The following is a 51,419-nucleotide window of genomic DNA, read 5'->3' on the forward strand; positions in this document are numbered from 1 at the left end:
GGTCGGGGGAGAGGGCTACGGGCAACACCGCGCTGCCGGTTTGCCCTCTCCCGCCCTTCGGGCACCCTCTCCCCAAAGGGGCGAGGGTCATCGGATGGCCTGCTGCGCAGGCATGTTTTATAGGGACGCATAACGGGTACGCAGGCGCTGACGGATCAGCTCGGCCAGGGTGTTCATCACGAAGGTGAACAGCAGCAGCACCAGGGCGGCCAGGAACAGCACGCGGTAGTGGCTGCTGCCCACTTCGGACTCGGGCATTTCCACCGCCACGTTGGCAGCCAGGGTGCGCATGCCCTCGAAGATGTTGATGTCCATGATCGGCGTGTTGCCGGTGGCCATCAGCACGATCATGGTCTCGCCCACCGCGCGGCCCATGCCGATCATCAGCGCCGAGAAGATGCCCGGGCTGGCGGTGAGGATCACCACGCGGGTCAGGGTCTGCCAGGGCGTGGCGCCCAGGGCCAGGGAGCCGAAGGTGAGGCTCTTCGGCACGCTGAACACGGCGTCCTCGGCGATCGAGTAGATGTTCGGGATCACCGCGAAGCCCATCGCCAGGCCGACCACCAGGGCGTTGCGCTGGTCGAACGGGATGCCCAGGTCATTGCTCAGCCACAGGCGCATGTTGCCGTCGAACAGCCAGTTCTCCAGGTGACCGCTGATGGCCAGCGAGAACCAGCCGACCAGCAGCACCACCGGGATCAGCAGGGCCGACTCCCAGCCATCCGGTACACGGTGGCGCACGGCGTCCGGCAGCTTGCTCCAGATGTAGCCGGCCAGCAGGATGCCCACCGGCATCAGCAACAACAGACTGAAGATGCCGGGCAGGTGGTTCTCCAGGAAGGGCGCGAGGAACAGGCCGGCGAAGAAGCCGAGGATCACCGTCGGCAGCGCCTCCATCAGCTCGATCACCGGCTTGACCTTGGTGCGCATGCGCGGCGCCATGAAGTAGGCGGTGTAGATGGCCGCGGCGATGGCCAGCGGGGCGGCCAGGAGCATGGCGTAGAAGGCCGCCTTGAGGGTGCCGAAGGCCAGCGGCGAGAGGCTCAGCTTGGGTTCGAAGTCGGTGTTGGCCGAGGTCGATTGCCAGACATAGTCGGGCTTCTCGTAGTTCTCGTACCAGACCTTGCCCCACAGCGAGCTCCAGGAAATCTCCGGGTGCGGGTTGTCGACCACGAAGCGTTGCAACTGGCCGTTCGACTCCACCAGCACGCGGGTGGCGCGCGGCGACAGGGCGGCGATGGACGTGCCCTCGGCGACCGGCTCGGTGAGCAGGGTGCGGTGCGCGGTGCTGTGGAAGATGCCCAGGGTGCCGGCCGAGTCCAGGGCCAGGAAGCCCTTGCGGCGCTCCTCCGGCATGATCTGGGTGACCGGCGCATTGCCGAGCTTGAAGTCGCGAATCGACTGCAGGGTGGACTTGCCATCCTGGTCGCGGACCATGAACCACTGCTGGATGCCGCCCTTGGAATCGCCGATCAGCAGCGAGATGCCGCCCAGCAGGCTGGTGGCGGTGGTCACTTCGCGCTGGCCGTTGACCAGTTGGTAGCGGCCGTTGAGGCTGCGCTGGCGCAGGTCGAAGACATCCGCGGTGGAACGGCCGTTGACCACGTACAGCCAGAGCTGGCGCGGATCGAGGATCAGTTCCTTGATCGGGTCGGCGATCTGCGGCAGGTCGATGCGATCCTGATCCAGGGTCACTTCGCCGCTGAACAGGTTCTCCTCGCGGCTGAGCCGGATCAGGCGCAGCTCGGAACCGACCGAAGCGGCCAGCATCAGGTCGCCGCCGTTGAGGTTCAGGGCGACGTGCTCCAGCGCACGACCCTGGTCGTCCAGCGTGATCGGCTCTTCGCCGAACGGGAAGTCGACCTGCGGGGTGATGGTCTTGACGTTGTTCGGATAGGTGACCCGATAGTTATGCTGCAGCACCAGCACCTGGCCGTTGGACAGGCCCAGGGCGACACGCCGGCTACCCGGCTGGTCGCTGCCCACGGAAACCACCTCGACGCCTGCCGGCAACGGCAGTTCGATGCGATTCAGGGCCTCGCCACTTCTGAGATCGAAAAACTGCACCTGGCCGCTGCGGGCCAGACGCATGGCTACCTGGTTCTGCTCCTCGACGGCCAGCAGCAGCGGCTGCCCGGCTTCAGCGAGCCAGGCCGGCTGTTGCGGCTTGCGCGCCGTCAGCTCGGCGCCCTGGAACATCGGCAGCACCACATGGGCCAGATAGAAGAAGATCAGGGTGATGGCGCCGAGCACCGCCAGCCCGCCAATGGACACGTACCAGCGTGCCATCCGATCCTTCAGTGCGCGCACCCGGCGCTTGCGCTTCAGGGCCGGGGTATCGAAGTCGAGCCCCAGGGGGTTGCCGGAAGTGCCCGTGGGCTCGTTAGCCAAGTCATTCATGCGGGTTCAGTCTCTGCGCGACCATGATTACAGCACCCGGGCGGTTGCCCAGGGCCGCCAATCTAACGCCCTTGTGTGACAGAAAAGTTACAGCCAGTTGGCGTGCCTAAGCCCGCCGATCGGGGATCGGCGGGCTTGGCGTACAGCGTCATCGGTATAGCCAGCGGGGACTGGTTAGAGACCCAGTTCCTGCTTGGTCTTGTCGATCACTTTCTTCGGCAGCGGGATGTAGCCGTCCTTGACCACGACTTCCTGGCCTTGCTTGGACAGCACCAGCTTGACGAACTCGGCGTCCAGCGGGCTCAGCGGCTTGTTCGGCGCCTTGTTGACGTAGACGTAGAAGAAGCGAGCCAGCGGGAACTTGCCGGCCAGGGCGTTCTCTTCGGACGCTTCGAAGGCTTCACCGCCCTTCTTGGACAGCGGCACGGCGCGTACGCTGGAAGTCTTGTAGCCGATACCGGAGTAACCGATGGCGTTCAGGGTGCTGGAGATAGACTGCACCACCGAGGCCGAGCCCGGCTGCTCGTTGACGTTGGATTTGAAGTCACCCTTGCACAGGGCTTCTTCCTTGAAGTAGCCGTAGGTGCCGGATACCGAGTTACGACCGAACAGCTGGATCGGCTTGCTCGCCCACTCGCCGGTCAGGCCCAGGTCACCCCAGGTCTTGGCGTCTGCAGCGGCACCGCACAGGCGGGTGCTGGAGAAGATGGCGTCGACCTGCTCGAGGGACAGGCTCTTGATCGGGTTGTCCTTGTGCACGAACACCGCCAGGGCGTCGATCGCCACCGGTACGGCGGTCGGCTTGTAGCCGTACTTCTCTTCGAAGGCCTGGATTTCGCTGTCCTTCATCGGACGGCTCATCGGGCCGAGGTTGGCGGTGCCTTCGGTCAGCGCCGGCGGTGCGGTGGAGGAACCGGCGGCCTGGATCTGGATGTTGACGTTCGGGTAGCTGCGCTTGAACTCTTCTGCCCACAGGGTCATCAGGTTGGCGAGGGAATCGGAGCCGACGCTGGACAGGTTGCCGGACACGCCAGAGGTCTTTTCATAGGTCGGCAGTGCCGGGTCGACGGCGGCTACGGCAGAGACGCCGCCCACGCCAGCGGCGGCGAAGGTCAGGGCCGCCATCAAACGCTTGAGTTTCATGCCTTGCTCCTAGCAGGTAAGGGTGTTGGATGGAACGGAGCCCAGTATCGATAGGGCGCATGAACACTCTATGACTGAAATGTGACAGTTGGATGAAAGGCCATCATGACCCGAAAAAGGATGGCCCGACGCTGCTCATGACCGCGAAAAACGCGCCGCCGGGTTGCGTAGGATGGGTGACAACCCATCACGACAAACACCACCGCAGGGTGGGCTTCAACCCACCAGAAAGCCCCGGAGCCAGGGCCAGCGGATCGAACGCCTCACGCCACCCGGCGCTCACGCCCCAGCAGGTACAGGCCCACCGCCAGCCCCAGCCCGCACAGTGCCGCCACGTAATAGGCCGGGCCCAGCGGGTCGGCCTTGAGCAGCAGGGTCACCAGCATCGGCGTGACCCCGCCGAAGATCGCGTAGGCCAGGTTGTAGGAGAACGACAACCCGGAGAAACGCACCACCGCCGGAAAGGCCTTGACCATCACGTAGGGCACCGTGCCTATCACCCCGACCGCCAGGCCGGTCGCCGCATACAACGGGAACAGCCAGTCCGGGTTCGCCCGCAGGCTCGAATAGAACGTCCAGGACACCGCCGCCAGCAGCAGGCTGCCGATCACCAGCACGCGGCCGGCGCCGAAGCGGTCGGCCAGCGCACCGGCGGCCACGCAGCCGAAGCTGAGGAAGACGATGGCCAGGCTGTTGGCCTTGAGCGCCGTCGCGGCGTCGAAGCCGTACTGGGTCTGCAGCAGGGTCGGGGTCATCAGGATGACCACCACGATGCCGGCGGTCAGCACCCAGGTCAGCAGCATCGACAACACCACCGCCGCGCGGTGCTCGCGCACCACCGCCTTCAGCGGCAGCTCGTCGGCCAGCGCCTTGCGCAGTTGCAGCTCGGCGAACACCGGGGTCTCGTGCAGCCAGCGGCGCAGATAGACGGCCAGCAGGCCGAACACCCCGCCGAGCAGGAACGGTATGCGCCAGGCCCAGTCGAGCACTTCCGCGGGGCTGTAGACGCTGTTGATCAGGGTGGCCATCAGCGAGCCGAGCAGGATGCCGGCGGTCAACCCCGCGGTCAGCGTGCCGCAGGCGTAGCCGACATGGCGATCCGGCACGTGCTCGGAGACGAACACCCAGGCGCCTGGCACCTCGCCACCGATCGCCGCGCCCTGGATCACCCGCAGCAGGAGCAGGATGATCGGCGCCCAGATGCCGATCTGCGCGTAGGTCGGCATCAGGCCCATCAGCAGGGTCGGCACCGCCATCATGAAGATGCTCAGGGTGAACATCCGCTTGCGGCCGAGCAGGTCGCCGAAGTGCGCCATGATGATCCCGCCCAGCGGCCGCGCCAGGTAACCGGCAGCGAAGATGCCGAAGGTCTGCAACTGACGCAGCCACTCGGGCATGTCGGCGGGGAAGAACAGTCTGCCGACCACCGCGGCGAAGAACACGAAGATGATGAAGTCGTAGAACTCCAGCGCCCCGCCAAGGGCGGACAACGACAGGGTCTTGTAGTCTTTGCGGGTCAGCGGGCGGGCGCCGGGCACGGCGTCCAGGGACAGGGAAGACATGGAGGCGGACTTTCTCTTGTTATTCAGGAGCGCGCAGGTGCCGCACGATAACAAATTGCCGGAGCCGGTACAGCCGCCCACCCGGTCGAATCCGGAACCGAACGGTCGTCGCCCGGCGCAAGCCTCTATATACTGCGCGCAGAGAGCCCTCCAGACCGGTCGATATCCGGATTAGAGCGGCCCGGGGGTATGTGACGCACCGCGGCAAGCCCGCCACCTTCAACCCATACGCCCGAGACTACGCCCAACCAGACGAGAGCAATGGGTCCGAGGCCCCCGGCATGATCGAAATCGAAGACGAAAATCTCACCCCGCAAGGTGATCTCGCCCTGCAGATCATCGCCCTGCCGCGCGAAACCAACGGTTTCGGCGATATCTACGGCGGCTGGCTGGTATCGCAGATGGACCTCGCCGGCACCGCGATGGCCAGCAAGGTCGCCGGCGGCCGGGTGGCCACCGTGGCCATCGACCGCATGGCCTTCCTGGTCCCGGTGGCGGTGGGCGCGCAACTGTCCTTCTATACCCAGACCCTGCAGGTGGGCCGCAGCTCGATCCAGATGCTGGTCGAGGCCTGGAGCGAAGACCCGCTGTCCAGCGAATGGCGCAAGGTCACCGAAGCGGTGTTCGTGTTCGTCGCCATCGACGGCAGCGGCCGCACCCGCCCGGTCCCGCCACGGCGCTAGAGCACCGCACCACCCGCCTCGAACCCTCATAGCCCGGATGCAATCCGGGCCACGGTCCCCTTCTCCGACGAAAGGCGCAAGATAGAGCGCTTTCTTCGACCTTGGTATAGAAGCGACCCGTCTCCCCAGCGCCTAGACTGCGCGCCTTGTTTTCGTTGTCCGAGGTTCCCTCCATGTACCCTGATCGCGTGCGCCTGCCCTCGCTGCTGGGCAAGCTGATGAGTGCGGCCGAAGCCGCGTCCCTGATCCAGGACGGCATGACCGTCGGCATGAGCGGCTTCACCCGCGCCGGCGAAGCCAAGGCGGTGCCCCTGGCGCTGGCCGAACGCGCCCGCGGCACCCCGCTGCGGATCAGCCTGATGACCGGCGCCAGCCTCGGCAACGACCTCGACAAGCAGCTCACCGAAGCCGGCGTACTGGCCCGGCGCATGCCCTTCCAGGTCGACGCCACGCTGCGCAAGGCGATCAACGCCGGCGAAGTGATGTTCATCGACCAGCACCTCTCGGAAACCGTCGAGCAACTGCGCAACCACCAGCTCAAGCTGCCCGACATCGCGGTGATCGAGGCCGTCGCCATCACCGAGCAGGGCCATATCGTGCCGACCACCTCGGTGGGCAACTCGGCCAGCTTCGCGATCTTCGCCAAGCAGGTCATCGTCGAGATCAACCTGGCCCACAACCCCAACCTGGAAGGCCTGCACGACATCTACATCCCCACCTACCGGCCGACCCGCACGCCGATCCCGCTGACCCGCGCGGACGACCGCATCGGCAGCACGGCGATCCCCATCGACCCGGCGAAGATCGTCGCCATCGTCGTCACCGACCAGCCCGACTCGCCGTCCACCGTGCTGCCGCCGGACGCCGAGACCCAGGCCATCGCCGACCACCTGATCGACTTCTTCAAGCGGGAAGTCGCCGCCGGGCGCATGAGCAACAGCCTCGGCCCGCTGCAGGCCGGCATCGGCAGCATCGCCAACGCGGTGATGTGCGGCCTGATCGAATCGCCGTTCGAAGGCCTGACCATGTACTCCGAAGTGCTGCAGGACTCCACCTTCGAACTGATCGACGCCGGCAAGCTGCGCTTCGCTTCGGGCAGCTCGATCACCCTGTCGAACCGTCGCAACGCCGACGTGTTCGGCAACCTGGAGCGCTACAAGGACAAACTGGTGCTGCGCCCGCAGGAAATCTCCAACCACCCCGAAGTGGTGCGCCGCCTGGGCATCATCGGCATCAACACCGCCCTGGAGTTCGACATCTACGGCAACGTCAACTCCACCCACGTCGGCGGTACGCGGATGATGAACGGCATCGGCGGCTCCGGCGACTTCGCCCGCAACGCCCACCTGGCGATCTTCGTCACCAAGTCCATCGCCAAGGGCGGCGCCATCTCCAGCGTGGTGCCGATGGTCAGCCATGTCGACCACAGCGAGCACGACGTCGACATCCTGGTCACCGAACAGGGCCTCGCCGACCTGCGCGGCCTGGCCCCGCGCGAACGGGCCCGGGTGATCATCGACAACTGCGTGCACCCGGACTACCGCGCGGCGCTGAACGACTACTTCCAGCGCGCCTGCACCAAGGGCGGCCACACCCCGCACCTGCTGCGCGAAGCGCTGGACTGGCACATCAACCTGGAAGAGACCGGGCGCATGCTGGCCGGCTGAGCCCTGCCCCGTACCTGTAGCGCTCCACGCGCACCGGAAAGAAACCGCATGTGCGGATTTTCCGGTGCGCATGCACCTTACTTCCTGACAAACAGTTCAGTAGGTATTCCGATCAGCGATAAAACTGTACTGCTCAACCCTGCCAAAACCACCGCAAATCACCCGGTTTTCCCCATGGAAAATGCACCATAACAGAGCAAAGCAGTACAGATTGCCCGATTGCGGGCATAACAGTTTCCGAAAAAATGGCCGCCAACCATAACAATTTCAGCCAACTGTGACTGGCGGGTCTGGACAGCGAAGGGGATCATTGCACCCATCGAAATCCACTTCACCCCGCCACAAGCGGAAGGACTGTCACCATGGAACGTACCCTGAGTTCCGACCTGCACTTCGTCGAGCAATCCTCGGCCCAGCACACCCATCTTCCGGTTCGCCTGTTCGCCAACTTCATGCTCTGGCAACGCCGCATGAACACCCGCCGCGAACTGGCTCGCCTCGACCCGCGCCTGCTGGCCGACGCCGGCATCAGCGAGGCGCAGCGTTACAACGAGCTGAGCAAGCCCTTCTGGCGCTAAAAGCCAAGGCGCTCCCGGCCAGCCCAACGAACCCCGCCAATCGGCGGGGTTCGTCGTTTCTGCGCTCCGCTTCCGTCGCACCCTACAAGAGCCTGGGGGCAGAACAGCCAAGGTATTCGATGACCGTAACAGTTTTGAATTCATTAAAACTGGTCCAGAACAATTCCATCTTGCTGTGACTGCAAGGTCATCGCCTTTCCCGCCAACATGTCCTTCCAATAGCCAATCCCCGTTCGCCGGGAAGGACAGCGCCATGGAACGCACACAGCCCATCAGCGCCGCACAGCGGAACACCTGCCAAGTTACCTGCGAAGGCGGCCTGCTACGCCTGTTCGGGCTCATCGCACTCTGGCAACAGCGCGTCCGCACCCGCCGCCAACTGGCCCGCCTCGACACCCGCCTGCTCGCCGACGTCAACATCACGCCCAGCGAGCGCGCGGAGGAACTGCGCAAGCCGTTCTGGCGGTGAACCCGGTCAGGCCTTGCGCCGGCTCGCCAGCAACTCCCGGTAGAGGGCAGCCGTCTGCTGCCCCATGCGCTCGGCGGTGAACAGTTGCCAGTAGCGCTGCTCGGCCCGCACGCCCATCTGCATGGCCAGGTCCGGGTCGTCCCAGAGGGTCCGCATGGCCTCCCGGAAGGCCTCCGGGTTGCCGGGAGGGACCACCAGGCCGGTTTCGCCGTGGATGTTGATGTAGCTGGTGCCGGTGCCGATCTCGCTGGAAATCATCGGCTTCCCGTACATGGCGCCTTCCAGCAGGGAGATGCCGAAGGCTTCCGAGCGCAGGTGGGACGGGAAGACGATGGCGCTGCATAGCTGCAGCAGGGCGACCTTGTCTTCGTCAGCGAGGCGCCCGGCGAAATGTATGTGCCCCAGTCCCAGGCTGCTGGCCTGTGCGCGCAGTTCCTGCTCCAGCGGTCCGGCACCGACTATCACGACCGGATACCCCGTGCCCCGCGCCGCCTCCAGCAGGATGTGCAGCCCCTTGTAGTAGCGCATCACGCCGACGAACAGGAAGAAACGCGGCCCGAAGCGCTGGCGCCAGTGATCGAGGCGTGCCGTGTCCGGGACCGGATAGGTCGCCTTGTCCAGCCCATAGGGAATGACCGAGGTCTTGTCCCGGTAATGCGCCAGTACCTCGCTGGTTTCCAGGTAGTTCGGCGACGCCGCGACGATGCGGTCGACGCTGCCCAGGAAACGGTTCATCAGCGGACGGTAGAGCTTCAACAGGTGCTTCTGGCGAACGATGTCCGAGTGGTAGGTGACCACCGTCGGCTTGTCGATCCGCGCGGCGAAGTGCAGCACATCCATGAATGGCCAGGGAAAGTGATAGTTGATCACATCCGCCTGTGCGGCCAGGGCTTTCAGCCGGCCCAGTACGCTATAGGAAAACCCTGTCGAAGCCAGTTGCAGATCCAGCCTGGCGCGATGCACCCGATGATCCGCCACCATCAGCTCGGACGGTTCCGGGTCCTTGCTCAAGGTCAGCACCTGGCTCTCGATGCCATGCGCGATGCCGCTCTGGCAGATCTGGTAGATGACCTGTTCGATCCCCCCTACGGTCTCCGGCAGATAGGTCTTGAAGAAATGCAGAACACGCATTCAGTGCCCCAATACTCGTCGATAGGCGTCCGCGGTGATGTTCGCACAACGCTGCCAGGAGAAGTGCCCGGCCTGCCGCAAACCCAGCGTCCGATACACCTGCCACTCCCGCTGGTCCTCGATCAGCCGGACAATGGCTTCGCTCCAGCCCTGCTCGTCATCGGGATCGAGATAGATGCCGGCCACCCCGGCCACTTCCGGCAACGCCGCCCGTGGGGACAGCAGCACCGGCACGCCGCTGGCCATCGCCTCCAGCACGGGCAGGCCAAAGCCTTCGTAGAGCGAAGGGAACAGCAGCATCCGTGCCCCGGCCAGCAACCCGGCCAGCGTGTCGTCCGACTGATAGCCCAGGAGCCGCACATGGCCATCCGCCAGGGCGTTCTGTAGCTCGGCGGCAAAGGCTTCGCGACGCCAGCCGGCCATGCCGACGATCAGCAGGGGGAAGCGCTCTCGCACAGGGACGGGCAACCGGCCATAGGCGCGCAGGGCCAGGGACAGGTTCTTGCGCGGTTCGAGCGTGCCGACGCAGATCAGGTACTGGCCAGGCTGCAGATCGAAGGCCCGCAGCAGCGGTGCCAGTTCCTCCGGCAGGCGCGGATGGAAGCGCGGCGCATATCCCAGGGGAGCGACCACCAGCCGCTCGCTCGAAACCCCGTAGCAGCGGGAAATCTCATCGGCGACGAACTGTGAGTCGGTGAGGATGAGGCGGGCTCGCTCGACCGCGGGGCCGACACGTCGCTCGATCTCCGCCAGCCGGTCGCGCGGCTGGGTCTCGGGGTAGTGCAGGTGTGTCAGGTCATGCAGGGTCATCGCCATGGGGCCGGCAAACTCCAGCGGCCACAGGCTGGGCTCATGGTAGAGATCCACCGGATTCCGCTCGAGCCCCCGGTCGAAGCGCTGCTGTTCGAGCAGGCGGCGAATCCGGTAGGCGCCCGGCACCTGCTTGGCCAATGCGCTCCAGTTGCGGTAACCGGGGAGCGCAGCCGGCGGCAGTTGCCGGTTCCAGCCCCAGCCGTGGAACAGTTCCAGCTCCAGCCGGGGGTCGTCGCCCAAGGCACCGACCAGCTCCACCAGATACTGGCCGATACCGGTACGCGGTGCCTGCAGAATCCGGGCGTTAAGGGCGATCCGCATCGACCGCCGCCTCGACGGATGCCAATGCCTTCGGCTTCCCGCCGATCCCCGCCAGCGTCCTATGGATGAGTTGCCGGGCCGCCTGCGACCAGTCGATCCATTGCCAGTCGTCGAGCGGGCGCCGGGCGGGGAAGCGGTTCGACTGCTCGAACTGCAGGATCCTGTCCACCAGGCTTTGCGGATCGTCCAGCTCGAAATAGGCCATGAAGTCCTGGCCGATCTCCCGAAAAACCGGAATATCGCTGGCCATCACCGGCAATCCCCGCTGCATCGCCTCCACCAACGGCAGTCCGAAGCCTTCGGCGTGGGAGGGGAAAACCAGGGCGCGGGCATTGGAATAGGCGTACTCCAGGCTGCTGTCGTTGACGTTGTTGAACATGAACAAGCGCTTGTTGTGCATGGGATGGCGCTTGATACGCTCCACCAGCGCCTCGCACTTCCAGCCGATCTTGCCGATGATGCACAGACGCGCCTCAGAGCCGGTGGCCCAGAGCCGCTCGAACGCATCGAGCAGGTAGGCATGGTTCTTCCGCGGCTCGACCGTGCTCACCATCAGGTACACTGGCTTGCCCTGGCGGAACATGCGCTGCACGCCCGGATGCAGCGACGACTTCGCGCGCTTCAGGTCCAGTTCGGAACCCAGGTAGAAGTGCCCATGCCAGCGCCTCGCCGCCTCGGCAGCTCCCAGCCGCTGTTGCAGCTCATGCTGGACCTGTTCGCTCACCGTCCTGGAGATCGCCATGAAGCCATCGGCGGTCCTGGAAACCCAGTCGAACCACTGGTCGAACACCTTGACCAGGGCCGCGTCGCAGAACTGCGGGTGGGTCAGCGGGATCAGGTCGTAGATCACCGAGACGATGCCGACGCCTTGCCGCTTGAGCCGCTCGGCCAGGTCGAAGAAATCCGCATGCCAGGACGAGTCGAGCAGGAGCAACTGATCGCCCGGCCGAACCTGCAACTCGACGGCGCGCTGCGGGGCCGGCTGGGCATTGCGGTTCAGCCACAGCAGCCCGCGAAGCGGCAGGGTGATCGCCAGGCTGGCCAGCTTGCAGGGCCAGTACAGCAACCGCCTGGCTGTCTGCGAGCTCCGGAAGGGAGACAGACGCTCCAGCCGCGAATGCCACCACCAGTAGCGATTGCGCCAGTGATCCAGGCGAACGATCCACGACTGGCGCCAATCGCCGCCGCGCGACACCTTCAGCGGCGCGAGGCTCAACACCTGGTACAGGCGGCCGCCATTCATCATCACCGGGATGCATTCGACCTCGCCGCCAGCTTCGCCCAGCCGCTTGACGATGTTGCGCACCACGCGCTGGATGCCCGAGTTGTCCCGGGGATGCTCGTAGACGTAGGTGCACTCGACCAGTATGCGCATAGCCCTCCCTCTCAGAGACAGGTTTCAGGAGTACGCGAGCCGCTACGCTCGATCGCGACCTGCGAATCCAGCCAGGCACAACCGACGAAGTCGGGCTGCTGGACGTTGATCACATGGAATACCAGGGCGTAGTCACGCCACTCGTAGTTCTTGTCCAGGTGCGAATCGAAGCGCGACAGCGATAGCGCGACGGAGTAGTTGCCCTTGCCGAGCCGAACCGGGAAACGGAAGTCATAGGTGATCCGCTCCCCAGCCTCGAGGTTTTCCAGCGCCTGCTGCGTGCGGTGAGTGTTGATGCCGTAGATCGGTTGACCCATGCGGTCCTTGATCATGAAGCCCAGCACCAGCCGAGGGATATCGACTTTCACGTCGACAACGATCCGCAGGGTAGCAGTGCTCCCGACCGAGAGAACCTCCACGCTCTGCCCCTGCTCATTGAGCAGCGCGATGTCGGCGAACCCCGCCTCGCCGGTGCCGGAAATGGTGCGGGTCTGGCCACCATCCAGGCGCTCCTGGCGTATCGTCTGCTGCTCCCTCTCGGCCAGCATGGCGCTGTAGAAATCCATCACTTCCTCGGGCGCGCCCGCCAGGGCCAGGCGTCCATTGACCAGCAGGATCGCCCGGTCGCACAGCGACTGTATCGCCTGGCGATCATGGGACACGATCAGCAGCGTGGTCCCCGCCTTGCGGAACTCGCGGATGCGATCGAAGCTCTTGTGCTGGAAATAGGCATCGCCGACCGACAGTGCCTCGTCGACGATCAGCACGTCCGGCCGCTGCGCGGTCGCCACGCTGAACGCCAGGCGCATCTGCATGCCGCTCGAATAGGTGCGCACCGGATGGTCGATGTACTCGCCAATCTCCGCGAACGCCTCGATCTCGGGCATCAGCCGCTGCAGCTCCTCCATGCTCAGCCCCAGCAACTGGCCGGCCATGAAGACGTTCTGCCGCCCGGTGAAGTCGGGATGGAAGCCCATGCCCAGCTCGAGGAGCGCCGCCACGCGGCCGTCGACCTGGATCGTCCCGGCGTTCGGCTGGGTGGTTCCCGTGATCATCTTCAGCAGGGTGCTCTTACCGGCCCCGTTGACCCCGATGATCCCCAATGCCTCGCCGGGTTTCACGCTGAACGAAATGTCCTGCAGGACCCATTTCAACTGGTGGCGGGGCGGCGAGAAAGGCACCAGCCATTCAGCCAGACGCGACCATCGCGAGGGGTACTGCTTATAGGCTTTGCCAAGCCCGGTGACCTGAATGCTGCCCATCAGAGTTCGTCCACCATTTCACCCGAACGCTTGCGGAACAGTCGCAAGGCCAACACGCACAGCACGACCGAAGCCAGCGCGATCGGCGCCAGCGAGCCCCAGTCGGGCCAGCGGCCGTAGACCAGGATGCCCTGGTAGGCCGCCATCAGCGCCGTCATCGGGTTCGCCTCGATCACCGGCCGGATAGCCTCGGGCAGGATGGAGATCGGGTACACGATGGGGGTGAACCAGAACCAGAATTGCAGGAGTATCCCGGTGAGCTGGCCGACGTCCCGGAAGAACACGTTGAGCACCCCGAGGATGATGCCCAGCCCCACGGAAAACGCCAGTTGGATCAGCAGCACGGGGATCATGGCCAGCAGGGCGACTCCGGGGAAGTTCTGGGTGACCAGCAGGAAGCCGATGAACAGCCCGAAGATGATCGCGAAATTCACCCCGGCATTGAGCACCACGATCAGCGGCAGGCAGATACGCGGAAAGCTCAGCTTCTTGATCAGGTTGGCGTGTTCGAGGAACACCGACTGGCTCCGGCCGATCACCTCGGCGAAGAATCCCCAGGCCAGTATTCCCGCGCACAGGTAGATGCCGTAGGCGAGGCTGTGCTCGACGCCGGGCAGGCGGGCCTGCATCAACTGCGAGAAGATCACCGTGTAGACGATGATCATCGACAGCGGGTTCAGCACGGTCCAGACGGCGCCCAGCAGGGAGTTGCGATAGCGGGTCTGGAACTCGCGCTTGACGCTGCCGATGACGAAGCCGCGGTAGCTCCAGACCGAGCGGGCCATACCTGAAACCATCAATTGGCCCTGCCGTACTGATCTTCGAAACGGACGATATCGTCTTCGCCCAGGTACTCGCCGCTCTGCACTTCGATCATCACCAGGTCGATCACCCCGGGGTTCTCCAGGCGATGCTTGTGCCCGGCGGGAATGTAGGTCGACTCGTTGGCGCTCACCAGCTTCGGTTCGCCACCGTTGACCACCCTCGCCATGCCCTGCACCACCACCCAGTGCTCGCTGCGATGATGGTGCATCTGCAGCGACAGGGAAGCACCCGACTTGACCACGATGCGCTTGATCTTGAAGCGCGCGCCCTCCTCCAGCACCGTGTAGCTGCCCCACGGGCGGCACACGGTGCGGTGCAGGCGATAGGCGTCGTGGTTGCTGTCCTTCAGCCGCTTGACCACCTGGCGCACGTCCTGGGCGCGCTCGACATGGGCAACCAGGATGGCGTCAGCGGTATCGACCACGATCAGGTTCTCGACCCCGACCGCGGCCACCAGCCGCCCCTCGCTCTGCACGAAGGTATTGCGGCTGTCGATGAACAGCGCATCCCCGGCCGCGCGGTTGTTCTGTGCATCCGGTTCGACCAGGTCGCTCAAGGCGCCCCAGGAGCCGATGTCGCTCCAGTCGAAACCGGCCGGCACCACCGCGACCTTCTCCGAACGCTCCATCAGGGCATAGTCGACGGAGATGTCCGGCAGGTCGGCGAAATGCCCGGTCTCCAGTTCCTGCTGCAGCACGGCACCCACCTCCCGGACCGGGCTGGCAGCGACGCAGGCGCTGGCCTGCTCCAGCAATTGCGGCGCATGCAGCGCCAGCTCATCGAGCAAGGTGCCGACGCGGAAACAGAACATCCCGGAGTTCCACAGGAACTTCCCGGAAGCCAGGTAGCGTTCGGCTGTCGGCAGGTCCGGCTTCTCGACGAAGCGCTCGACCCGGGCTGCACCCCGCTCGTTCAGCGCGGTGCCCGCCTCGATGTAGCCGAAGCCGGTTTCCGGGGCAGTCGGGCGGATGCCGAAGGTCACCAGGTAACCCTCGGCAGCCAGGGCGGCAGCCTCTTCGACCGCCGCGCCGAACGCCTCGGCATTCCGGATCAGGTGATCGGCCGGCATCACCACCATGGTTGCCTGGTCGCCATGCCGCTCGCGCAAGGCCAGGGCGGCGGCGGCAATGGCCGGGGCGGTGTTGCGGCCCAGCGGCTCCAGGATGAAATGCGCGCGCTGGCCGGACAGCCTGGCGGCCAGGAACTGGTCCTTGGTCTGGAAGTAATAGTCACGGTTGGTCACCGTGACGATCTCCCCGCCCTTGGCCAGCAGGTCGGCGGCCCTGCGGTAGGTCTTGACCAGCAGCGACTCGCCATCCGGCAGAGCCATGAACGGTTTCGGATGTCCCTCGCGGGAAACCGGCCACAAACGGGTTCCAGCACCGCCGGAAAGAATCACGGGCACCAGCATGATCCCTACTCCTTGGCCACACGGGCCAGGTCGGCGTCCACCATCATATGGATCAGGCTTTCCAGGCTGGTCTTCGGCGACCAGCCCAGCACCCGCTCGGCCTTGCCCGGATTGCCCAGCAGCACGTCGACCTCCGCCGGCCGGAAATACGCCGGGTCGATCACCACATGCTCCCGGTAGTCCAGCCCGACATGGCTGAACGCGATGCGGCACATGTCGCGCACCGTGGTGGTCACGCCGGTCGCCACCACGTAGTCGTCGGGCTTGTCCTGCTGCAGCATCAGCCACATGGCTTCGACATAGTCGCCGGCGAAACCCCAGTCACGCTTGGCGTCGATGTTGCCCAGGCGCAATTCGCGCTGCTTGCCCAGCTTGATGCGCGCCACGGCGTCGGTGACCTTGCGGGTCACGAACTCGATCCCGCGCAGCGGCGACTCATGATTGAACAGGATGCCGCTCGAGGCGTGCAGGCCGAAGCTCTCGCGGTAGTTCACGGTGATCCAGTGCCCGTAGAGCTTGGCCACGCCGTAGGGGCTGCGTGGATAGAACGGCGTGGTCTCGTCCTGCCGCTCGGCCTGGATCAGGCCGAACATCTCGCTGGTGGAAGCCTGGTAGAAACGGGTATCGGGGCTGACCTGGCGGATCGCTTCGAGCAGGTGCGTGACGCCCAGCCCATCGACGATGCCGGTGGTTATCGGCTGATCCCACGAAGCGGCGACGAAGCTTTGCGCCGCCAGGTTGTAGAGCTCGTCGGGACGGGCCTTGAGCACCGCGCGCTGAATGGAGCAGGCATCCGCCATATCGCCGTCGAGATAGATCAGCTCCGACTCGATGCCCAGTTCGCGCAAGCGCCAGCGCACATCCGAACTACGCCGGGCGACCAGACCATGGACCCGATAACCCTTTTCCAGAAGCAGTTTGGCGAGGTAGGCACCATCCTGGCCTGTCACCCCGGTGATCAGAGCGCTCTTGTTCATTATTGTCGTTCTCTTGTTTCCCAGTCAGAGAGCATTCTCTGCAGGGTCTCCGTGATTGAAATGCCGGGTTTCCAACCGGTCTCTTTTTGCAGCTTGTCGGAACTCCCGACAACTCGACGCTGTTCGGCACGACGCAAGCGTGCCGGGTCTTGCACTATCTCCACCTCCACTCCGGCCAGCCGGGCCATTTCCGCGATCAGGTCACGGACCTTGCGTTCCTGCCCCGAGCAGACGTTGTAGATTTCTCCGTTTCGCCCCTCTTCCAGCAACAGCAGATAAGCCGCCACGACATCCTCCACATCGAGAAAATCGCGGGTTACGTCGATATCCCCCACCTCCAGTCTAGGCACCTGCAACCCCTGCCGCACACGCACCAGTTGCCTGGCCATGTTGGCGACGACGAACGACTCGCCCTGCCCCGCACCGATGTGGTTGAACGGGCGTGCGACGATAATGCGCCAGGGTTCGACGTAGCTCCATTGCTGGCACAACAGCTCCGCGGAAACCTTGCTGACCGCGTAGGGATTGCGCGGCTGTGGCGGCTGCGTCTCCACGATCGGCAGATCGGCCTCCCCCACCTGCCCGTAGACATCGCCCGAGCTGACGTACAGGAAGGTGCCGCTGAACCCCCTGCGCTTGAGGGCCTGCAACAGGTTCAGCGTACCCAGTACGTTGACCTGCACGGTGCGGACCGGATCGCGAAAGGCTTCCGGTACGAAGGTCTGCCCGGCCAGGTGGATCACCGCGTCGGGGAGCTCTTCAGCCAGAGCAGCCTCCACCATTTCCGGCCGTAGTAGATCGAAACGACCTGGATTGAGTAGTTCCCACTTCTCTCCTGACAGAGCATGGGCTTGCCTCAAATGCAGGCCAACAAACCCGGTTAACCCGGTAACGAAAAGTTTCCTAGACAAGATCACTCCTCGTTCTTGGTTTACCTTCCAACTCGGTTATCGTCGGTCGATCATTAGAAAAAAGCTGGAGTCTTCTCCTGGCGATATCTACCCCCCTGCGACGCAAAGGCTGCTCTACTAAGCGATAGTTGAGCTCACTGGCAACCAGCATGAATATAATCGCAGTCCCCAACAGCTCAAGACTATATGAAGCGTCCAAGGTCACACCTTGTGCAGCCGCGTGCCTGTACCAGAACTCGTAACTGAAGTGATACGCGCAAACATGAATCACATAAAGAGCATAGGAGCGAGAGCCAAGCCATTCTAAAGGCCTAGAGAGGAAAGAGGGACAGAACAGATAGCCCTTCTCATAACTGGCAATCCAGACCAACAGTAACGAAACCAGTGCAATTAGCCCTACAGCAACAGGCACACCGATCATCTGCCCTGGAATAGCCCCCAGGAGATAAACAAGCAAAAGCGCCATACCCATTCGCGCCCAGAAATTGCCAGTCAAGAAAATGGGTTCAAACTGGCAAAAAATCTTTGAACGACTGAACAAGCAAAGCAATACTCCCCATATCATTGCGTCAATCCGAAAAGAACTGAGCAATGCACTAGTCGCTGTACCAAAAGGGTTTCGATCAATACCAAACTGCAAAACGACCAATGCTAGCAAGATAATCACGCGCCCGCTATTTGACGTAACCAGCAGAAGAAATAGTGGAAAAATGAAGTAAAACTGCTCCTCCAGCGCCAAACTCCAGTAGACCGAGTTTGGACCAAGCGATACCCCGAACTGGTTCGCTAGATTCCCACTGAAAGTAGCAACCGCAACAAAACTACGCAGATTCTCATACCAAGAACCAAAAACATTAGTTTGATTAAAAGCAATCGATAACATCAAAGGAATAAATATCCATAGCCAGGCTGTCGGCAAAAGCCTATAAATTCGCCGCAACCAGAAGCTCTGCGCAGCAATCCAAAAATCGCCTTGATTACGGTGCAGGTCAAAATAATCAAGATATGCCTTGCTCACAACATAACCGGAAATACAGAAAAATAAATCAACCCCTGTCCATGGCATATAAACACTGAATAGAGAATTAAAGAAGCCCTGATGAAAGGGGAGTAGGACAGGCAAGTGGCTCAGCAAGGTCATGCCAATAGCAATAGCCCGCAGATACTCAATTTCAAGGTTCTTTCTGTGCCTCACGCCACTTTTCTTGTCCATGATGCACTACGCAGGTTTACGGGCTATGATTGCTTGACTTTTTGGCATCGCATTATCTAATGCTTTCTTGATACGCGGACCATCAGGCATTTTTAGTACAATATCCCAAGTTTTCGCCCAGCTTTCTAATAATGGATGCCAAGGCGGAGAAAGGTCTTGATTACACGTCCAGAAAAACGCCCACCATATAGACCAGTAAAAGCCATAGGAGGCCTTCTGCTCGACAACCAGCCCAGACGAACTTACCAGCTGCTCAAACTCTTCACGGCTGAATATATTGATATGGTTAGGCTTCTGAAAATGTGCCGGGGGAGCTAACTCTCGCTGAACACCTTCACTGATAGGATCTGGAACCGATAGCAGATAAAGAGCATTCGGCTTGCCTACCCTGACCAGTTCATGAAGAAACTGAGCTGGGCTGTCAACATGCTCCATCACCTCCATGGCTATGATCTTATCCGCATAATGGTCAGGCAGAGGCAGAGGATTGGCGTCCGATACCAGGGGGCGTATAGCCCGCGCCTTGCCCCCCCTTAACCGCTCCTCGACTGAACGGACCTTCTCAGCATCTATATCTGCAAAAGTAACTTCTGCACCAAGTCTTGCGCAGAAACTGATGAAAGTCCCATCTCCACAGCCGACATCTAGAACAGAATCTTCTGGCTGAATGGGAAACCCCTTGAGCAATTCCCCGGTTTCTAGGCTAAACCATCCACTCAGACGGGCATCCTCAAATGTGAAGTCCGCGGGAATAGGCTCTTCACTCGGCACTGCAACGATGTCTGATTTTGGTATGGTGACTGAAGCACCGCTCAAAAAAGCCTTGAATCGCTGTAACATCATTCTCAGTCTCCATGGATGCCACTATCGATCAACCTCATCATCATCCTGGTTTGCGGGCCAGAATGATCTGAGTTTTAGGAAGAGCCTGATCTAGGGATTCCCGCAAAAATTTTCCATTTGGCAAATTTATTGCCTTGTACCAAACGCTTGCCCACTCATCTAGCAAAGGAGGAAAGGGAGGTGATAACTGGTCGTGGGTGGCCCCCATAAAAGACTCTTCATCGGCCGACTTTACGGTCCAGTAGAACATCATCCAAAGCGTCCAGAAAAAACCATAAGAATGACGGGAAATAATATGAAGCCCAGAGTCGACAACCAATCTAGAAAACTCTTCAGCTGAGAAAACATTAATGTGATTTGGAGGCTGAAAGTGCACAGCTGGAGCGATGTTCCGTTGCAAGCCCTCGCTGATCTCAGCGGGAACGGAAAGAAAATAAAGAGCACCTGGCCTACCAACCCGAAAAAGCTCCTTTAGGATGTCTGCCGGCCGCTCAACATGCTCAAGCACCTCTAACGCAATTACTCGGCTTGCAATACCTTCTCCTAACGGCAATGGCAAACTATCAGAAACAATACCTTGCGTCGCACGTGCTTGGGTTGACACTATCCGTTTCTGTAGAGTTTCTATCTTGGTAGCATCTGTATCAGTGAAGATCACATGTGCACCGCGGCGAGCGCAGAACATACTGACACCTCCACTGCCACAACCAACATCTAACACAACATCTTCAGGAGCGATTGGAAATTCTCGGAACAGCTCCCCGGTATCATTACGAAACCAGCCGCCCATAACCGCATCCACAAGACCGCAGTCAGCCGTGGTAGCTATCATTGGCGCGGTAGCCCCTTCATTCTGCTGTTGAGCATTCGAACTTGTTGAGCGCGCTCGGACCATTTGCCACCACTTACGCAGACTTGGCATGAAGAGCCACCTCCACAGCGAAGAAGTTCTGCAAACTCTGCAAAGCAGCCGCCTGCGAGCAGTGATCGCGCATGCGCTCGATAGCCGCCGCCGACATCTGCTGGTAACGCTCAGGCTCTTCCTTCACGCACCGGTAGGCCTCCAGATAGGCATCTCTCAGCGAGACCCAGTCGATCTGGTGTCGCAGGGTCCGATAGGCGAGTCGCGGGTCGTGGGACCAGGCGGTGGCATCCTGCCAACTGTCGACCACGAACCCCACCTGCTCGTCGATGTAGTCGCACATGGCCGAGTGCCGTGGCGAAATCGCGGGCTTGCCGCAGGAAAGGAACTCCATCAGGGGCAGGCACTGCCCCTCGCCGTGCGAGGCATTGACCGCGAAGGCGCTCGCCTTGATCAGCGTGTCGAACTCGCTGCCGTCCAGGTAGCCGTGCAGCAGCACGACACGACACTGGAACCTGGGCATGCGCGCCATCCAGATCAGCATGTCGTGCATGGCGGACAGGTATTCGTTGTGCCCCAGCTTGAACACCAGGGTCGCATCCGGGGTATCACGGAAGGCGGAGCAGAACGCCGTCAGCATGTCGGCCCAGTTCTTGCGGCCGTCGTAGGGATTGAACAGCGTGGTGAAGACCACCCCCGAAAGCTCCAGTTCGGACTCGCCCGGCGCCCACTCCGGCATCCTCGGGGTCACGCCTGCCGTGGCAGGACGGGGAGGCTCCACGGTATTGCGCGGTTCCAGCCTCCGCTCGGGGTCCTGGCTCACCAGTTCGAGCCTTGCCTCGGCCTTCCCGGGCAGGAGGGGAAGCTGCTGGCACAGTACCTTCAGGTACCACTCCCCCAGGTAGCGGCGGGTGATCTGATAGCGGGACTGCTGTCTTCCCGGCTGCTCCTCGACGGTAGCGGGAGACGGACGCTGGCGAGCCAGAGCGCCTTCATGCTCGCGGATCGCCTGCACCACCCTGGCCGTGGCGTTCGGGCCCCAGATATAGGGACTCAGCTCGGGATCATGGCTATCGACCACCACGGCCGAGCGAGCACGGATCCGGACGCTCCGCTCCAGCGGCAGCTCGCCCGGACGCTCCCTCAAGGCGGCGAACTTGTCCCACACCGGAGAAGGCACGGAAATGATCGGGAACGTCGGCCCCATTTCCCGGCGCACGGCATCGACGATCATCTGCGAATGAGTGATGCCGCTGCCGCACGCCTTCAGGACATGCCGCCAGTCCTGGTTGGGCTCGTCCAACCAGGGCTCGTTCGGAATGCTGTCGAACTCCCAGGCGAACACCGGGATCGTCGGGCAACGCAGCCCCAGGAGGGTCTTGTGCGGCGGCGAGAATGACAGGAACAGGCACTCCTCCCCTTTGGCGCATGCCTCGTCGTAGAGACGATCGACCTCCAGTTCGGGCCGCTCGACCACGACCACTTCCCCCAGTTGCCTCAACACGGGCAGGTAGTCGCGCAGCACGAAGTAGTAGCTGTATTCCGGCAGCCCCATGCTGGTCGCGATTCGTTCGGCGGTGACTTCCGAGTACACGAGGAACTTCATGGCGCCGAGCTCCTGTCGAGCTGTCGGCCAACCTGGCGAACCGGTTCTTTCATGATCTTTTCCAGAAACTCGTCGAGTGGCGCGGCCACCGCCTCGACGGAAGCGAAGGCGCGCATTTTCGCGAAGGCATGCGCTGACATCTGGCGGTAGCGCCAAGGATCGGCCGTCGCGACCTCGTAGCTGGTTTTGTAGGCCTCCATGAGCGACTGCCAGTTCAACCGGTGGCGGTGGGTCATGAATATGCCCGTGGGGTCGTGGGGCCAGCAGAACGGCTCCGGGGAACACTTGAGGAGGAACGCCAGGCGCTCGTCCACGTAGTCGGCCATGGCGGTGTGGACCGGGGCGATGGCCGGCCGGCCCGCGGAGAGAAACTCCATCAGCGGAAGGCACAGGCCCTCGCCGGAAGAGGCATTCACGTAATAGGTGGACGCGTCGATGAGCTCGCGATACTGCGAATCCTCGAGGAACCCGTGCAGCACCAGCACCCGGCAGCGGAACGGGGCCAACCTCGACAGGAGAGTCATCAGCACGATGCGGTAGTACTCCAGGTCGTGGTGGGTCATCTTCACGATCAGGGTGGCATCCTCGGTTTCCTTGAACGCCCAGCAGAAGGCGGTAATCAACTCGACCCAGTTCTTGCGGCTGTCCGCCGGGTTCAGGATGGTCGTGTAGACCACCCCATCGACCCGGATCGACCGTGCGGGCTCTTCTTCTCTTTCCGGCGGCGACTTGACGCTGGACGCCTCTACGGCATGCTCCGCTTCGCAAGCCGGCTGCAGGGGCTGCCTGACCTCCGCCCACCAGCCACGGAGCAGGGCCTTGCTGAGCTGCCAGGACTGGGCGAAACGGCCCTCGACGACCTGCACGGGCTCGGGATCGGCGGGAAGTTCGGCCGGTACCGGCTCCGGCTTGCGTACCAGCCCGTCCGCCGACAACCCGAGAATGGGACTGTCGATGACCACGCCCCGGAACGAGAACTGCCTGTCGCCCAGCGACAGCGGCACGCCTTCGGGCGAGCCGAGCCCGGCATGGCGGTCCCAGACGGGTGCGGGCAGGGCCACGACCGGAAACCTCGCACCCGCGGCCTCTTCGACCAGGGCGGCGGCCTCCCGGCTGGTACTGATCGCGCCGCTCATGCGGGCGAAGGCATATCGCCAGTCGTTCTGTGGATTGCTGTCCCAGGCAACCGACGGCAGGCTGTCGAATTCCCAGGCGAACACCGCGACGGTCGGGCAGCGCAGCCCCAGGGGGGTCTGCTGCGGCGGGCTGAAACTGAGGAAAACCACCTCGCGACCAAGCGCGTCGTGCCGCTCGAACAGCTCGTCCACTTCTTCCAGGGTCGAGACCTCGACGACGGTCCCCAGCCGCTGCAGGGCCGGGATGAAGTCCCGCATCAGGAAGTAGTAGCTGTATTCGGGTTTTCCGAGAGAACCCTGGATGCTGTCTCCACTGATCTTGGAACCGACGAGAATGAGCTTGTCCATAATTTCTTGCACAGGCTTCACTCCTATGCGGCTTTCTTGTTATTCATTTGCGGCAGGCAAATCCGGACATCCGGCAGCATCCGTGGAAAACGTCCGGTTGCCAATACCGGCGACGCCGGCCTCGCCCGTCGAGGGATGGCGAATAGCAGCAGATGTGCGTCTATCTTGCAAGATCTTGACAGTATCGAATGCCCATCTTCGTGATTGAGTGCTGTAACCATCACAACGAACTAACTTCCCGCCCCGGTCCGGAAACCGATGGACAGCGCCGAGGACATGAAGATCCGTACCCTGCGCCCGCAGATACCATGGCACCTTTCCCGCTGGTGCCCGGCCACGCGCTCCGCTAGGCTTTCCCGAGTGACGTGGTGAACCGGCCACGACGCGTTTGATCGACAGGAGAGTCCATCCATGAATCGTTTGCGCCTGCTCAGCGCCGCCGCCCTGCTGGCCGCGGCCACCAGCGTCTCGGCCACCAGCTTCGTCTACACCACCGATGCCACCGTCGGCGCCCTGAAGGGTACTTCGGACGTCACCTCGGACATCACCTCCTCGTTCAGCGATGACAAGGTAGTGCGCGCCGCCCGCGAGGACGCCGCCAGCTTCGTCGCCAGCGCCGGCGAGATCCGTGGCGCGCAACTGGAGGCCGCGCTCAAGCACATCCGTGGCAAGCTGCCGCAACTGGCCGCCAGCGACATGCAGTTGGCGCAGGCGATCCTGACCCTCTGATCCCTCCTCCCGGCTGGCCCTCGCCTACGCATTCGGCTAGCCTTGCGGCCGCTCCGGCCGGCCGCCTTCCCTCGCCCTCCCCGCGCGCCATCGCGCGGGAGGGGAACCGGCGTCCGGCCGGCTTCGTCCAACTTCTCCACGAGCCCGCATTTCCGGAGATCATTCATGCGTAGCCCGCTCATCGCCGCCGTCGCGGCCCTGGCCCTGTTCTGCGCCGGCGCCCAGGCGCAGACCCTGGTCGCCACCAGCAACATCATCGTCCGTGCGCTGGACCGCAGCCTCGACTTCACCTCCGACACCACCACCTCGATCCGCGACATGAAGGTCGTCCGCGCCGCCCAGGACGACGCCGCCAGCTTCGTCGCCAGCGCCGGCGAGATCCGGGGCGCGCAACTGGAAGCCGCGCTGGGCGTGATCCGCACCCACGTGCCCGAGGCGCGCGAAGCTTCCGACCTGACCCTGGCCGAAGCCATCCTCGTCCTGTGAGGCCCGCCGCCTGGCTGCTCTCCGTCGCGCTGCTGGGCGGCGGCGCCCAGGCGGAGCTGCGCCTGAGCCTCGCTAGCGAGGGCCTGGACAACACCCAGCGCCAGGCCAGCCAGGCATTGCTCGACGAGGCCATGGGGGCGCTGCCGCCGAGCTTCCGCGAACGCCTCGACCGCGACGTCGAGGTACGCTGGAGCGCGAACCTGCCCGAAGCGGTCTACGGCCGCGCCAGCCGCCCCGACCGCCTGCTGCTCAACGCCCGCCTGCTGCCGGCCCTGGCCGACGGCTCGGCCGCGCGCACCCCAACCGAGCGCCCGCACGGCACCCTGCGCCGCGAGCTGCTGGCCACCGTGTTGCACGAGCTGACCCATCTGTACGACCGCGCCCGGCTCTGGTCCGCCGACGAGTGGCGCCGGTTGCAGCACTGCCGCCAGCGTGCGGCGAGCAACGGCCTGGTCGGCCTGCCGGACGACTGCCGAGGGCAGACCGAGCGGCGTTTCACCCTGAGCGACGACCCACGCCTGCTCGACCTCGCAGGCTGGCCGCAGCGCGTCGGCCGGCGCGGCGCCCGCGAAGCGGACAACGATCAGGAGGCGCGCAGCCCGGACACCTACGAGCTGAGCAACCCGCGCGAGTTCGTCGCGGTGAACATGGAGTACTTCCTGCTCGATCCGGCCTATGCCTGCCGACGGCCGGCGCTGTACCGGCATTTCCGCCAGCATTTCGACTGGGCGCCGGCCGACGCGGCGCCCTGCCCCGGCAGCTATCCGTTCCTCAACGCCGGGCGCGACTTCGCCCGCCAGCCGCTCGGCCAGCTCGACCCGGAGCGCGTCTATTCGGTCGACTACCTGCTGGCCGAGGCCAACGACAACTGGGTCAGCCGCTGGGGCCACAGCATGCTGCGCCTGGTGATCTGCGCCCCCGGCCGGCCGCGCGGCCCGGACTGCCGGCTGGATCTCGACCAGCACCTGGTGCTGTCCTACCGTGCCTTCGTCAACGACGTGCAGTTGTCCAGTTGGGACGGCCTGACCGGCGCCTACCCGTCGCGACTGTTCGTCCTGCCGCTCGACCAGGTGATCGACGAATACACCAAGGTCGAGCTGCGCAGCCTCTCCTCGCTGCCGCTCAGGCTGTCGCGCCAGGAACTCCACGGCCTGGTCGAGCGCGCCGCCGAGCAGCACTGGAGCTACGACGGCCACTACTGGTTCATCTCCAACAACTGCGCGGTGGAAACCCTCAAGCTGCTGCGCAGCGGCACCGGCCAACGGGAACTGGTCGGCCTCGACAGCATCATGCCCAACGGCCTGCTCGACCTGCTGGAAGCCCGTGGCCTGGCTGATCGCAGCGTGCTCGCCGACGACAAGGAAGCGCTGCGCCTGGGCTATCGCTTCGACTCCTTCCGCGATCGCTACCAGGCGATGTTCGCCGTGCTGCAAACCCGCCTGGACGTGCCGCAAAGCAGGGTCGAGGACTGGCTGGAGCTGTCCGCCGCCCAGCGCCGCGCCTGGATCGCCCGCGCCGACCTGCGCGCCGCCGCCGCCATGCTGCTGCTCGAACAGGCGGCCGTGCGCCGCCAGTTGCTGATCGCCCAGGACGAGCTCAAGCGCAACTACATGAACGTGCGCGACCAGCTCGGCCAGAGCCGTTTCTCCAAGGCCGGCGACGCGCTACAGGCCATCCTCGCCAACAGCGGCTACCTGAGCCGCCCGGCGGAACTGCTCGACAGCGGCTACGGCCTGCCGCAACCGGGCGAATGGCAGCGCCTGGAACAGCAGAGCGGCGAGCGCCAGCAATACCTGCGCAGCCTCAGCGACGAGCTGGAACAGGAAGTCCGCCGCCTGCTCGACCCGGAACGGATCGGCGAGATCGAGGCCGGCGAAGCCAACCTCCAGGCGCTCGGCGAACGCCTGCGCGAACTCCATAAGGCGAGCGGCGGTTTGCAGTTGCCGTAAGCCGATAAAGGCGCTGGAGGCGGGAGGCTGGGCGAAAATCGGCTTTTAAAGTCGCTCCTCGTCTTCCTCCGGCAGATGCGGATCGAGGTGCAGCCACGGCAGCCGGCTCTTCACCCAGATATGCCGGTCCGGCCGGGCGCGCTCGGGCTGGTCGAGGGTCGCCACGGTGACGTCTAGGCTGTGCGGGCTGAGGCTGGTGAACAACGCCAACTGGGCACCGCAGGTGGGGCAGAAATAGCGCGTGCTGGTGGCCGAGGAGCGGTACTGGGCCGGCTCGCCGGTGGTCCAGGCGAAGCATTCCAGCGGCACCGTGAGCCAGGTGACCATGGTGCCGCCGCTGGTACGTCGGCATACCGAACAGTGGCAGTGGGCGATGTCGCGCAACGGCGCGCTGAACTGGTAGCGCAGGCTGCCGCAATGGCAGCCGCCCAGATGGAGTTCCGACATGGAAGGCACCGTGCAAGTGGGGGTCTGCCCCAAAGCATAGGCAGGGTAATCGTGCCATGGCGTCATTGTGCGGCGGGCATTCGATAAAAAGCGCTGGAGGCTGGAGAACTGGACGACAAAGCTCCGCATGCCTCCGTGACCGGGCTGTTTTCGGCTCTTCGAGCCCTCCAGCTTGCCGAGCGTCGACGGGCCGGCCAAGATGGCCGGCCAGCTTGCCGCAAGAGTCCCGCCATGCTTCCCCTGCTGACCGCCCTCTGGCCCCTGTTCGCCCTGATCGTCGGCGGCCTCGCCCTGCGCCGCCTGGATTTCCCCGGCGAAGCCTTCTGGCCGGCGGCCGAGCGGCTCAACTACTTCCTGCTGTTTCCCGCCCTGCTGTTCAGCAGCCTGGCCAGCGCGCCATTGGACAACCCGGCGCTGCCGCGCCTGGCCGCGGCTGTCATGCTCGGCCTCGGGCTCGGCTGGGTCGGCCTGTTGCTGGTGCGCCGCCTGCGCGGCTGGTCGGCGGCGCGCTTCGGCGCGTTCACCCAGGGCCTGCTGCGCTTCAACACCTACCTCGGCCTGGCCGCCATCGGCAGCCTGTTCGGCACGCAGGGGCTGACCCTGGCCGCGCTGATGCTGGCGCTGATGGTGCCGACGGTGAACCTGATGTCGGTCTGGGCGCTGACCGCCGAGCGCGGCGTCAGCGGCCGCGCGCTGCTGCTGCCGGTGGCGAAGAATCCGCTGATCCTCGCCTGCCTGGCCGGTGCGCTGGTGAACCTGGCCGGCTTCGGCCTGGGTGGCGGCATCGACCGCCTGCTCGGCCTGCTCGCCGCCGCCAGCCTGCCCCTCGGCCTCCTCTGCGTCGGCGCTGCGCTGCGTCCCCGCGAGCTGACCGGCGAGTTGCCGGCGCTGGGCTGGAACTGCGCCCTGCGCCTGCTCGCCATGCCGCTGCTGGGCTACGCGGTAGCCCGCTTGCTGGACCTGCCGGCGCTGGAAAGCAGCGTGCTGGTGCTGTTCTTCGCCCTGCCCACCGCGCCGACTGCCTACGTGCTGACCCGCCAGCTCGGCGGCGACAGCCAGTTGATGGCGGCGCTGATCACCCTGCAGACCCTGCTGGCGGCGCTCAGCCTGCCGTTGCTGCTGGCGCTGCTGGGCTAGGAACGGGCAATTGGTGGGCTGAAGCACACCCTACGAACTGACCCGTAGGGTGCGCCCAGCGCCGGCGCGGGACTACAACGCGAACGGCAGCGGCACGTTCACCCGACGGCGCTGTTCGAGCATCCGCCGGTACTCGCCAGGATCCTTGATCAGCACGTCCTGGCCGGCGAAGGCTTCGGCGGCGATCAGCCGCGAGAGCCAGAAACGCACGCTGGCGACCCGCAGCAGGGTCGGCCACAGCTCGGCCTCGGCCGGCGTGAACGGCCGCAGCACCGCGTAGGCGCCCAGCAGCGCGCGGGCACGCGGACCGTCCAGGCTGCCGTCGGCTTCCACGCACCAGTCGTTCACGGCGATCGCCAGGTCGTAGAGCATGGGACCCGCGCAGGCGTTGTAGAAGTCGATCACGCCGGACAGGTGGTTGCCGTCGAACAGCACGTTGTCGCGGAACAGGTCGGCGTGCAGGTTGGCGCGCGGCAGGGCGAGGATCGCATCGCGACGCTCGCCGATCTCCGCCAGCGCATCGCGCAGCAGGGCCACCTCGGCATCGTCCAGGCGCAGCGCCAGGCTCGGCCCTTCGGCAAGCATCCAGTCGAGGCCACGATCGCTGCGGCGCTCGATGATACGGTCGCGGGTCGCCAGGTGCAGGCAGGCCAGCCAGCGACCGACCTCGCTGCAATGGTGGGCGTTGGGGTAACCAACGTGCTTGCCCGGCAGGCGCGGCTGTAGCAGCGCCGGCTTGCCGGCCAGCTCGCGAAGCGCCTCGCCGCTTTCGTCGCGCAGCGCGTAGGGCACCGGCAGGTGGGCGGTGTGCAGTACGTCGAGCAGGTCGATGAAGAACGGCAGGTCCTGTACCGGGCCGCGCTCGATCAGGGTGAGGACGAATTCGCCGCCTTCCAGGCTGACGAAGAAGTTGCTGTTCTCGGTTCCGGCGGCGATGCCCTGGAAATCCTTCAGCCGTCCCAATCCGTAGGGGGCGAGGAAGGTTTCCAGTTCATGGCGCTCTAGGGGCGTGAAGACCGACATGGCTTACCAGCGAAAGATTTCCCAGGCCGGGATCAGCATGTCTGGCTGGTCCGAGCGGATGAAGTTGCCGTCGCTGCCGTCGGCGCGCACCAGGAAGTAGGGCTTGCCGCCCTTCGGGGTGACCTTGATGGCATAGAGGAAGCCGTTGACCCGGTATTCCTCGATGGTCTTGTCACCTTCGGTACGGATGGTCACGTCCGGATCGGCGCTCGGTGCGTCTTCTTGGGCCTGAACGGCCAACGGGCCGAGCAGGAGCAGGCTGGTCAGCAACAGGCGCTTGGCTGTGCGCATGATACCCTTGTCCCTTTGTCGTCAATGTTCCAGCTAGTTTAGCGCTGGGCCCGTCGAAAAGGTTGATCCCGCTCATGTCGAATGCTCCCCTGGTCCTGGTGGACGGTTCCTCCTACCTGTACCGCGCCTTCCACGCCCTGCCCCCGCTGACCACCTCCAAGGGCATGCCCACCGGGGCGGTGAAGGGTGTGCTGAACATGCTCAAGAGCCTGCGCAAGCAGTATCCGGACAGCCCCTTCGCGGTGGTTTTCGACGCCAAGGGCCCGACGTTCCGCGACGAACTGTTCGCCGAATACAAGTCGCATCGCCCGCCGATGCCGGACGAACTGCGGGTGCAGATCGAGCCGCTGCACGCCTGCGTGCGCGCCCTCGGCCTGCCGCTGCTGTGCATCGAAGGCGTCGAGGCCGACGACGTGATCGGCACCCTGGCCCGGCAGACCGCCGATGCCGGGCGCGACGTGGTGATCTCCACCGGCGACAAGGACATGGCGCAACTGGTCTGCCCGCACGTCACCCTGGTCAACACCATGACCGGCAGCGTCTACGACATCGAAGGAGTGGAGGCCAAGTTCGGCGTCGGTCCCGAGCTGATCATCGACTACCTGGCGCTGATGGGCGACAAGGTCGACAACATCCCCGGCGTCCCCGGCGTCGGCGAGAAGACCGCGCTGGGCCTGCTGACCGGCGTCGGCGGCGGCCTCGACGTGCTCTACGCCAGCCTCGACAAGGTCCCCGAGCTGCCGATCCGCGGCGCCAAGGGCCTGCCGGCCAAGCTCGAGGAACACCGCGAGATGGCCTACCTGTCCTATCAACTGGCGACCATCAAGACCGACGTGCCCCTCGACCTCGACGCCGAGAAGCTGCACCCCGGCGCGCCAGACAACCCCGCGCTGGCCGAGCTGTACCGCGAGCTGGAATTCAAGAACTGGCTGGACGAGGTATTGCGCCAGGAACCGGCCGCCGGCGACCTGTTCGCCGCGGCGCCGCAAGCGGCCGAGAACCGCTACGAGACCATCCTCGACCAGGAACGCTTCGACGCCTGGCTGGAAAAGCTGCGCAAGGCCGAACTGATCGCCTTCGACACCGAAACCACCAGCATCGACGCCCAGCAGGCCCAGGTAGTCGGCGTGTCCTTCGCGGTGGAACCCGGCGAGGCCGCCTATGTGCCCCTGGCGCACTCCTACATGGGTGTGCCGGCGCAGCTCGACCGCGACGCAGTGCTCGCCGCGCTCAAGCCGATCCTCGAAGATCCGAAGAAGCCCAAGCTCGGCCAGCACGCCAAGTACGACATGAACGTCCTGGCCAACGCCTCGACACCCATCGCCCTGCAAGGCGTGGCCTTCGACAGCATGCTCGAATCCTATGTGCTGGACTCGACGGCGACCCGCCACGACATGGACAGCCTGGCGCTGAAATACCTCGGCCACAGCACCATCCACTTCGAGGACATCGCCGGCAAGGGCGCCAAGCAACTGACCTTCGACCAGATCGCCATCGAACAGGCCGGCCCCTACGCCGCCGAGGATGCCGACGTCACCCTGCGCCTGCACCAGACCCTGTGGGCCAAGCTGCAGGCCATCCCCAGCCTGGCCAAGGTGCTCACCGAGATCGAGATGCCTCTGGTGCCGGTGCTCGCGCGCATCGAGCGCAACGGCGCGCTGGTCGACGCCAAGCGCCTCGGCGAGCAGAGCCGCGAGCTGGGCGAAAAACTGGTGGAACTGGAGCGCCAGGCGTTCGCCATCGCCGGCGAGGAATTCAACCTCGGCTCGCCCAAGCAACTCGGCGTGATCCTCTACGAGAAGCTCGGCCTGCCGGTGCAGGCCAAGACCGCCACCGGCCAGCCGTCCACCGCCGAGGCGGTACTCGCCGACCTCGCCGACCAAGACTACGAGCTGCCCAAGGTGCTGATGCAGTACCGCAGCCTGAGCAAGCTCAAGAGCACCTACACCGACAAGCTGCCGGAACAGATCAACCCGCGCACCGGGCGCATCCACACCAGCTACCACCAGGCGGTGGCGGCCACCGGGCGGCTGTCGTCCACCGATCCCAACCTGCAGAACATCCCGATCCGCACCGCCGAGGGCCGCCGCATCCGCCAGGCCTTCGTCGCGCCACCGGGCTACAAGCTGCTGTCCGCCGACTACTCGCAGATCGAGCTGCGCATAATGGCCCACCTGGCCAAGGACGAGGGCCTGCTGGACGCCTTCCGCCACGACCGCGACGTACACCGGGCGACGGCGGCGGAAGTGTTCGGCGTGCCCCTGGAGGACGTGACCAGCGACCAGCGGCGCAGCGCCAAGGCGATCAACTTCGGGCTGATCTACGGCATGAGCGCCTTCGGCCTGGCCAAGCAGATCGGCGTCGACCGCAAGCAGTCGCAGGCCTACATCGACCGCTACTTCGCCCGCTACCCAGGCGTGCTCGCCTACATGGAACGCACCCGCGCCCAGGCCGCCGAACAGGGCTTCGTCGAGACCCTGTTCGGCCGCCGCCTGTACCTGCCGGAAATCCACTCGAAGAACCAGGCCATGCGCAAGGCCGCCGAACGCACCGCAATCAACGCGCCGATGCAGGGCAGCGCGGCGGACATCATGAAGCGCGCCATGGTCGCCGTGGATAGCTGGCTGCAGGAGTCGAAGCTGGACGCGCGGGTGATCCTGCAGGTGCACGACGAACTGGTGGTGGAAGTGCGCGAGGACCTGATCGAGCAGGTCGGCGAACGCCTGCGCGAACTGATGAGCGGCGCTGCCGAGCTGGACGTGCCACTGATCGTGGAAGTGGGAGTTGGTGACAATTGGGATGAGGCGCACTGACGGCTCAGTGCGGGGCCGAGCGCATTGGCATGGCAGTGCCAGGTGTTCTGATGGATCGGGGTGGTTGGTCAAGCACGCTCCCTCCCTCCAGCCCTGGCTACGCGCCCCGCTCCTGAGGGAGAGGGAGTTGTACTGTGGCGTCGGTTGAGCACTCTGCTGTGCTTATCGCCCTAGCAATCCTTCAAGGCCGCTCAGAAGCAGGGGTCAGTCACCGACCTGCCAGCCACGCAGGATAAGCCCCCCTCCCTCCGGGAGAGGGTTGGGGTGAGGGGCGGAGGTTCGCCTACCCGCCCTATACCCAAACACCCAAGCTTACAGCGGACCAATAACCCCAACCCCCCATGAAACCTGACTTAGAACTCAAGATAATCAAAGCCAGAATTTCTTATAGCGAAGTGGTTTTAGGGAAAACCTGAACTTTCTCGCAACACTACCAGTCAGAACCTGCGAATGGCTGATGAAGCCCTTCGGTGCTCCTATGTTGTGTTAAGTGTTGGCAGATCTCTGAACCCCGCCCTAGCGGTTCAGACCTTAAACCCCGAGCCTTCCCCCTCCCCATACGAAGCTCGGGGTTTTTTTTGCCTGCGATTCAGGCTTCCTCTTCCGCGACTTCCAGTTCCAGCCAGCGCGCCAGCACCGTGTGCGCCTCGTCGATGCCCTGGCGCTTGGGCGCCGAGAACAACTGCACGCTCACCGACTCGCCCCAGCCCTTGCGCAGCTCCTGGCGCACCTTGAGCAGCGCGTTCTTGGCCGCGCCGTAGGCCAGCTTGTCGGCCTTGGTCAGCAGGATGTGCAGCGGCATGCCGGAAGCCACCGACCAGTCCAGCATCATGCGGTCGAACTCGGTCAGCGGATGGCGGATATCCATCATCAGGATCACCCCCACCAGGCTCTCGCGGCTGCCCAGGTAAGCCTCCAGGTGGTGCTGCCAGTGCTGCTTGAGCGGGATCGGCACCTTGGCGTAGCCATAGCCGGGCAGGTCGACCAGGCGGCGCTCGTCGTCCAGGCGGAAGAAGTTGAGCAACTGGGTGCGCCCCGGGGTCTTCGAGGTGCGCGCCAGATTGGCGTGGGTCAGGGTGTTCAACGCGCTGGACTTGCCGGCGTTGGAACGACCGGCGAAGGCCACTTCGTAGCCGCTGTCGTCCGGGCACTGGTCGACCTTGGCGGCACTGATCAAAAAGGAGGCTTGCTGGCACAGGCCCAGGATCGGATTCTTGATGGACATGGGGGATTTCCACAGGTGCGACGCGGTGTCGCAGGGGGCGGTTTCGTTTCCGTTTGAGCGGCACAAGTATATAATGCCGCGGATTTTGTGTGCGCTTTGTCCGTCCCGGGACCAGCGCTCACGGGAACGATGCAGAAGATTCTGCGCAGAAGAACGCAGGACGTTCCTTGCCGATGAGGTCGATCCGATGAAGTTGTTGCTGCTCGCCGTCAGCACCGCCTTGCTGGCCTGTACCGTGCAGGCCGCCCAGGAGCCGGAAGCGGTGTTCAACCGCAGTTGTGGCGCCTGCCATAATGGGCAGTTGCCGATGGCGCCCAGGAAAGGCGATGCAGCAGTCTGGAAACCTCACCTGGACAAGGGCATGGAGACGCTGGTGCAGAGCGTCACCAACGGTTTGAACGCCATGCCGCCCCGCGGCTTGTGCACCGACTGTAGCGCCGAGGATTATCGTGCCGCCATCGAATGGATGAGCCGTTAACCCCAGGTTGGATTTTCTCCCTTAGCCGTAATTGGATTAGCTGATGAACAAAGTACTCGTGAGTCTGCTGTTGACCCTGGGCATCACCGGTATGGCTCATGCCGCAGGCGATGCAACCGCCGGCCAGGCCAAAGTAGCCGTTTGCGGCGCCTGCCACGGCCCCGACGGCAACAGCCCCGCCCCGAACTTCCCGAAACTGGCTGGCCAGGGCGAGCGCTACCTGCTCAAACAGATGCACGACATCAAGTCCGGCAACCGCCCCGTGCTGGAAATGACCGGCATGCTGGACAACCTCAGCGATCAGGACATGGCCGATATCGCCGCCTACTTCGCCAGCCAGAAGATGAGCGTCGGCGCCGCCGATCCGGAACTGGTCAAGCGTGGCGAAGAGCTGTTCCGCGGCGGCAAGCTGGCCGACGGCATGCCGGCCTGCACCGGCTGCCACTCCCCGAACGGCGCGGGCCTGGCCGCCGCCGGCTTCCCGCACCTGGGCGGCCAGCACGCCCAGTACGTGGCCAAGCAGTTGACCGACTTCCGCGAAGGCGACCGCACCAACGACGGCGACGCCATGATCATGCGCGCCATCGCCGCCAAGCTGAGCAACAAGGATATCGCGGCGGTATCCAGCTATATCCAGGGTCTCCACTAAGATCCAATCCACGTCCTACAGGCTCTCTGAGACCTGACGGACGAACAAAAAAAGGGTGGCCACGGCCACCCTTTTTCATTGGGGCCGCCGGTACAATGGTTGGAACCCGCCTTTCTCGCGCCGGTCGAATCCGGGACCGCCAGCAGAGCGGCGCCCATCCGCCAAGGAGTGATCCATGCGTAACCTGATTGTTTCCGCCGCCCTCGTCGCCACGAGCCTGTTCGGTCTGAGTGCCCAGGCCGCCGAGCCGATCCAGGCCGGCAAGCAATACGTCGAGCTGAGCAGCCCGGTGCCGGTGTCCAAGCCCGGCAAGATCGAGGTGGTGGAACTGTTCTGGTACGGCTGCCCGCATTGCTACCAGTTCGAGCCGTACATCAACCCCTGGGCGGAAAAGCTGCCTGAAGATGTCAACTTCGTGCGCATTCCCGCCATGTTCGGCGGAGTCTGGAACGTCCACGGCCAACTGTTCATCACCCTGGAAACCATGGGCGTCGAGCACAAGGTGCACACCGCGGTGTTCGAGGCCATCCACAAGGAAGGCAAGAAGCTCGCCACTCCCGAAGAGATGGCCGACTTCCTCGCCGCCCAGGGCGTCGACAAGGACGCCTTCCTGAAGACCTTCAACTCCTTCGGCGTGAAAGGCCAGATGGAGAAGGCCAAGAAACTGGCCATGGCCTACCAGATCACCGGCGTCCCGGTCCTGGTGGTGAACGGCAAGTACCGCTTCGACATCGGCTCGGCCGGCGGCCCGACCCAGGCACTGGACGTCGCCGACCAACTGATCGCCAAAGAGCGGGCGGCCAACTAGGGCGCCGGCCATGCTGCGCCGCTGGGGTAACGAGCGGGTGGCCAGCCTGCAGGCACCGCGGGTCAACCGCGGCTGCGCCGCCGACAGCCTGCCGGCCGACGGCAGGCTGCGTCTGCTCAGCTTCAATATCCAGGTCGGCAACAGTACCGAACGCTTTCGCCACTACCTGACCCGCGGCTGGCAGCACGTGCTGCCGCACAACGGCCGCTCCGGCAACCTGCAACGCATCGGCGAACTGCTCGGCGACTACGACCTGGTCGCCCTGCAGGAAGCCGACGGCGGCAGCCTGCGCACCGGCTACGTCAACCAGGTCGAACACCTCGCCCAGCTCGGCAGTTTCCCCTACTGGTACCAGCAGCTCAACCGCAACCTCGGCCACCTGGCGCAGCACAGCAACGGCGTGCTCAGCCGCCTGCAACCGACCCTGCTGGAAGACCATCCGCTGCCCGGCCCGCCCGGACGCGGCGCCATCCTGCTGCGCTTCGGCGAAGGCGAGGACGCGCTGGCCGTGGTGATGATGCACCTGTCGCTCGGCGCACGGACCCGCACCCGGCAACTGGCGTACATCCGCGAGCTGATCGGCGGCTACCGCCACCAGGTGCTGATGGGCGACATGAACACCCACGCCAACGACCTGCTGGAAAACTCGCCGCTGCGCGACCTCGGCCTGCTCGCCCCGCAGGTCGAGGCGACCTTCCCCAGTTGGCGGCCGCAGCGCTGCCTGGACCACATCCTGCTCAGCCCGGGCCTGACCCTGGAGCGCGTCCGCGTGCTGCCGCAGCCGATTTCCGATCACCTGCCGGTCGCCGTGGAGATCCGCCTGCCGGACTTCCTGACTGGCGCAATGCCACCTATGCTGCGCGAAGAGACACCCGCTGAGCCCTCTTCATGAGTGATGACAACCAGCGCTGGAAGGACAAGTACTTCGCCAGCCTCGAACAGCAGGAACTTCTCGAACGCCGCTGGGAGGAACGCCTCGACCTGCTGCGTCGCGGCCTGGTGCGCAGCTCGCTGGCCGCCGAAGGCAGCGACAGGTCGGTCGACCAGTGCATGCAGGAGCTGCGCGAGATCATCCGTGGCGAGCAGATGGACGCCGGCCTCGCCGCGCTGATCCCGCGCCTGGAAAAGGCCGTGCTGGACTCCGAGCAACGCCGCCAGCAGCGCATCCAGCAGAACGTCGGCGCACTCACCGCGCTGGCCCAGCAGTTGCTCAGGCTGGAGCTGCCGCGCGAAGTGCGCAAGCCGCTCAAGCAGTTCTCCCGGCGCATCGAAGAGCGCGCCGGCCAATCGCGCGAACTGCCGGCGCTGCTCGCCGAACTGAGCGGCCTGCAACACCAGGCCCTGAGCCATCTCGGCGTCACGCAGGAAGAACGCCCCGGCCTGCTGCAACGGCTGTTCGGCGGACGCGACGAGACGCCGGCCGAACCCGTGCCAGCCGTCGCGGCAGGCCCGGCCAGCGCTATCGTCCAGCCGCCGGTGCCGCTCCCCGTCGTGGCAGATCCCGTCGACACCCTTGCCGGCGATCCCCCCGAAGCCAGCGAACCAACCCCTGCGCCACACCAGCACAGCGGGACGGCCACCCTCGACAGCCTGCCGCTGGCCGCCAGCATGCTGCTCGGCGAGCAGGCCGGCGACCCGGCCTATGCGCTGCCGGCCGCCGAGCCCGGCTACAGCGCCATCGCCCCGCACGTCGCCGACAGCCTGCGTCGCCTGCTCGACGAGCTGGAGCTGCCGGCCTTCCACCAGGCCCAGGCCGATGCCCTGCGCCAGCGCCTGGAAGGCGGCCTGAACTGGTACGAACTGGTCCCGGCGCTGGACGACCTGGCGGTGCTGGTGCTGGCGGTGGCCGACGGCGGCCAGCGCGAGTTCGCCGGTTACCTCAAGCAGCTCAACGAACGCCTGGCCGCCTTCCTCGGCAGCCTCAGCGCCGCCCACGAGGGCTATGCCGGCTCACTGGAAAACGCCCGCCAGCTCGACCACGAACTGCGCGAACAGGTCGGCGAGTTGCAGCAGAGCGTGCAGGACGCGGTCGACCTGGACAGCCTCAAGCGCAGCCTGGAAAGCCGCCTGGAAGGCCTGCTCGGGCGGATGGCCGAGTACCGCCGCCAGCACGACAGCCACGAGCAGGAGGTCAGGCAGCGCATGCAGACCCTGGTCGAGCGCGTCGCGGCGATGGAACAGGAAGCCAACGGCTTTCGCGAACGACTCGAACAGCAGCGCCAGAAATCCCTGGTCGACCCGCTCACCGGGCTGCCCAACCGCGCCGCCTGGAACGAGCGCCTGGAACTGGAAGTGGCGCGCCGCCAGCGCTACGGCGGCGAGCTGCTGCTGGCGGTGCTCGACGTGGACCACTTCAAGCGGATCAACGACGGCTTCGGCCACCAGGCCGGCGACAAGGTGCTCAAGCTGATCGCCGGCGAACTGGCGCGGCGCCTGCGCAAGACCGACTTCATCGCCCGTTTCGGCGGCGAGGAGTTCGTCCTGCTGCTCCCCGGCACCCCGCCGGAAGGCGGCCGGCAAGTGCTCGACAACCTGCGCCAGGCCATCGAAGCCTGCCCGTTCCACTTCAAGGGCGAACGGGTGACCATCACCCTGTCCAGCGGGCTCGCGTCCTTCACCGGCGACGATTCGGCGGAAGATGTGTTCGAACGCGCCGACCAGGCGCTGTATCGGGCCAAGGACGAAGGGCGCAACCGCGTCGAAGTGGCCTGAAGAGCCGAAAACAGCGCTGGAAGGCTGAAGGCTGGGCAAACAGCAGCTCGATCCCGGAGGCAAACGGGACTTTATCGTCCAACCGCGCTTTTCATCGACAATGACGCCATAGCGCGCCCTGGGCTTATCCGACGATAGCCTGGGAGCGGACGCATCCCAGGCCTTACACTATGCAGTCCTGTCTGGAGTGCCCGCCATGGATATCCTCGGCATCGCCGTCCTGCTGTTCTTCGTGATGGACCCGTTCGGCAACATCGCCATCTACATCGCCGCCCTGAAGAACGTCGCCCCCAAGCGGCGCGTGCTCGTGGCCCTGCGCGAGCTGCTGTTCGCCCTGGTCCTGCTGATGCTGTTCCTCACCTTCGGCGACAAGATCCTCAGTGGCCTGGGACTGTCCCGCGAGGCCACCGCGATCGCCGGCGGCATCATTCTCTTCGTCATCGCCATGCGCCTGATCTTCCCGCCGCCGCAGGGCGTGCTCGGCGAGCTGCCGGACGGCGAGCCGCTGCTGGTGCCGCTGGCCACCCCGGCGGTGGCCGGCCCCTCGGCGCTGGCGGTGCTGCTGACCCTGCGCAGCACCTGGACGGGCACGCTCTGGGAGCTCTACCTGGGCGTGTTCCTGGCCTGGCTGGCGGTCGCCGTGCTGCTGCTCCAGGCGTCGTTCCTGCAACGCTTCCTCGGCCCGCGCGGGCTCACCGCGATCGAACGCCTCACCGGCATGCTGCTGATCATGCTCAGCGTCGACATGCTGCTCGACAACCTGCAAAGCGTCTTGCACATCACCCCATGAACAAGTTCGTCCTGCTCCTCGCCGCACTCCTGCTCGGCGGCTGCGCCAGCGGCCCGCGCATCGACACCTCGCACCCCTCGCGCAACCACGACAGCCGCATCCAGTACGTGGTCCTCCACTACACCTCGGCCGACCTGGAACGTTCGCTGCACCTGCTCACCGTGGGCGAAGTCAGCAGCCACTACCTGATCGGCGCCCAGCCGCCGACCATCTACCGCCTGGTGGACGACAGCCGGCGCGCCTGGCATGCCGGCGACAGCGAATGGCAGGGACGGACCTGGCTGAACGCCACCTCGATCGGCATCGAACTGGTCAACCCCGGCTACCGGGACACGCCCGAGGGGCGCCTCTGGTATCCCTACGACGAAGGACAGATCGAAGCGCTGATCGAGCTGCTGAAGGACGTGGTGAAGCGCAACCAGATCCCGCCGCAGAACGTCATCGGCCACAGCGACATCGCGCCGCTGCGCAAGCTCGACCCCGGCCCGCTGTTCCCCTGGAAACGCCTGGCCGAGGCCGGCTTCGGCCGCTGGCCGGACGAACAGCGGGTGGCGCGCCTGCGCCCGCGCTTCGAACAGGCGCTGCCGAGCATCACCTGGTTCCAGCAGCAACTGGAGAAGGTGGGCTACGCCGTCCCGCAGAACGGCGAACTGGACGTCGCCACCCGCCGGGCCGTGGCCGCCTTCCAGTTGCACTACCGGCCGAGCCGCTTCGACGGCCAGCCGGACGCCGAAACCGCCGCGCTGCTCGGGGCGTTGGTGCCTTGATTCTTTCGCGGCCATGGGCCGCTCCTACGGGTTTTCCTTTCGGGGCTCGGGTTAGAACAGGCTGAGCTGGTCGCGTTCCGGGACCGGCGGCGGGGCGGGCGGGGCATCCATCGCCAGGCGCTCGGCGAGGCCGGCGGAGCGTTCGCCGCGGGTCTGTACCGACTCGCTGAGACGCGCCGGCAGCGCCCACAGCTCGACCTTGCGCTTGGCACGGGTGATCCCGGTGTAGAGCAGCGCGCGGGTCAGCAGCGGGCTGGGCGACTCGGGCAGGGCGAGCAGCACCTCGGCGAACTCCGACCCCTGGCTCTTGTGCACTGTCATCGCGAAGGCGCTGTCGTGGCTGGGCAGCCGCGCCGGGGCGAAGGCGCGGAAGCCGTCCTCCGCCTCGAAGAACACCCGCAATCCCTCCGCAGTCGGCAGGCACAGGCCGATATCGCCATTGAACAGCCCCAGCGCATAGTCGTTCTGGCGCACCATCAGCGCCCGTCCGGCATACCAGCGCTCGCGCGCGGCGACCCGCAGGCGGCGCTTGAAGCGCGCTTCCAGCCCCTCGTTGAGCCCACCGACGCCAAAGGCGCCCTCGCGCTGCGCACAGAGCGCACGGAAGGCATTGAACGCTGCGAAGGCGACCGCCGGATCGCCGGACTGGGCGGCCTCCAGATAGGGCGCATAGCCCTGCTCCAGGCGATCGAGCAGCGCCACCGGCGTGGGCTGGGGCTGCCAGGCCAGGTCTTCGCGACCTTCGCCGAGCAGCGCCAGGGTGCCGGGCGCGTCGCCGCCATTGATGCGCCGGGCCAGTTCGCCGATGCCGCTGTCGCCGGCGAAGCGGTGGCTGTGGGTAAGCAGCACCACCGCCTCGCCAAGACGCGAACACGGGGCAGCGACCGGCACCGGCTGGCCGGTCAGGCGCTGGAGGTCGGCGGCGGTGGCGGCGGAGAAGCCCTGGCCTTCGCACAGCTCGGCGAACACCGCGCCAGCCTCGACCGCCGCGAGCTGGTCCTTGTCGCCGAGCAGGATCAGCCGCGCCTGGGGTGACAGGGCGTCGAGCAACTTGGCCATCAGCGCCAGGTCGACCATCGAGGCTTCGTCCACCACCAGCACGTCGAGCGGCAGCGGATTGGCGGCGTGGTGGCGTACCACCGGGCTGTCGCCACGGCTGCCGAGCAGTCGGTGCAGGGTGCGCGCCTCCTCGGGCAGCGCGGCCTTCACCGCGTCGTCGACCGGCAGGCCGGCCTTGGCGTTGCGGATCGCCTCGGCCATCCGCGCGGCCGCCTTGCCGGTGGGCGCGGCGAGGCCGATGGCCAGGCGCTCGCCGCCGGGCTGTTCGAGCAGCGCGGCGAGCAAGCGCACTACGGTGGTGGTCTTGCCGGTGCCGGGACCGCCGGAGATCACCGCCAGGTTGCGACGCACCGCCTGGGCGGCGGCCAGGCGCTGCCAGTCCGGTTGCTGGCTGTTGAAGGCGAACAGGCGGGCGAGGCTGTCGGCCAGGCGCGCTTCGTCCACGTCCGGCAACTGCTCGACGCGCGCCAGCAACTGCCCGGCCAGGCGCGCCTCGTAGGCCTGGTAGCGGGCCAGGTACAGGCGCCCGCCATCGAGGATCAACGGCGCGTAGGCGCCGGGCGCGCCGACCAGGGGGGAGGCGCTCAGGCGGTCCTGCCAGTCGGCCTGGGCGGGCAGGGCAAAGGGCAGGTCGGGCCAGGGTCGCTGACCGGCCCAGCGCGCCAGCGGCAGACAGACATCGCCGGCGCCCAGCGCCTGGCAGCACAGAGCGGCGGCGGCCAGGACGCTGGGGTCGGCCTGTGGGGCCAGGCGCTGGAGGCTGTCGACCAGCGCGCGCTCCAGGGGAGCGAGAGGGAGGTCGGCCAGGGTCATTGGAGCCTCCCGCAGGGGGTACCGTCTGTATGGCTGGGGCCTTGAGGGAGCAGAGTGGGTAGTTGAGAGCGGCCCCTCACCCTAACCCTCTTCCGGGGGGAGAGGGGACTGGTCGGTGTGGCCTGGTAGTTTGGCGTTCGGGTTTTGCTTCCGAGTAGCCGGGAAGATTTGGCACAGCCTGATACCTGACCGACGCCACAGAGTAGCCCCCTCTCCCTCCGCGAGAGGGCTGGGGTGAGGGGCGAGGTTTCGGCCATTCTCCATCCTCGTCCGTAGGGTGCGCCGTGCGCACCAATAAGGGGGCGGCTGGGGTATTGATAGAGCGGAGTGGTTGGTTGAGTACGCTCCCTCACCCTAACCCTCTCCCAGGGGGAGAAGGGACTGTCCGGTGTGGCTTGGTAGTTTGATGTCCAAATTGCGCCCCTAAGCGGCCTTACGGGTTTGCTCCAGATAATGGAGCAGCCTGGCGCCTGACCGACGCCACGGAGTAGCTCCCTCTCCCTCCGGGAGAGGGTTGGGGTGAGGGCCGGAGTGTCGATCATCCCCGCTCCCCCCCCTCGAACAACCGATCCAACGCATCCAGCAAGCCATCCGCCGGCCGCGCGAAGTACACGCCGGCATCCGGCATCCCACGCAGGAACAGGTACCAGGCTCCACCCAGTTGCTCGTCGCGGAAGTCCGCCAGGCGCTGGCGCAGGAAGCGGCGCAGCGCCACCAGGTAGATCAGGTATTGCAGGTAGTAGTGCTCGCCGGCCAGTGCCTGCAGCAGGCGTTCGCCGCCGTAGTAGCTGGCGTCCGGGCCCAGCCAGTTGGATTTGTAGTCGGCGATGTACCAGCGCCCGTCGTGCTCGAAGGTCAGGTCGATGAAGCCCTTGAGGAAGCCCTTGAGCTGGTCGAACTCCAGCCGCGCGGCGGCTTCGCGTAGCGGCGGGGCAAGGCCGTGGGCGGGGTCGGTGAGGATCGCCCGCAGCCGTGCGACGTCCAGGTTGGCGACCGGGAAGGTGAAGCCCAGCTCGGGCAGGCGGCGCGCCGGGTCGAGGGCGGCGAGGCCCAGGCCGGTGTCGTCCAGGTCGCAGTCCAGTACGCGGCGCAGGTGCTCCGTCGCGGTCGCTCCCCAGGTCACGGCATCGATGCCATGGGCGGCCAGTTGCGTCGTCACCAGCGTCTCCAGCTCGCCCTTGCCGCGCATCCAGTCTTCGAGGATGGCGTGCAGACAGGTGCCGGCGCGCGCGCCGCGCGGGAAGGCGAAGAAGCCGGTGCCCGGCTCGCTGGCGGCGGGCATGACGAGGGCGTCGCGGTCCGGGGCTTCCATGTGCTGGCCGGCGGCAAGGCCGGAGAAGCTGCCGATCCGCCAGGCGCTGGCCAGGCTGCGCGGCAGTGCGGCGAGCTGGCGCGGCGGCTCGGCGCGGCGTTCGCCGCTGGCCGTGGCCTCGCTGTCGAGCGGAGGCAGGCAGGTCATCTGCGCGGAACCGGCGAGCAGGGCGTCCAGTTCCTGGCGCAGGGCGGCGCCGTCGCGGGCGCCGAGGTACGCGGCCAGTTCGCCCAGCGGATCGTCGCCGGGCAGTTCGCGACCATGTAGCAGCCAGGCCAGGGCGCTGCTGTGCAGGCCCTCGTCGGGCAGGCTGCCGTCCTTCTTCGGCTTGGGCAGCGCAATCGGTCCCCAGTGCAGCCACAGGCGATCGCGGGCGCGGGTCAGGGCCACGTAGGCGAGACGCAGCTTTTCGGCGAACACTTCGTGGCGGGCGCGTTGCAGGTTGGCGTCGAGGTCGTCGCTGCCCAGGTCGAGCAGCGGTCGGCCATGCTCGTCGTGGCAGCGGGCGCTGTCGGTGAACGGCCCGAGCAGCCTGCCGTCCCACAGGAACGGGCAGAACACCAGCGGGTATTCGAGGCCCTTGGAGGTGTGGATGGTGACGATCTGCACCCGTTCGGCATCACTTTCCAGGCGCAGCAGGGCGTCCTCGCCGGCGCCTTCGCTGCCGCGCTGGGCGTTCAGCCAGGCGAGCAGCGGCTCCAGGCCGGGACGGCGCAGGCTTTCCGCCTGGAGCAGTTCGGCGAGGTGCAGCAGGTTGGTCAGCCGGCGCTCGCCGTCGTTGGCGGCGAGCAGGCGTTCGGCCACCGCCTCGCGGTCGAGCCAGGCGCGGAAGGCGCGCATGAAGCCGTGCTGCTGCCAGAGCTGGTGATACAGCTCGGCGTCCTCGCGCTCGCGGTCCCAGGCGCGTTCGTCGTCCTGGCAGCGCGCCAGTTGCTCCGCGTCGCGGCCGAGCAGGCGAGTGGCCAGGGCGTAGCGCAGCACGCCTTCGCGGCCCGGCTCGGCATAGGCGGCGAGCACCGCCGCCAGTTCGCCGGCTTCCTCGCTGTGCCAGACGCTCTGGTTGCCGCGCCGCACGCTGGGCACGCCGCGCGCGGCGAGTTGTTCGGCGACCTCGGCGGCCTGCCGGTGGTTGGCGACCAGCACGGCGATATCGCCGCCCTTGAGCGGCTGGCGCCCAGCGACGGATTCGAAATACGCCTCGCCACCCGCGCTGGCGGCGAGCAGCGCGGCGATGCGCCGGGCGCAGTCGAACGCCACCCGCTCGCCGGCCTGTTGCTTGTTGAGCGGCTCGTCGCCGAGCCACACCAGATTGAGCGGCGCGCCGGCCAGGGCCTCGGGCAGCACCAGGCGGTCGCGCGACTTGGCACCGGCACCCACCGGCGGGTAGTCGAGCCCGTCCACGGCGAACGGCTGCGGACGGGCGAACAGGTGGTTGAGGGCGGCGATCAGCTCCGGCGTGGAGCGGTAGTTGTTCGGCAGGTCGTAGCGCCGCGCGGCGCTGGCGCGGGCTTCCAGGTAGGTGGCGAGGTCGGCGCCCCGGAAGGCGTAGATGGCCTGCTTGGGATCGCCGACGAAGCACAGGGCGGCATCGCCGGTCGCGCCGGGGTAGATGCGGTCGAAGATGGCGAACTGGATCGGGTCGGTGTCCTGGAATTCGTCGATCAGCGCCAGCGGATAGCGGGTGCGCAGGGTCGCCGCCAGTTCCGCGCCGGCCGGGCCTTGCAGGGCCTGGTCGAGGCGGTTGAGCAGGTCGTCGAAGGCCAGCAGGCGTTGCGCCGCCTTGCGTTCCGGCAGTTCGCGGTCGAGCCGTTCGAGCAGGCGCACCTGCAGGTCGATCAGCCGCCGCTGGCCGGCCGGCTCGGCGGTTTCCAGGGCCGCGCTCAGGCGGTCGAAGGCGTCGGCCAGGGCGTGCCGGGGAGGCGTCGCGCCCTTCTTGGTGGCCTTGGCCAGCGCCGCCGCGCCGAGTTTGGCGAGGCCATCGGGCACCTGGAACAAGCTGGCAGGATCGGCGAAGTAGGCGTCCAGTTCGGCGCCCCAGGGCACCAGTTTGGCCTGTTTGTGGGTGCTCTGGCTGAGCCCGCCATGGGCTTGCAGCTCGGCCAGCCAGGCGTCGCCATCGCGCTGCCAGAGCGCCGCGGCGTGCTGCCAGGCGGCTTCGGCGCCGGCCAATTCGTCGCCGCCGAGCGCGGATTTCGGCTCGACCCGCAGGTAGGGCTTGCCAAGATGGCCGCGCAGGCGCTGGCGCAGCCAGGCCGGGGTGATCTTGCGCTGGGCCAGGTAGCGCGCCCAGGCCGGCTCGGCGCTGGCCAGCTCGTGGCGCCAGGCATCGGCGAGCAGGGCGTCGAGCAGTTCGCGGTCGTCCTGGGTGAGTTCGCTGTCGAAGTCGCCGCCGGCCTCGAAGGCGGCATCCTGCAAGGCGCGCTGGCAGAAGCCGTGGATGGTGAAGATCGCCGCTTCGTCGAAGCCGTGCACCGCCAGCAGCAGGCGGCGGCGGGCGTCCTCGCCGGGATGCCGGGCGTGCAGTTCGGTGAGGAAGGGATCGCCGCTCGGCGTGCCGTCGTAGATCGCCAGCAGCTCGGCCAGCCGCGCGCGGATGCGTTCGCGCAGCTCGGCGGTGGCGGCGGTGGTGTAGGTGACCACCAGGATCTGCCCGACGCTCAGTTGCCGTTCGAGCAGCAGCCGGGCGTAGAGCGCGGTGAGCGTCCAGGTCTTGCCGGTGCCGGCGCTGGCCTCGATCAGGCTGCGGCCGTCGAACGGCGAGTTCTGCAGGTCTAGGCTCATGCCGGGAATCCCGGCGGGTGGATGGTCGGCGACATGGCGTTCCGGGCACGGATGGGATGTTCCGCATTATGCCCGGATCGATCGCCATGGGGTGTCAGCGGTGATCGACCTTGTGCCGCACGGCGTACAGGCAGACCATCTCCATCGCCAGGGTGGCGCCGGCCAGGGCGGTGATCTCGGCGCTGTCGTAGGAAGGGGCGACTTCCACCACGTCCATGCCGACCAGGTCGATGCCGCGCAGGCCACGGAGGATTTCCAGCGCCTGGTGGCTGGACAGCCCGCCGCACACCGGCGTGCCGGTGCCGGGGGCGAAGGCCGGGTCGAGGCAGTCGATGTCGAAGGTCAGGTACACCGGCCGCTCGCCGACGCGGACACGGATCAGCTCGGCGATGCGCTCCGGCGTGCTGCGGTTGACCTCGCGCGCATCGAGCACCTGAAAGCCCATCACGTCGTCGTTGGTGGTGCGCAGGCCGACCTGCACCGAGCACGCCGGGTCGACCAGCCCCTCGCGGGCGGCGTGGTAGAACATGGTGCCGTGGTCGATGCGCTGGCCGTCCGGGTCCGGCCAGGTGTCGCTGTGCGCGTCGAAGTGGATCAGCGCCAGCGGGCCATGCTTCTTCGCGTGGGCCTTGAGCAGCGGGTAGCTGATGAAATGGTCGCCGCCGAGGGTCAGCAGGCCGCAGCCGGCGTCGAGAATCCGTGCGGCGTGGGCTTCGATGGTCGCCGGGGTGTCCTGCGGGGTGCCGTGGTCGAAGGCACAGTCGCCGTAGTCGACCACCGCCAGGTGCTCGAAGGGGTCGAACTCCCAGGGCCAGTGGCGCGCCCAGGCCATCTGCACCGAGGCGGCGCGGATCGCGCGCGGGCCGAAGCGGCTGCCCGGGCGGTTGGTGGTGGCGGTGTCGAAGGGCACGCCGCTGACCACCAGGTCGACGCCGCGCAGGTCGCGCGTATAGCGGCGGCGCATGAAGCTGGTGATCCCGCCGTAGGTGGGTTCGGCGCAGGTGCCGTAGAGGCTGTCGCGGGTGATCGCCTGGTCGTTGTCGTAGGCCTGTTCCATCACGGATTTCTCATTGGGTGGCACGGTTCGGGACATCCTGCGGCCGGCGTTGCTTCGGATAAATACGAAGTGATCTACTCCAACATCGATGACCATCGATCCATGGAGTGCTTCCCATGCTCAGCCAGGTGCGCGACCTCGATCTGCAATTGCTGCGGCTGTTCGTCGTGGTGGTGGAAAGCGGCGGTTTCAGCGCCGCCCAGGGCGAGCTGGGGATCGGCCAGTCGACCATCAGCACGCAGATGGCCAAGCTGGAGACGCGTCTGGGCTTCCGCCTCTGCGAGCGCGGCAAGTCCGGCTTCCGCCTGACGCCCAAGGGCGAGCAGGTGCTGGCCGCCACCCGCCGCCTGTTCGCCGCCATCGAGACCTTCAAGGGCGAGGCCCAGGGCATGGCCGACAAGCTGCTCGGCGAGCTGCGCATCGGGCTGGCCGAAGCCCTCGACGACGACCGGCTGGCGCGCATCGGCCAGGCCATCGGCGCCTTCCGGCGGCGCAACCAGGCGGTGCAGATCGAGCTGATCAGCGCCATGCCCGGCGAACTGGAGCGGCGCCTGGTACAGGACCAGTTGCACCTGGCGATCGGCTATTTCTCGCCGAGCCAGGCAGCGCTGGATTTCCAGCCGCTGTTCGTCGAGGACCAGCAACTGTACTGCGGTCGCGGACATCCGCTGTTCGCCTGCGCCGAGCCTTCGGCCGAGGCGCTGACCGGGTGCGACCGGGTGGTGCATTCCTACCGCTACGTCAGCGCCGGCGATCCCTACCAGACCGGGCCGAGCAGCGCGCGCTGCGAACAGGTGGAGGGCTGCCTGGCGCTCATTCTCTCCGGCGCGCACATTGGCTACCTGCCGGTGCACATCGCCGCACCCTGGGAAGCGCGCGGCGAATTGCGCCCCCTGCGGGCGGAAGGCTCCGGCTACCAGGTGCAGTTCCTCCTTGCCCGGCACCGTGGCCGCCAGCCGAGCGAGGCGCAGAAGGCGTTCGTCGAGGATCTACTGGGGGCCTTCTTCAGGTAGGGTGCGCCGTGCGCACCGTTTCCCAGGGAACGGCTCAGAGTCATGACGGAACGCCAGGCGTGGTCCTCCGATCGGTGCGCGCGGCGCTGGGTCGAGCACGGCGATACCCGCACGCCCCCTCGCGGCCATGGGCCGCTCCTACAGGTTGGGGTAGCCCATTGGGTTACTCGTCGTCGCCTTGGGCCAGGGCCAGCAGCGGGGGGCCGAGGAGTTGTTCGGCGAGGGCTTCGAAGTGTTCGTCGAGGGGTTCGCGGTCGCGGAAGGCGAGGGCGTACCAGGGGTCGAGGGCTTCGCCGGGGATCGGGCTGAAGTCGGCGCCCAGCCAGGCGTTATTCGCCGCGTCGCGAGCGGCGTCGAGGGGTTCCTTGCGGCTGCGCGGGCTCGGCGTGCACTTGGCCCTGGCGAATTCATAGCTGCTGCGCACGAGGAATGGCAGCGGTTCGCAGAGCGCCTGGCGATAGGCGCGCAGCCAGGGTTCGAGCAGTGCGGCGGCATCGGCCCGGGGACCGAGCTGCCAGTCGCCGGCCGGCGAGATCAGCAGGCTGTGGCGGGCGATGTCCCCGGTCGCGGCGACGTTCAGCAACAGGTGGCGCAGCCAGAAGCCGGGCAGGTCCCAGGCCGAAGGGCGGTTGAGGCGCCATTCGAACAGCCCGTCCGGGGTGACGCCGTCGAGCCAGCCGTGGACGTGCACGCCGGCCAACTGGATATCCACCGCCAGCGGCTGCGGCGCCTCGATCGGGCGCGCCTCGAACAGCCTCGGCGCGAAGGCACGCACCGGGCCGCGCAGCTTGCCCCACAGCGCCTGGCCGAGTTCGCCACTGGGCAGCCAGCCGGCGGCGCGCGCCACCCGGCGCTCCTCGTCGGCGCTCCAGTCGTGTTCCACCGCTTGCAGGGCGAGCCGGCGCAGGCCGCGATAGGCGGCCGGTTCGAGGCTGAAGGGTTCGTCGCCGGCGAGGCTTTCCTCCTGCTCGGCCAGGCGCAGGCCGAGACGCCGCTCGAGCAGGAAGCGCGCCGGGTGGCGGAAGCAGGCCAGCAGGTCGGCCGGCTCGATGCGCAGCCAGTCGGCGTCGGGTTCCGGCAGGCGGGTGGCGAAGGGTGTCGGCTCGCTGTCGGCCGGTTGCGCCAGGCGCTCGGCGGCGCGGAACCAGGGGGCGGCGAAGCCGGTGTGGCGGTCGTCGGCGAAGTTGCCGGGGGCGAAGGGTTGCAGCGGGTGGGCGATGGTGATCCACGCGCTGGCTTTTTGTTCGTCCGCCCGCGCTTCCGGCACTGCCGACGGATCGCGAGCCAGCTCGCGCCTACGAGGTGCGACGGCGGTGGCGTCGATGGCTTCCAGCAACTCGCTGACCAGCACCGAGGGCGGCAGCTCGGCGTTGTCGCGCGGGTCGCGGCCGACGTAGCTGAGGTACAGCGCGTCGCGGGCGGAGAGCAGGGTTTCCAGCAGCAGGTAGCGGTCGTCCAGGCGCCGGGCGCGGTCGCCGCGACGCGGGTGCTGGGCGATCAGGTCGAAACCGGCGGCCGGAGTGCGCCGGGGCAGGGCACCGTCGTCGAGGCCGAGCAGGCAGACCAGGCGGAACGGCAGGCTGCGCATCGGCACCATGGTGCAGAAGGTCACCGCGCCGGTGAGGAAGCCGCTGGCGCCGCCGCCCGCTTCGAGCAGCGCGCCGAGCTGCTGGCGCACCAGCGGCAGTTCCAGCGGGCGCTGGATGCCGGCCGCCTGCGCCTGCTCGCGCAGTGCCGCGCAAGCCTGGCTGAGTTGCAGCAGGCTGTCGCCGGCCTCGCTTTCGTCGAACAGTGCGTCGATCAGCCGTTGCAGTTCGTCCGCCCAGTCGGCCAGCGGGCGCGGCCGGTGCAGGCGTTCGGCGAGGTCGCCGAGCAGTCCGACGAAGGCCGCCAGGCGGCCGAGCAATTGCCCACGCGCGCCCTCCAGGGCGTCCAGCGGCCAGTGGTCGCCGAGCAGCGGCGCGGCGTCGCCGGCCAGTTGCGGCGGCGCGGCGAAGCCCAGCAGCAGGCGGTCGAGCCCTTCGCGCCAGGTGAACGCGGCGTCCGCCGGCAGGCCCAGGCTGGCACGGTGTTCGGCGTCACGGCCCCAGCGCACGCCGGCCTCGCGCAGCCAGTCGCGCAGTAGCGGCAGGTCCTCGCGCTCGATGCCGGCGCGGCGGGCGATGGCCGGTTGTTCCAGCCAGGCGAGGATGTCTTCGGCGGCGAAACGGCTTTCCGGCAGGGCGAGCAGTTCGAGGAAGGCTTCGAGCAGCGGGACTTCGGCACGGCGGCTGCGGTCGGCGAGGCTGAAGGGGATGCGCGGCACGCCGTCGCGCGGGGCGAACACCGCTTCGATGCACGGCGCGTAGCGCTCGATGTCGGGGGTCAGCACCACCACCTGGTCGGGGCTCAGCGTCGGGTCGGCGGCGAAGCGGGCGAGCAACTGGTCGTGGAGGATTTCCACCTCGCGCAGCGGCGAGTGGGCGATGTGCAGCTCCAGCGAGCGGTCGTCGTCGCGCAGCGCCAGGCGCTCCTCGGGGCTGCGCGTCCTGAGCCGCAGGATGTCCTGTTGCAGGGCGCGCAGCAGGCTGTCGTCGGCCAGCTCGGCGTCGCTCGGGTAGATGCCGGCTTCCTCGCCCTGCTCGGCGAAAAGGGTGGCGAACAGGCTATCGAAGAAGTCGCGCCCCTGCTTGCCGAGGCTGGCGAGCAGCGGATGGCCGACGTCCAGGTACCAGTCGTCCGGGCTCACCGCCGACTGTTTCGCCAGCTCGGCGATATCGCGGATCTCGCCCCAGGCTTCGCGGCACGGGTTGAGGGCGAACAGCACCACCTCGGTGTGCCGCGCCAGGCCGGCGAGGACGCGCAGGTGGTGCGGCGGCAGGCTGCTGATGCCGAACACCAGCAGGCGCTCGGGCAGGCCGTCGATGGGTTCGGCGGCGTACAGGCGGCGCAGCAGGTCGTCGAGCAGACGGGCGCGGTGCGGGTGGCCGTCGGCGGTGAGTTCGTGCCAGAGCAGCGCCTGCCAGTCCTCATCGACGCCAAGCCCCAGGCGCTCGCCGTGCTCCCAGGCGGCCAGCCAGTCGTCACGGTAGAGCAGGTACTGGTCGAAGACGTCGGCGATGCGCGTGGCCAGGCTCAGCCGGCGGCGCTCGTCACCGCCTTCCAGGTACTGGGCCAGGCGCGGCGCGCGGGCCAGGTTGTCCGCTTCGCACAGCCAGTCGTAGAGGCGCCAGGCGAGGGTCGCCGGGGCGAAGGCGGATTGCTCGGGCAGCTCGCCGAGCACCTGGCGGCTCAGTTGCCAGACGAAGGCGGAGGGCAGTTGCACCTCCAGGTGCATGGCGATGCCTTGCTTGCGCGCCAGCTCCAGGGTCAGCCAGCGACCCATGCCGTGGCTCGGCACCACCACCCGCGCCGGGGCCAGCGGATCGCGCTGCGGCTGGGCGAGCAGGGCGGTGGCCAGTTCGCCGAGGGTTTCCAGGTCGGGGGCGTGGTAGAGGGAGAGCATCGGAGTGGTCGGTGGCCAGGGGGATGGCGGCTAGGGTAGCAGTTCGGTTTGGGGGAGGGG

At 66.2% G+C, this 51,419-nt stretch carries 41 protein-coding genes; 17 read left to right on the forward strand and 24 right to left on the reverse strand.

Annotated features, from left to right (window positions below; genetic code table 11):
- Positions 1 to 117: 117 nt before the first annotated feature.
- From PSEWESI4_RS08340 to PSEWESI4_RS08350, 3 genes are all read right to left on the reverse strand, one after another.
- Positions 118 to 2,400, reverse strand: a complete 2,283-nt coding sequence (locus PSEWESI4_RS08340) for an ABC transporter permease subunit (RefSeq protein WP_187670738.1) — start codon at positions 2,398 to 2,400, stop codon at positions 118 to 120.
- Positions 2,401 to 2,574: 174 nt separating this feature from the next.
- Entirely contained in the window at positions 2,575 to 3,543 is a 969-nt protein-coding gene (locus tag PSEWESI4_RS08345) for a phosphate ABC transporter substrate-binding protein PstS family protein (protein WP_187670739.1), read from the reverse strand.
- A gap of 263 nt (positions 3,544 to 3,806) precedes the next feature.
- Positions 3,807 to 5,105: an MFS transporter gene (locus tag PSEWESI4_RS08350; protein ID WP_187670740.1), complete on the reverse strand. Its 1,299-nt coding sequence runs from the start codon at positions 5,103 to 5,105 to the stop codon at positions 3,807 to 3,809.
- A 281-nt stretch (positions 5,106 to 5,386) separates the two neighbouring features.
- Between PSEWESI4_RS08350 and PSEWESI4_RS08355 the strand changes: the two genes are divergently transcribed.
- From PSEWESI4_RS08355 to PSEWESI4_RS08370, 4 genes are all read left to right on the forward strand, one after another.
- Positions 5,387 to 5,788: an acyl-CoA thioesterase gene (locus PSEWESI4_RS08355; protein WP_187670741.1), complete on the forward strand. Its 402-nt coding sequence runs from the start codon at positions 5,387 to 5,389 to the stop codon at positions 5,786 to 5,788.
- A gap of 173 nt (positions 5,789 to 5,961) precedes the next feature.
- Entirely contained in the window at positions 5,962 to 7,455 is a 1,494-nt protein-coding gene (locus tag PSEWESI4_RS08360) for an acetyl-CoA hydrolase/transferase family protein (protein ID WP_187670742.1), read from the forward strand.
- A 362-nt stretch (positions 7,456 to 7,817) separates the two neighbouring features.
- A complete protein-coding gene (locus tag PSEWESI4_RS08365; protein ID WP_187670743.1) occupies positions 7,818 to 8,033 on the forward strand; it encodes a DUF1127 domain-containing protein in 216 nt (71 codons plus the stop codon).
- Between the two features lie 253 nt (positions 8,034 to 8,286).
- Entirely contained in the window at positions 8,287 to 8,502 is a 216-nt protein-coding gene (locus tag PSEWESI4_RS08370; protein ID WP_187670744.1) for a DUF1127 domain-containing protein, read from the forward strand.
- A 6-nt stretch (positions 8,503 to 8,508) separates the two neighbouring features.
- Here PSEWESI4_RS08370 and PSEWESI4_RS08375 read toward each other — a convergent pair whose 3' ends face one another.
- Genes PSEWESI4_RS08375 through PSEWESI4_RS08435 form a run of 13 tightly spaced genes read right to left on the reverse strand, consistent with a single transcriptional unit; the run spans position 8,509 to position 23,536 of the window.
- Positions 8,509 to 9,633 carry a glycosyltransferase family 4 protein gene (locus tag PSEWESI4_RS08375; RefSeq protein WP_187670745.1) on the reverse strand — a complete coding sequence of 375 codons (1,125 nt, stop codon included), beginning with the start codon at positions 9,631 to 9,633 and terminating at the stop codon, positions 8,509 to 8,511.
- Entirely contained in the window at positions 9,634 to 10,767 is a 1,134-nt protein-coding gene (locus tag PSEWESI4_RS08380) for a glycosyltransferase family 4 protein (RefSeq protein WP_187670746.1), read from the reverse strand.
- Entirely contained in the window at positions 10,751 to 12,142 is a 1,392-nt protein-coding gene (locus tag PSEWESI4_RS08385; protein ID WP_187670747.1) for a glycosyltransferase family 4 protein, read from the reverse strand. The genes PSEWESI4_RS08380 and PSEWESI4_RS08385 overlap by 17 nt, the downstream gene beginning before the upstream one ends.
- An 11-nt stretch (positions 12,143 to 12,153) precedes the next feature.
- Positions 12,154 to 13,404 (reverse strand): ABC transporter ATP-binding protein, encoded by a 1,251-nt coding sequence (locus PSEWESI4_RS08390; RefSeq protein ID WP_187670748.1) that lies wholly within the window; start codon positions 13,402 to 13,404, stop codon positions 12,154 to 12,156.
- A complete protein-coding gene (locus PSEWESI4_RS08395; RefSeq protein WP_235978901.1) occupies positions 13,404 to 14,201 on the reverse strand; it encodes an ABC transporter permease in 798 nt (265 codons plus the stop codon). Before PSEWESI4_RS08395 ends, PSEWESI4_RS08390 begins: the two co-directional genes overlap by 1 nt.
- A complete protein-coding gene (locus PSEWESI4_RS08400; RefSeq protein ID WP_187670750.1) occupies positions 14,201 to 15,640 on the reverse strand; it encodes a mannose-1-phosphate guanylyltransferase/mannose-6-phosphate isomerase in 1,440 nt (479 codons plus the stop codon). Before PSEWESI4_RS08400 ends, PSEWESI4_RS08395 begins: the two co-directional genes overlap by 1 nt.
- Positions 15,641 to 15,645: 5 nt before the next feature.
- Positions 15,646 to 16,617, reverse strand: coding sequence for a GDP-mannose 4,6-dehydratase (gene gmd / locus PSEWESI4_RS08405; RefSeq protein WP_187670751.1), 972 nt, complete (start codon positions 16,615 to 16,617; stop codon positions 15,646 to 15,648).
- The gene (locus PSEWESI4_RS08410) at positions 16,617 to 17,528 is read right to left on the reverse strand and encodes a GDP-mannose 4,6-dehydratase (protein WP_187670752.1); all 912 of its coding nucleotides are present in this window, start codon (positions 17,526 to 17,528) and stop codon (positions 16,617 to 16,619) included. Before PSEWESI4_RS08410 ends, gmd begins: the two co-directional genes overlap by 1 nt.
- On the reverse strand, positions 17,521 to 18,741 hold the full coding sequence (locus PSEWESI4_RS08415) for an acyltransferase family protein (RefSeq protein WP_235978902.1): 1,221 nt from the start codon (positions 18,739 to 18,741) through the stop codon (positions 17,521 to 17,523). Before PSEWESI4_RS08415 ends, PSEWESI4_RS08410 begins: the two co-directional genes overlap by 8 nt.
- A 6-nt stretch (positions 18,742 to 18,747) precedes the next feature.
- A complete protein-coding gene (locus tag PSEWESI4_RS08420; protein WP_187670778.1) occupies positions 18,748 to 19,581 on the reverse strand; it encodes a class I SAM-dependent methyltransferase in 834 nt (277 codons plus the stop codon).
- 43 nt (positions 19,582 to 19,624) lie between these two features.
- Positions 19,625 to 20,506: a class I SAM-dependent methyltransferase gene (locus PSEWESI4_RS08425; protein ID WP_187670753.1), complete on the reverse strand. Its 882-nt coding sequence runs from the start codon at positions 20,504 to 20,506 to the stop codon at positions 19,625 to 19,627.
- Positions 20,490 to 22,052, reverse strand: coding sequence for a glycosyltransferase (locus tag PSEWESI4_RS08430; RefSeq protein WP_187670754.1), 1,563 nt, complete (start codon positions 22,050 to 22,052; stop codon positions 20,490 to 20,492). The genes PSEWESI4_RS08425 and PSEWESI4_RS08430 overlap by 17 nt, the downstream gene beginning before the upstream one ends.
- A complete protein-coding gene (locus tag PSEWESI4_RS08435; RefSeq protein ID WP_187670755.1) occupies positions 22,049 to 23,536 on the reverse strand; it encodes a glycosyltransferase in 1,488 nt (495 codons plus the stop codon). The genes PSEWESI4_RS08430 and PSEWESI4_RS08435 overlap by 4 nt, the downstream gene beginning before the upstream one ends.
- A gap of 411 nt (positions 23,537 to 23,947) precedes the next feature.
- On the opposite strand from PSEWESI4_RS08435, the gene PSEWESI4_RS08440 reads away from it, so the two are divergent.
- The 3 genes from PSEWESI4_RS08440 (at position 23,948) to PSEWESI4_RS08450 (ending at position 26,700) form a co-directional block, all read left to right on the forward strand.
- Positions 23,948 to 24,265, forward strand: a complete 318-nt coding sequence (locus PSEWESI4_RS08440) for a DUF2388 domain-containing protein (protein ID WP_187670756.1) — start codon at positions 23,948 to 23,950, stop codon at positions 24,263 to 24,265.
- A 165-nt stretch (positions 24,266 to 24,430) separates the two neighbouring features.
- Positions 24,431 to 24,751: a DUF2388 domain-containing protein gene (locus PSEWESI4_RS08445; protein WP_187670757.1), complete on the forward strand. Its 321-nt coding sequence runs from the start codon at positions 24,431 to 24,433 to the stop codon at positions 24,749 to 24,751.
- Positions 24,748 to 26,700: a DUF7844 domain-containing protein gene (locus tag PSEWESI4_RS08450; RefSeq protein WP_187670758.1), complete on the forward strand. Its 1,953-nt coding sequence runs from the start codon at positions 24,748 to 24,750 to the stop codon at positions 26,698 to 26,700. The genes PSEWESI4_RS08445 and PSEWESI4_RS08450 overlap by 4 nt, the downstream gene beginning before the upstream one ends.
- Positions 26,701 to 26,745: 45 nt before the next feature.
- Here PSEWESI4_RS08450 and PSEWESI4_RS08455 read toward each other — a convergent pair whose 3' ends face one another.
- Positions 26,746 to 27,147, reverse strand: coding sequence for a GFA family protein (locus PSEWESI4_RS08455; protein ID WP_187670759.1), 402 nt, complete (start codon positions 27,145 to 27,147; stop codon positions 26,746 to 26,748).
- A gap of 231 nt (positions 27,148 to 27,378) precedes the next feature.
- Here PSEWESI4_RS08455 and PSEWESI4_RS08460 point away from each other — a divergent pair, with 231 nt between their 5' ends.
- Positions 27,379 to 28,284, forward strand: coding sequence for an AEC family transporter (locus PSEWESI4_RS08460; RefSeq protein WP_187670760.1), 906 nt, complete (start codon positions 27,379 to 27,381; stop codon positions 28,282 to 28,284).
- 72 nt (positions 28,285 to 28,356) lie between these two features.
- Here the strand turns inward: PSEWESI4_RS08460 and PSEWESI4_RS08465 are convergent, their stop codons facing one another.
- Together PSEWESI4_RS08465 and PSEWESI4_RS08470 are read right to left on the reverse strand one after the other, a co-directional pair.
- Positions 28,357 to 29,307, reverse strand: a complete 951-nt coding sequence (locus tag PSEWESI4_RS08465; RefSeq protein WP_187670761.1) for a homoserine kinase — start codon at positions 29,305 to 29,307, stop codon at positions 28,357 to 28,359.
- 3 nt (positions 29,308 to 29,310) lie between these two features.
- Positions 29,311 to 29,598 (reverse strand): DUF2782 domain-containing protein, encoded by a 288-nt coding sequence (locus PSEWESI4_RS08470; protein WP_187670762.1) that lies wholly within the window; start codon positions 29,596 to 29,598, stop codon positions 29,311 to 29,313.
- Between the two features lie 74 nt (positions 29,599 to 29,672).
- Between PSEWESI4_RS08470 and polA the strand changes: the two genes are divergently transcribed.
- Complete coding sequence (polA, locus tag PSEWESI4_RS08475; RefSeq protein ID WP_187670763.1) at positions 29,673 to 32,411, forward strand: DNA polymerase I; 2,739 nt, start codon at positions 29,673 to 29,675, stop codon at positions 32,409 to 32,411.
- A gap of 589 nt (positions 32,412 to 33,000) precedes the next feature.
- Here the strand turns inward: polA and yihA are convergent.
- Positions 33,001 to 33,636, reverse strand: a complete 636-nt coding sequence (yihA, locus tag PSEWESI4_RS08480; protein WP_187670764.1) for a ribosome biogenesis GTP-binding protein YihA/YsxC — start codon at positions 33,634 to 33,636, stop codon at positions 33,001 to 33,003.
- A gap of 187 nt (positions 33,637 to 33,823) precedes the next feature.
- Here yihA and PSEWESI4_RS08485 point away from each other — a divergent pair, with 187 nt between their 5' ends.
- The 7 genes from PSEWESI4_RS08485 (at position 33,824) to PSEWESI4_RS08515 (ending at position 39,840) form a co-directional block, all read left to right on the forward strand.
- Complete coding sequence (locus PSEWESI4_RS08485) at positions 33,824 to 34,114, forward strand: c-type cytochrome (protein WP_187670765.1); 291 nt, start codon at positions 33,824 to 33,826, stop codon at positions 34,112 to 34,114.
- Between the two features lie 43 nt (positions 34,115 to 34,157).
- Positions 34,158 to 34,763, forward strand: a complete 606-nt coding sequence (locus PSEWESI4_RS08490; protein WP_187670766.1) for a c-type cytochrome — start codon at positions 34,158 to 34,160, stop codon at positions 34,761 to 34,763.
- A 175-nt stretch (positions 34,764 to 34,938) separates the two neighbouring features.
- On the forward strand, positions 34,939 to 35,571 hold the full coding sequence (locus tag PSEWESI4_RS08495) for a thiol:disulfide interchange protein DsbA/DsbL (protein ID WP_187670767.1): 633 nt from the start codon (positions 34,939 to 34,941) through the stop codon (positions 35,569 to 35,571).
- Positions 35,572 to 35,584: 13 nt separating this feature from the next.
- Complete coding sequence (locus tag PSEWESI4_RS08500; RefSeq protein ID WP_456243209.1) at positions 35,585 to 36,463, forward strand: endonuclease/exonuclease/phosphatase family protein; 879 nt, start codon at positions 35,585 to 35,587, stop codon at positions 36,461 to 36,463.
- Positions 36,460 to 38,283, forward strand: coding sequence for a GGDEF domain-containing protein (locus PSEWESI4_RS08505; protein ID WP_187670769.1), 1,824 nt, complete (start codon positions 36,460 to 36,462; stop codon positions 38,281 to 38,283). Before PSEWESI4_RS08500 ends, PSEWESI4_RS08505 begins: the two co-directional genes overlap by 4 nt.
- A gap of 196 nt (positions 38,284 to 38,479) precedes the next feature.
- Positions 38,480 to 39,073: a MarC family protein gene (locus PSEWESI4_RS08510; protein ID WP_187670770.1), complete on the forward strand. Its 594-nt coding sequence runs from the start codon at positions 38,480 to 38,482 to the stop codon at positions 39,071 to 39,073.
- Entirely contained in the window at positions 39,070 to 39,840 is a 771-nt protein-coding gene (locus PSEWESI4_RS08515) for an N-acetylmuramoyl-L-alanine amidase (RefSeq protein WP_187670771.1), read from the forward strand. The genes PSEWESI4_RS08510 and PSEWESI4_RS08515 overlap by 4 nt, the downstream gene beginning before the upstream one ends.
- A gap of 51 nt (positions 39,841 to 39,891) precedes the next feature.
- Here the strand turns inward: PSEWESI4_RS08515 and recD are convergent, their stop codons facing one another.
- The 3 genes from recD to speB form a co-directional block, all read right to left on the reverse strand.
- Positions 39,892 to 41,712 (reverse strand): exodeoxyribonuclease V subunit alpha, encoded by a 1,821-nt coding sequence (recD, locus tag PSEWESI4_RS08520; RefSeq protein WP_187670772.1) that lies wholly within the window; start codon positions 41,710 to 41,712, stop codon positions 39,892 to 39,894.
- 538 nt (positions 41,713 to 42,250) lie between these two features.
- On the reverse strand, positions 42,251 to 45,805 hold the full coding sequence (gene recB / locus PSEWESI4_RS08525) for an exodeoxyribonuclease V subunit beta (protein WP_187670773.1): 3,555 nt from the start codon (positions 45,803 to 45,805) through the stop codon (positions 42,251 to 42,253).
- Between the two features lie 94 nt (positions 45,806 to 45,899).
- A complete protein-coding gene (gene speB, locus PSEWESI4_RS08530; protein ID WP_187670774.1) occupies positions 45,900 to 46,862 on the reverse strand; it encodes an agmatinase in 963 nt (320 codons plus the stop codon).
- A gap of 116 nt (positions 46,863 to 46,978) precedes the next feature.
- Here speB and PSEWESI4_RS08535 point away from each other — a divergent pair, with 116 nt between their 5' ends.
- Entirely contained in the window at positions 46,979 to 47,875 is an 897-nt protein-coding gene (locus tag PSEWESI4_RS08535) for a LysR family transcriptional regulator (RefSeq protein WP_187670775.1), read from the forward strand.
- Between the two features lie 163 nt (positions 47,876 to 48,038).
- Here the strand turns inward: PSEWESI4_RS08535 and recC are convergent, their stop codons facing one another.
- A complete protein-coding gene (gene recC, locus PSEWESI4_RS08540) occupies positions 48,039 to 51,359 on the reverse strand; it encodes an exodeoxyribonuclease V subunit gamma (protein ID WP_187670776.1) in 3,321 nt (1,106 codons plus the stop codon).
- Positions 51,360 to 51,419: the final 60 nt, after the last annotated feature.

The sequence above is a fragment of the Zestomonas carbonaria genome, from assembly GCF_904061905.1.
GTDB lineage: Bacteria > Pseudomonadota > Gammaproteobacteria > Pseudomonadales > Pseudomonadaceae > Aquipseudomonas > Aquipseudomonas carbonaria.

Coding starts and splice junctions, on each gene's coding strand:
- PSEWESI4_RS08340 (WP_187670738.1), bottom strand. CDS start 2,400: ATGAATGACTTGGCTAACGAGCCCACGGGCACTTCCGGCAACCCCCTG.
- PSEWESI4_RS08345 (WP_187670739.1), bottom strand. CDS start 3,543: ATGAAACTCAAGCGTTTGATGGCGGCCCTGACCTTCGCCGCCGCTGGC.
- PSEWESI4_RS08350 (WP_187670740.1), bottom strand. CDS start 5,105: ATGTCTTCCCTGTCCCTGGACGCCGTGCCCGGCGCCCGCCCGCTGACC.
- PSEWESI4_RS08355 (WP_187670741.1), top strand. CDS start 5,387: ATGATCGAAATCGAAGACGAAAATCTCACCCCGCAAGGTGATCTCGCC.
- PSEWESI4_RS08360 (WP_187670742.1), top strand. CDS start 5,962: ATGTACCCTGATCGCGTGCGCCTGCCCTCGCTGCTGGGCAAGCTGATG.
- PSEWESI4_RS08365 (WP_187670743.1), top strand. CDS start 7,818: ATGGAACGTACCCTGAGTTCCGACCTGCACTTCGTCGAGCAATCCTCG.
- PSEWESI4_RS08370 (WP_187670744.1), top strand. CDS start 8,287: ATGGAACGCACACAGCCCATCAGCGCCGCACAGCGGAACACCTGCCAA.
- PSEWESI4_RS08375 (WP_187670745.1), bottom strand. CDS start 9,633: ATGCGTGTTCTGCATTTCTTCAAGACCTATCTGCCGGAGACCGTAGGG.
- PSEWESI4_RS08380 (WP_187670746.1), bottom strand. CDS start 10,767: ATGCGGATCGCCCTTAACGCCCGGATTCTGCAGGCACCGCGTACCGGT.
- PSEWESI4_RS08385 (WP_187670747.1), bottom strand. CDS start 12,142: ATGCGCATACTGGTCGAGTGCACCTACGTCTACGAGCATCCCCGGGAC.
- PSEWESI4_RS08390 (WP_187670748.1), bottom strand. CDS start 13,404: ATGGGCAGCATTCAGGTCACCGGGCTTGGCAAAGCCTATAAGCAGTAC.
- PSEWESI4_RS08395 (WP_235978901.1), bottom strand. CDS start 14,201: ATGGTTTCAGGTATGGCCCGCTCGGTCTGGAGCTACCGCGGCTTCGTC.
- PSEWESI4_RS08400 (WP_187670750.1), bottom strand. CDS start 15,640: ATGCTGGTGCCCGTGATTCTTTCCGGCGGTGCTGGAACCCGTTTGTGG.
- gmd (WP_187670751.1), bottom strand. CDS start 16,617: ATGAACAAGAGCGCTCTGATCACCGGGGTGACAGGCCAGGATGGTGCC.
- PSEWESI4_RS08415 (WP_235978902.1), bottom strand. CDS start 18,741: ATGGACAAGAAAAGTGGCGTGAGGCACAGAAAGAACCTTGAAATTGAG.
- PSEWESI4_RS08420 (WP_187670778.1), bottom strand. CDS start 19,581: ATGTTACAGCGATTCAAGGCTTTTTTGAGCGGTGCTTCAGTCACCATA.
- PSEWESI4_RS08425 (WP_187670753.1), bottom strand. CDS start 20,506: ATGCCAAGTCTGCGTAAGTGGTGGCAAATGGTCCGAGCGCGCTCAACA.
- PSEWESI4_RS08430 (WP_187670754.1), bottom strand. CDS start 22,052: ATGAAGTTCCTCGTGTACTCGGAAGTCACCGCCGAACGAATCGCGACC.
- PSEWESI4_RS08435 (WP_187670755.1), bottom strand. CDS start 23,536: ATGGACAAGCTCATTCTCGTCGGTTCCAAGATCAGTGGAGACAGCATC.
- PSEWESI4_RS08440 (WP_187670756.1), top strand. CDS start 23,948: ATGAATCGTTTGCGCCTGCTCAGCGCCGCCGCCCTGCTGGCCGCGGCC.
- PSEWESI4_RS08445 (WP_187670757.1), top strand. CDS start 24,431: ATGCGTAGCCCGCTCATCGCCGCCGTCGCGGCCCTGGCCCTGTTCTGC.
- PSEWESI4_RS08455 (WP_187670759.1), bottom strand. CDS start 27,147: ATGTCGGAACTCCATCTGGGCGGCTGCCATTGCGGCAGCCTGCGCTAC.
- PSEWESI4_RS08460 (WP_187670760.1), top strand. CDS start 27,379: ATGCTTCCCCTGCTGACCGCCCTCTGGCCCCTGTTCGCCCTGATCGTC.
- PSEWESI4_RS08465 (WP_187670761.1), bottom strand. CDS start 29,307: ATGTCGGTCTTCACGCCCCTAGAGCGCCATGAACTGGAAACCTTCCTC.
- PSEWESI4_RS08470 (WP_187670762.1), bottom strand. CDS start 29,598: ATGCGCACAGCCAAGCGCCTGTTGCTGACCAGCCTGCTCCTGCTCGGC.
- polA (WP_187670763.1), top strand. CDS start 29,673: ATGTCGAATGCTCCCCTGGTCCTGGTGGACGGTTCCTCCTACCTGTAC.
- yihA (WP_187670764.1), bottom strand. CDS start 33,636: ATGTCCATCAAGAATCCGATCCTGGGCCTGTGCCAGCAAGCCTCCTTT.
- PSEWESI4_RS08485 (WP_187670765.1), top strand. CDS start 33,824: ATGAAGTTGTTGCTGCTCGCCGTCAGCACCGCCTTGCTGGCCTGTACC.
- PSEWESI4_RS08490 (WP_187670766.1), top strand. CDS start 34,158: ATGAACAAAGTACTCGTGAGTCTGCTGTTGACCCTGGGCATCACCGGT.
- PSEWESI4_RS08495 (WP_187670767.1), top strand. CDS start 34,939: ATGCGTAACCTGATTGTTTCCGCCGCCCTCGTCGCCACGAGCCTGTTC.
- PSEWESI4_RS08505 (WP_187670769.1), top strand. CDS start 36,460: ATGAGTGATGACAACCAGCGCTGGAAGGACAAGTACTTCGCCAGCCTC.
- PSEWESI4_RS08510 (WP_187670770.1), top strand. CDS start 38,480: ATGGATATCCTCGGCATCGCCGTCCTGCTGTTCTTCGTGATGGACCCG.
- PSEWESI4_RS08515 (WP_187670771.1), top strand. CDS start 39,070: ATGAACAAGTTCGTCCTGCTCCTCGCCGCACTCCTGCTCGGCGGCTGC.
- recD (WP_187670772.1), bottom strand. CDS start 41,712: ATGACCCTGGCCGACCTCCCTCTCGCTCCCCTGGAGCGCGCGCTGGTC.
- recB (WP_187670773.1), bottom strand. CDS start 45,805: ATGAGCCTAGACCTGCAGAACTCGCCGTTCGACGGCCGCAGCCTGATC.
- speB (WP_187670774.1), bottom strand. CDS start 46,862: ATGGAACAGGCCTACGACAACGACCAGGCGATCACCCGCGACAGCCTC.
- PSEWESI4_RS08535 (WP_187670775.1), top strand. CDS start 46,979: ATGCTCAGCCAGGTGCGCGACCTCGATCTGCAATTGCTGCGGCTGTTC.
- recC (WP_187670776.1), bottom strand. CDS start 51,359: ATGCTCTCCCTCTACCACGCCCCCGACCTGGAAACCCTCGGCGAACTG.